48 protein-coding genes (1 of these 48 only partly in view) are annotated in these 50,916 nt (G+C 61.1%); 26 read left to right on the top strand and 22 right to left on the bottom strand.

Annotated features, from left to right (window positions below):
• From ACFWEM_RS15430 to ACFWEM_RS15440, 3 genes are all read right to left on the bottom strand, one after another.
• Nucleotides 1–108 carry the beginning of a MarR family winged helix-turn-helix transcriptional regulator gene (locus ACFWEM_RS15430; RefSeq protein WP_378534785.1) on the bottom strand. The gene continues 459 nt to the left of window position 1, outside the view, so the window shows 108 of its 567 coding nt (coding positions 1–108); its start codon is at nt 106–108; the stop codon falls past the left edge of the window.
• A 68-nt stretch (nt 109–176) separates the two neighbouring features.
• Nucleotides 177–1,769 carry a class I adenylate-forming enzyme family protein gene (locus ACFWEM_RS15435; RefSeq protein WP_378534787.1) on the bottom strand — a complete coding sequence of 531 codons (1,593 nt, stop codon included), beginning with the start codon at nt 1,767–1,769 and terminating at the stop codon, nt 177–179.
• Nucleotides 1,766–2,149 (bottom strand): hotdog fold thioesterase, encoded by a 384-nt coding sequence (locus ACFWEM_RS15440; RefSeq protein WP_378534789.1) that lies wholly within the window; start codon nt 2,147–2,149, stop codon nt 1,766–1,768. Before ACFWEM_RS15440 ends, ACFWEM_RS15435 begins: the two co-directional genes overlap by 4 nt.
• A gap of 123 nt (nt 2,150–2,272) precedes the next feature.
• On the opposite strand from ACFWEM_RS15440, the gene ACFWEM_RS15445 reads away from it, so the two are divergent.
• Entirely contained in the window at nt 2,273–3,418 is a 1,146-nt protein-coding gene (locus ACFWEM_RS15445) for an acyl-CoA dehydrogenase family protein (protein WP_378534791.1), read from the top strand.
• Between the two features lie 168 nt (nt 3,419–3,586).
• Here the strand turns inward: ACFWEM_RS15445 and ACFWEM_RS15450 are convergent, their stop codons facing one another.
• From ACFWEM_RS15450 to ACFWEM_RS15460, 3 genes are all read right to left on the bottom strand, one after another.
• Nucleotides 3,587–5,113, bottom strand: a complete 1,527-nt coding sequence (locus ACFWEM_RS15450; protein WP_378534794.1) for a long-chain fatty acid--CoA ligase — start codon at nt 5,111–5,113, stop codon at nt 3,587–3,589.
• A gap of 4 nt (nt 5,114–5,117) precedes the next feature.
• Nucleotides 5,118–6,413, bottom strand: a complete 1,296-nt coding sequence (locus tag ACFWEM_RS15455; protein ID WP_378534796.1) for an MFS transporter — start codon at nt 6,411–6,413, stop codon at nt 5,118–5,120.
• Between the two features lie 77 nt (nt 6,414–6,490).
• A complete protein-coding gene (locus ACFWEM_RS15460) occupies nt 6,491–7,192 on the bottom strand; it encodes an IclR family transcriptional regulator (protein ID WP_378534798.1) in 702 nt (233 codons plus the stop codon).
• A gap of 70 nt (nt 7,193–7,262) precedes the next feature.
• On the opposite strand from ACFWEM_RS15460, the gene ACFWEM_RS15465 reads away from it, so the two are divergent.
• The 5 genes from ACFWEM_RS15465 to ACFWEM_RS15485 all read left to right on the top strand — a co-directional run bounded on the left by ACFWEM_RS15465 (nt 7,263) and on the right by ACFWEM_RS15485 (nt 11,905).
• Entirely contained in the window at nt 7,263–8,186 is a 924-nt protein-coding gene (locus ACFWEM_RS15465; RefSeq protein WP_378534800.1) for a LysR substrate-binding domain-containing protein, read from the top strand.
• 99 nt (nt 8,187–8,285) lie between these two features.
• Nucleotides 8,286–9,332: an ABC transporter substrate-binding protein gene (locus ACFWEM_RS15470; protein ID WP_378534802.1), complete on the top strand. Its 1,047-nt coding sequence runs from the start codon at nt 8,286–8,288 to the stop codon at nt 9,330–9,332.
• Complete coding sequence (locus ACFWEM_RS15475; RefSeq protein ID WP_378534804.1) at nt 9,329–10,150, top strand: ABC transporter permease; 822 nt, start codon at nt 9,329–9,331, stop codon at nt 10,148–10,150. The genes ACFWEM_RS15470 and ACFWEM_RS15475 overlap by 4 nt, the downstream gene beginning before the upstream one ends.
• Nucleotides 10,147–10,917, top strand: a complete 771-nt coding sequence (locus ACFWEM_RS15480; protein WP_378534806.1) for an ABC transporter ATP-binding protein — start codon at nt 10,147–10,149, stop codon at nt 10,915–10,917. Before ACFWEM_RS15475 ends, ACFWEM_RS15480 begins: the two co-directional genes overlap by 4 nt.
• 34 nt (nt 10,918–10,951) lie before the next feature.
• Nucleotides 10,952–11,905: an amidohydrolase family protein gene (locus ACFWEM_RS15485; protein ID WP_378534808.1), complete on the top strand. Its 954-nt coding sequence runs from the start codon at nt 10,952–10,954 to the stop codon at nt 11,903–11,905.
• A gap of 163 nt (nt 11,906–12,068) precedes the next feature.
• Here ACFWEM_RS15485 and ACFWEM_RS15490 read toward each other — a convergent pair whose 3' ends face one another.
• The 4 genes from ACFWEM_RS15490 to ACFWEM_RS15505 are packed head-to-tail and all read right to left on the bottom strand — an operon-like array spanning nt 12,069 to nt 16,724.
• Nucleotides 12,069–13,175, bottom strand: a complete 1,107-nt coding sequence (locus ACFWEM_RS15490; protein ID WP_378534810.1) for an amidohydrolase family protein — start codon at nt 13,173–13,175, stop codon at nt 12,069–12,071.
• Entirely contained in the window at nt 13,172–14,233 is a 1,062-nt protein-coding gene (locus ACFWEM_RS15495; RefSeq protein WP_378534812.1) for a VOC family protein, read from the bottom strand. Before ACFWEM_RS15495 ends, ACFWEM_RS15490 begins: the two co-directional genes overlap by 4 nt.
• A 7-nt stretch (nt 14,234–14,240) precedes the next feature.
• Complete coding sequence (locus ACFWEM_RS15500; RefSeq protein ID WP_378534814.1) at nt 14,241–15,095, bottom strand: alpha/beta fold hydrolase; 855 nt, start codon at nt 15,093–15,095, stop codon at nt 14,241–14,243.
• A gap of 45 nt (nt 15,096–15,140) precedes the next feature.
• A complete protein-coding gene (locus tag ACFWEM_RS15505) occupies nt 15,141–16,724 on the bottom strand; it encodes a bifunctional 3-(3-hydroxy-phenyl)propionate/3-hydroxycinnamic acid hydroxylase (RefSeq protein WP_378534816.1) in 1,584 nt (527 codons plus the stop codon).
• A gap of 142 nt (nt 16,725–16,866) precedes the next feature.
• On the opposite strand from ACFWEM_RS15505, the gene ACFWEM_RS15510 reads away from it, so the two are divergent.
• Together ACFWEM_RS15510 and ACFWEM_RS15515 are read left to right on the top strand one after the other, a co-directional pair.
• Complete coding sequence (locus tag ACFWEM_RS15510; protein WP_378534818.1) at nt 16,867–17,502, top strand: TetR/AcrR family transcriptional regulator; 636 nt, start codon at nt 16,867–16,869, stop codon at nt 17,500–17,502.
• On the top strand, nt 17,499–18,425 hold the full coding sequence (locus ACFWEM_RS15515; protein WP_378534820.1) for an amidohydrolase family protein: 927 nt from the start codon (nt 17,499–17,501) through the stop codon (nt 18,423–18,425). The genes ACFWEM_RS15510 and ACFWEM_RS15515 overlap by 4 nt, the downstream gene beginning before the upstream one ends.
• A 148-nt stretch (nt 18,426–18,573) precedes the next feature.
• On the opposite strand, the gene ACFWEM_RS15520 is transcribed toward ACFWEM_RS15515, so the two are convergent.
• On the bottom strand, nt 18,574–20,121 hold the full coding sequence (locus tag ACFWEM_RS15520) for a glycosyl hydrolase family 79 C-terminal domain-containing protein (protein WP_378534822.1): 1,548 nt from the start codon (nt 20,119–20,121) through the stop codon (nt 18,574–18,576).
• A 337-nt stretch (nt 20,122–20,458) separates the two neighbouring features.
• A complete protein-coding gene (locus ACFWEM_RS15525) occupies nt 20,459–21,082 on the bottom strand; it encodes a hypothetical protein (RefSeq protein WP_378534824.1) in 624 nt (207 codons plus the stop codon).
• Between the two features lie 155 nt (nt 21,083–21,237).
• Between ACFWEM_RS15525 and ACFWEM_RS15530 the strand changes: the two genes are divergently transcribed.
• On the top strand, nt 21,238–21,504 hold the full coding sequence (locus ACFWEM_RS15530; RefSeq protein ID WP_378534826.1) for a hypothetical protein: 267 nt from the start codon (nt 21,238–21,240) through the stop codon (nt 21,502–21,504).
• Between the two features lie 145 nt (nt 21,505–21,649).
• Here the strand turns inward: ACFWEM_RS15530 and ACFWEM_RS15535 are convergent, their stop codons facing one another.
• From ACFWEM_RS15535 to ACFWEM_RS15545, 3 genes are all read right to left on the bottom strand, one after another.
• On the bottom strand, nt 21,650–22,255 hold the full coding sequence (locus ACFWEM_RS15535; protein ID WP_378534828.1) for a recombinase family protein: 606 nt from the start codon (nt 22,253–22,255) through the stop codon (nt 21,650–21,652).
• A 210-nt stretch (nt 22,256–22,465) separates the two neighbouring features.
• Complete coding sequence (locus tag ACFWEM_RS15540; protein ID WP_378534830.1) at nt 22,466–24,082, bottom strand: AAA family ATPase; 1,617 nt, start codon at nt 24,080–24,082, stop codon at nt 22,466–22,468.
• Between the two features lie 146 nt (nt 24,083–24,228).
• Nucleotides 24,229–25,128 carry a hypothetical protein gene (locus tag ACFWEM_RS15545; protein ID WP_378534832.1) on the bottom strand — a complete coding sequence of 300 codons (900 nt, stop codon included), beginning with the start codon at nt 25,126–25,128 and terminating at the stop codon, nt 24,229–24,231.
• Between the two features lie 291 nt (nt 25,129–25,419).
• Here ACFWEM_RS15545 and ACFWEM_RS15550 point away from each other — a divergent pair, with 291 nt between their 5' ends.
• The 3 genes from ACFWEM_RS15550 (at nt 25,420) to ACFWEM_RS15560 (ending at nt 28,812) form a co-directional block, all read left to right on the top strand.
• Nucleotides 25,420–26,250, top strand: coding sequence for a hypothetical protein (locus ACFWEM_RS15550; RefSeq protein WP_378534834.1), 831 nt, complete (start codon nt 25,420–25,422; stop codon nt 26,248–26,250).
• On the top strand, nt 26,247–26,786 hold the full coding sequence (locus ACFWEM_RS15555; protein ID WP_378534836.1) for a hypothetical protein: 540 nt from the start codon (nt 26,247–26,249) through the stop codon (nt 26,784–26,786). Before ACFWEM_RS15550 ends, ACFWEM_RS15555 begins: the two co-directional genes overlap by 4 nt.
• Nucleotides 26,787–27,594: 808 nt before the next feature.
• On the top strand, nt 27,595–28,812 hold the full coding sequence (locus ACFWEM_RS15560) for an IS110 family transposase (RefSeq protein WP_378534838.1): 1,218 nt from the start codon (nt 27,595–27,597) through the stop codon (nt 28,810–28,812).
• A gap of 417 nt (nt 28,813–29,229) precedes the next feature.
• Here the strand turns inward: ACFWEM_RS15560 and ACFWEM_RS15565 are convergent, their stop codons facing one another.
• Complete coding sequence (locus tag ACFWEM_RS15565; RefSeq protein WP_378534840.1) at nt 29,230–29,658, bottom strand: VOC family protein; 429 nt, start codon at nt 29,656–29,658, stop codon at nt 29,230–29,232.
• 62 nt (nt 29,659–29,720) lie between these two features.
• On the opposite strand from ACFWEM_RS15565, the gene ACFWEM_RS15570 reads away from it, so the two are divergent.
• Entirely contained in the window at nt 29,721–30,761 is a 1,041-nt protein-coding gene (locus ACFWEM_RS15570; protein ID WP_378534842.1) for a helix-turn-helix transcriptional regulator, read from the top strand.
• Nucleotides 30,762–31,201: 440 nt separating this feature from the next.
• The gene (locus ACFWEM_RS15575) at nt 31,202–31,387 is read left to right on the top strand and encodes a hypothetical protein (RefSeq protein ID WP_378534844.1); all 186 of its coding nucleotides are present in this window, start codon (nt 31,202–31,204) and stop codon (nt 31,385–31,387) included.
• A 143-nt stretch (nt 31,388–31,530) separates the two neighbouring features.
• On the opposite strand, the gene ACFWEM_RS15580 is transcribed toward ACFWEM_RS15575, so the two are convergent.
• Nucleotides 31,531–31,998 (bottom strand): hypothetical protein, encoded by a 468-nt coding sequence (locus ACFWEM_RS15580; RefSeq protein WP_378534845.1) that lies wholly within the window; start codon nt 31,996–31,998, stop codon nt 31,531–31,533.
• Between the two features lie 594 nt (nt 31,999–32,592).
• Here ACFWEM_RS15580 and ACFWEM_RS15585 point away from each other — a divergent pair.
• Nucleotides 32,593–32,847 (top strand): hypothetical protein, encoded by a 255-nt coding sequence (locus ACFWEM_RS15585; RefSeq protein ID WP_378534847.1) that lies wholly within the window; start codon nt 32,593–32,595, stop codon nt 32,845–32,847.
• Nucleotides 32,848–33,276: 429 nt separating this feature from the next.
• Here the strand turns inward: ACFWEM_RS15585 and ACFWEM_RS15590 are convergent, their stop codons facing one another.
• Entirely contained in the window at nt 33,277–34,311 is a 1,035-nt protein-coding gene (locus ACFWEM_RS15590; protein ID WP_378534849.1) for a diiron oxygenase, read from the bottom strand.
• Between the two features lie 167 nt (nt 34,312–34,478).
• Between ACFWEM_RS15590 and ACFWEM_RS15595 the strand changes: the two genes are divergently transcribed.
• Nucleotides 34,479–34,685: a hypothetical protein gene (locus ACFWEM_RS15595; RefSeq protein ID WP_003941182.1), complete on the top strand. Its 207-nt coding sequence runs from the start codon at nt 34,479–34,481 to the stop codon at nt 34,683–34,685.
• A gap of 414 nt (nt 34,686–35,099) precedes the next feature.
• On the opposite strand, the gene ACFWEM_RS15600 is transcribed toward ACFWEM_RS15595, so the two are convergent.
• From ACFWEM_RS15600 to ACFWEM_RS15610, 3 genes are all read right to left on the bottom strand, one after another.
• A complete protein-coding gene (locus tag ACFWEM_RS15600) occupies nt 35,100–35,363 on the bottom strand; it encodes a hypothetical protein (protein ID WP_378534851.1) in 264 nt (87 codons plus the stop codon).
• Between the two features lie 480 nt (nt 35,364–35,843).
• Nucleotides 35,844–37,823, bottom strand: a complete 1,980-nt coding sequence (locus ACFWEM_RS15605) for an amino acid permease (protein ID WP_378534853.1) — start codon at nt 37,821–37,823, stop codon at nt 35,844–35,846.
• A gap of 4 nt (nt 37,824–37,827) precedes the next feature.
• Nucleotides 37,828–38,646 (bottom strand): polysaccharide deacetylase family protein, encoded by an 819-nt coding sequence (locus ACFWEM_RS15610; RefSeq protein ID WP_378534855.1) that lies wholly within the window; start codon nt 38,644–38,646, stop codon nt 37,828–37,830.
• A gap of 122 nt (nt 38,647–38,768) precedes the next feature.
• On the opposite strand from ACFWEM_RS15610, the gene ACFWEM_RS15615 reads away from it, so the two are divergent.
• From ACFWEM_RS15615 to ACFWEM_RS15625, 3 genes are all read left to right on the top strand, one after another.
• Nucleotides 38,769–40,298: an LCP family protein gene (locus ACFWEM_RS15615; RefSeq protein ID WP_378534857.1), complete on the top strand. Its 1,530-nt coding sequence runs from the start codon at nt 38,769–38,771 to the stop codon at nt 40,296–40,298.
• Nucleotides 40,299–40,431: 133 nt separating this feature from the next.
• Nucleotides 40,432–40,638, top strand: a complete 207-nt coding sequence (locus ACFWEM_RS15620; RefSeq protein ID WP_378534859.1) for a hypothetical protein — start codon at nt 40,432–40,434, stop codon at nt 40,636–40,638.
• Between the two features lie 46 nt (nt 40,639–40,684).
• The gene (locus tag ACFWEM_RS15625; protein ID WP_007727023.1) at nt 40,685–41,515 is read left to right on the top strand and encodes a crotonase/enoyl-CoA hydratase family protein; all 831 of its coding nucleotides are present in this window, start codon (nt 40,685–40,687) and stop codon (nt 41,513–41,515) included.
• Between the two features lie 106 nt (nt 41,516–41,621).
• On the opposite strand, the gene ACFWEM_RS15630 is transcribed toward ACFWEM_RS15625, so the two are convergent.
• Nucleotides 41,622–42,113 (bottom strand): inorganic diphosphatase, encoded by a 492-nt coding sequence (locus tag ACFWEM_RS15630; protein WP_003941181.1) that lies wholly within the window; start codon nt 42,111–42,113, stop codon nt 41,622–41,624.
• A 103-nt stretch (nt 42,114–42,216) separates the two neighbouring features.
• Between ACFWEM_RS15630 and dacB the strand changes: the two genes are divergently transcribed.
• The 7 genes from dacB to ACFWEM_RS15665 form a co-directional block, all read left to right on the top strand.
• Entirely contained in the window at nt 42,217–43,626 is a 1,410-nt protein-coding gene (gene dacB, locus ACFWEM_RS15635; protein WP_322000584.1) for a D-alanyl-D-alanine carboxypeptidase/D-alanyl-D-alanine-endopeptidase, read from the top strand.
• Nucleotides 43,626–44,699 (top strand): zinc-dependent metalloprotease, encoded by a 1,074-nt coding sequence (locus ACFWEM_RS15640; RefSeq protein WP_378536146.1) that lies wholly within the window; start codon nt 43,626–43,628, stop codon nt 44,697–44,699. The genes dacB and ACFWEM_RS15640 overlap by 1 nt, the downstream gene beginning before the upstream one ends.
• Nucleotides 44,700–45,677: a tRNA lysidine(34) synthetase TilS gene (tilS, locus tag ACFWEM_RS15645; RefSeq protein WP_378534865.1), complete on the top strand. Its 978-nt coding sequence runs from the start codon at nt 44,700–44,702 to the stop codon at nt 45,675–45,677.
• Nucleotides 45,678–45,680: 3 nt separating this feature from the next.
• On the top strand, nt 45,681–46,235 hold the full coding sequence (hpt, locus tag ACFWEM_RS15650; RefSeq protein WP_019746778.1) for a hypoxanthine phosphoribosyltransferase: 555 nt from the start codon (nt 45,681–45,683) through the stop codon (nt 46,233–46,235).
• A 122-nt stretch (nt 46,236–46,357) separates the two neighbouring features.
• A complete protein-coding gene (locus ACFWEM_RS15655) occupies nt 46,358–47,032 on the top strand; it encodes a DUF4190 domain-containing protein (RefSeq protein WP_378534867.1) in 675 nt (224 codons plus the stop codon).
• A gap of 22 nt (nt 47,033–47,054) precedes the next feature.
• Nucleotides 47,055–49,373, top strand: coding sequence for a PQQ-binding-like beta-propeller repeat protein (locus tag ACFWEM_RS15660; RefSeq protein ID WP_378534869.1), 2,319 nt, complete (start codon nt 47,055–47,057; stop codon nt 49,371–49,373).
• Nucleotides 49,374–49,485: 112 nt separating this feature from the next.
• Nucleotides 49,486–50,916, top strand: a 1,431-nt coding sequence (locus tag ACFWEM_RS15665; protein ID WP_378534872.1) for a hypothetical protein, incomplete at its 3' end; no start/stop codon positions are given.

Consider the following 50,916-nt stretch of genomic DNA (forward strand, 5'->3'; position numbering starts at 1 on the left):
GGCCATTCGGCGGCGCGTCAATTCTGCTGCGGTGGCCCCGAAGTCACTGCCCGAAATCGCCGAAGGCTGTGGCGTCGACCGAGACGGGTCCGTCGACCGTGTAGCCATGGGATCCGACCTCCGTGTCGTCGTGGATGAAATCTCACCGCTGCCCAGACTAGCGAGGGGCCTGACGGTCATTTCAGAGCACGTCGGAGAATCTTGCCACTCGCGGTCTTGGGAAGATCACTGAGAATCTCGATCTCACGGGGCACCTTGAACGCAGCAAGATTGTTCCGACACCACGCAATCAGGTCACTCGATGTCGCCCCGGCAGCCGGATCGACGGCAACGAACGCTTTGACCGACTCGCCGCGGTAGTGGTCGGCTACGCCAACAACGGCCGCCTCGCGGACCGCCACATGCGAGTAGAGGACCTGCTCGACCTCCCCGGGCCACACCTTGAAGCCCGACGCAATGATCATGTCCTTCATCCGATCGACGACGTAAAGCAACCCGTCGTCACCGAACACGCCGACGTCGCCGGTCCGAAACCATCCGTCGCGGAACGCCGCAGCCGTCTCCTCGGGCCGCTCCCAGTATCCCGGCGAGACCACCGCACCACGTACGACGATCTCACCCTTCTCTCTGTCTGGGACATCCACACCGTCGGGGTCGGTGATCCGCAATTCGACGCCGCTCAATGGAAGCCCGTTCGCCAATGCAGTCGTCGACTCGTCGACAGGAGCGCGGGTCCCGATCGGCATCAAGACACACGCAGCCGAGGTCTCGGTCAGGCCATATCCGTTGACGATGTAAAGCCCGAAGCGGCGCTCGAACTCGTCCACCACAGCTGGCGGTAGTGGTGCGCCCCCTGACAAGAGCACTTCGAACGAGGCGAAGGCCTCAGCAGTGTCGGTGTGCGCCATCAGTGCCATGTACGCCGTCGGCGGGCCGACGGTGAACTTCGGTCGATGCGCGAGGAACAGTTCGATCGCAACGGCGGGTGCAAATCGATACGGCAGCACGAGTGTTCCCGCCAGCGCGATCGACTGGGCGAATTCGACGACCAGCCCGGTCACATGGAACAGCGGTGCCATCGCGAAGATGCATGCAGCATCTCCTAGATCCAGCGCTTGTGCCGTCGATTCGATGTCGACGGCCAGATTGCCGTGAGTGAGGATCGCACCCTTCGGTGGTCCACTGGTCCCGGACGTGTAGCAGATCAATGCGACGTCGACGAAGGAGGACGCGAACCTAGGCGAGACCTTTCCTGACGATGCCACCTCGATCAGATCGTCCGCGCCGGCGACATCGGCCGCTGAGTATGCTTTCGGCTCACCGAAAACTCGAATGTCGTTGTGAGTCTGGAAGTCCCGCTCATCAGTGGTCAGCACGACGAGCCCGGAACGTTCTGATGCCAACCCTTTCATCGCATCGACGTAAGCCTCCCGAGAGCAGACCACCGCGCGCGCCGTGCAGTCGACCAGTATTCCGGCTACCTCCTCGCGGCGATACATAGGATTGATCGGAACAACGATGCACCCTATGCGCCAGGCTGCGAGCACGGTGATGACGAAGTGCGGCGAGCTCTGTAGTTTCACCGCTATGCGGTCCCCGGAGGTGAGTCCACTGTCGATCAAGTGGGATGCCAGCCCCGAGACCAGGTCCTCGAGGTTGCGATAGGTCAGGTGTCCGTCGAAATACTGGAGGGCCACACGCTCGGGAACACGAGCCACAGCGGCGGTGAAATGTTCGGGAATGGTTGGGGGCGCCGTCCGGATGGTCACCTGACTCCTCTTGCTGTGGACCCGATACGCAAGGTCTGACCGCGAACGAGGCATACCGCAGTGCCGTTCGAATCGGAGATCGTCACGTCGTAGACGCCTGTCTTCCTCGCCTGATGCACGACGCGGCACTCGGCAGTCAGGACATCGGCGAAGGGTGCCGCATTCGGATACACGACCGACGCCGTGGTCGTGATGACGTCGAAACCCGAGGCGTAGGCGACCGCGGTGTCGGCCAGCAGGAAGGTGATTCCACCGTGGCAGATTCCGTGTGGATTGAGCATGTCCGCTCGTACCGTCATCGTCAGTCTCGCGTGTCCTTCGGCGATCTCTATCGCCTCGATTCCGTGAGCGAGTGCGCACGCGTCACGGGGATCGATCATAGGCTTCATCGTCGCGGTAGCCCGCTCGTCGTCCATTCTTCCAGCATGACTGTCAGTGCATTGACAGTCAACCCGTTGGTCGATTAGACATGGTTCGAAAAGTAAGTCCGACGAGGAGAGACCATGCTCAGAACTGCCTACTCCGCCGATCATGAAGAATTCCGGTCGATCGCACGCGAGTTCGTCAAGCGAAGTCTCGAGCCTTTCGCCGAGGAATTTCTTCGCGACGGCATGATCTCGCGTCGAGCCTGGATGGAGGCTGGTAAACAAGGCCTGCTCGGACTCGAGGTACCCGAAGAATACGGCGGCTCCGGAGCCGCCGACTACCGATACAACGCTGTGTTGGGGGAGGAGATCGCCAAGTTCAGTGCCTCAGCTGCATCGTCGTTCGGAATCCACATGGACTGTGTCGCGCCCTATCTCGTCGACCTCGGAACCGAAAGACAAAAGCGACGTTGGCTACCAGGGTTCTGCTCGGGCGAGATCATCGCGGCGATCGGGATGACCGAACCGAGTGGCGGATCAGACCTTGCGGCTCTGAAAACGACAGCAGCTCGAGACGGCGCCGAGTGGGTGCTGAACGGCTCGAAGACATTCATTACGAACGGAATCCAGGCAGACATCGTCGTCGTTGCAGCCCGCACCTCCACCGGCACCGGTTCCAAAGGAATCACGCTGTTCGTCGTAGAAACCGGCATGCCGGGATTCGAGCGTGGCCGCAAGCTGGACAAGGTCGGCCAGACCGACTCCGACACCGCCGAACTCTTCTTCCACGACGTGCGGCTCAACAGTGAAAACGTGCTCGGCGAGATCGACCGAGGGTTCGTGCACATGATGGAACGCCTTCCGCAGGAGCGGATTGCGGGATCGGTCAACAACCTCGCCCACGCAGCACAAATTCTCGACGAGACTATTGAATACACCCAGGAACGCAAGGCATTTGGCCAGCCGATCGGCTCGTTCCAGTACAACAAGTTCGTCATTGCCGAAATGCAGACGAAGATCGACGTCACACGCGCCTTCGTCGATCTGTGTGTGGTGCAGCACGCCCAGAAGACCCTGTCATCGGTGGATGCCGCCAAGGCCAAATGGTGGTCAGCACAAGTCCAAAACGACGTCATCGACACCTGTGTCCAACTGCACGGCGGCTACGGCTACATGAACGAATATCGCGTTGCTCGGGCATGGCGCGACGCGAGGGTCACCAAGATCTGGGCAGGCAGTAACGAGATCATGAAGGAACTGATCGGCAGGGATCTCGGGCTGTGAGGCCGCCTGACTAGGTTGCGCGCACCCCCGCCGCTGAAGGGTTCGCTATCCCTTCTCGATCAGGGCCTGACGGAATTGACGGTGCGGCGTCTCAGAAATCGCTCTGCCGCTCGTGCGTTTTCGGCCCAGGCCGTAATGACCGAAGGTGCACGAGCGGCAGACCCACACTTAGGCGCCGTAGTGGGTGCGGAGTTCGTTTTTCAGAATTTTCCCGGACGGGTTTCGGGGTAACGCATCGCTGCGGTACATCCGAGTCGGAAGCTTGTAACGCGCAAGACTCGCGCCGCCGAAATCGCGCAGGCTTTCCAAGGAGATCGACGATCCCGTCTTGACCGCCACAATGGCAGTTACTGCCTCGCCCCAGAGTTCGTCGGGCAGTCCCACGACGGCGACTTCAACAATGTCGGGATGCCCGTAGAGCACGCTCTCGACCTCGGCGGGATAGACATTTTCTCCACCGGTGATGATCATGTCCTTGATCCTGTCGACGACGAACAGAAATCCGTCCGAATCCAGATACCCCACGTCGCCAGTGTGGAACCAACCTTCGGCGTCGATGGCGGCGGCAGTCGCATCGGGGCGATTCCAGTAGCCGACCGTCATATTCGGTCCACGAAGGCAGATCTCACCGCGGTCGAGCGGGGTCTTGATTTCCATACCTTCGCCGCCGAGAAGCTTCACCTCGGTGTAGAGCGGCGGCTTACCTGCCGACCCGAGCTTGGTCAGCGCATGTTCGGCACCAAGAAACGTCGCACTGGGCGACGACTCGGTCAGGCCGTACCCTTGCATCATTCCGATACCGCGGTCGGAGTACCGACGCAGCAGGGGTTCCGGCGACGGCGCTCCTCCGCAGATCACCAACCGGAGTGTCTCCAGATCGGCCGACTCGAAACGCGGATGCAGATCGAGAGCGGTGAACATGGCCGGAACGCCGAACATTGTCGTCACTGAATACTTTTCGATATCTCCGAGGACGGCGCCCGCTTCGAATTGGCGGTGCAAAAGCACGTGTCCGCCCTTCATCCACGTGGTGAACGTAGTGACATTCAGCCCCGCGATGTGGAACAGCGGCGCAACGACGAGCGTCACGTCGTCTTCCAGCACGTCGAACTGGCCGAGCAAGTTGATGTTGTTCCACCACAGGTTCGAATGGCTTAACCTCACACCCTTGGGCCGTCCGGTGGTACCCGAGGTGTACATAATGATCGCAGTGTCGTCAGGTTCCGCCGAGGTTGCACCGTCCGACAGTGGCACGGTGGCAACGAGTGCCTCGTACGAGCTCCACGATGGCTCGGTCGACTCGATGTGGATGCAGTCGCAGTCGACGAGCTCCTCGCGAATGGTGTCGACGACGGCGACATGAGCCGAGTCGACCACGAGGACGCGGGGGGTGGCGTCGCCGATGATGAAGGCCAGTTCCGGGCCGGTGAGCCTGGTGTTGAGGGGGACGAACACTGCACCAATTCGGGCCGCTGCTAACAATGTCTCGAAGAACGCGGGCTGATTGGCGCCGAGGAATGCCACTCGATCACCGCGAGCAACTCCGAAAGAATCCAAGCCCGCCGCGACGCGGTCGATACGCTGCTGGAGTTCGCCGTACGTGTAGCTCTCACCTTCGAAGGTAAGGGCGGTTCTATTGTTCGACCGTGCAGCGCGTGCCGCGAACCAGTGTCCCAGATCGATACCTACTGTCATTGTCTCACTTCACTTTTCGGTCTGGATGTAATTGCATGGGCATGCCGCTGCGACGCGTGGGGACGAGCGCGAGGAGCACGGCCGATATGAAGGCGGGTAGGGCAAGGGCATAGAACTTGGCGTCGAAGCCGATCCCGATGGAAACCAACCAACCCAGATAGACAGGGCCGAGTATGCCGCCGACGCGACCGACGGAGAGATTGAGTCCGAGACCGGTTCCCCGTACCTGCGCCGGGTAGTACGAGCCGACAAACGCGTTGATCAAAATCTGCAATCCTGTCGTGCCGAGACCGACGACGGCGACGAGTATGTATGCGACTCCGACCGGTGGCATTGCCGTCAATGCGAGGAGCGCAAGGGCGGAACATAACGACGTCACCGCGACCACTGGCTTTTGGCCGAAGCTGTCTGCCAGATTGGCTGCGATCAACACACCGACCACGGATCCGCCCTTGAGCGCAACGAGAAACCACAGAGCCCCGGACAATCCGTATCCGCCGGAGCGCATCAAATCCGGGAGCCAAGTCGAAACTCCGAACGTCACGAGCAGGCAGCAAAAGGTGGCTGTCCAGAACAACAACGTGCCGCGACCGCGGCCATCGCCGAACACGACGGACAGTCGCGTACGCGAGGCCTCCGAAATATCGGCGGGTTCGGGATCGCTCAGCCCGTATCGGCGCCGCGTCGACATTGCCTGAGCAGTGCGCCCACGGCTTTCGAACACTGACGGCGATTCGGGGAACCAGCGAATGAGGACCGGTACTGTGACCAGTAACGGCAGCGCCCCGACCAGACACATCGCTCGGAAACCGAAAGCGGGTACGAGCCATACCGCCAACATCGCTGACGCCATACCGCCGATACCGACTCCGATGAAACCGAGAGCGCTGTTTCGGCTTCGACGGTCCACCGGCGCGAACTCAATGAGAGTTGCGGCCACAGTGGGCATGACAGCGCCGGCGCCGATGCCGATCAGCAACCGCAGACCGAGAAATACGGTGGGGTCGGGGGCGAGAGCGGATAATCCCATCGACACCGAAAACAACACAACCGCGCCGACGACGACCGGCTTGCGGCCGATCCGGTCCACCAGCACGGCGGCTACGAGTGCGCCGACCAGCATTCCGAACACCGCAGCAGCGCCCATGTAGCCGATGACCGAGGCATCGACACCCCATGGCTCGTACTCGCGTAATGACGGCACGATGCTTCCGAACATGGCGAGGTCGAAACCTTCGACAATGAGGACGGCGAAACAGGCCGCGACTACGCTCCAGTTCGATTTTGTTTCAATGCTCACACTGTGATCGTTATCGATCTTTAATTGCACATCTTATGTGACCACAGTCATCCCGGTGGCCGCAAGTATGGAAAATTTCAACCGTTGTACTTGCTGAGCTCCGCTGCCGCATCGAGCATGTCAGGCACTACCCGTCTGACCAGTTCCTCAGAAGCGCTGATCAACACCACGCAGGCCGGGGGCTCGTCCACTGGCCGATCCAGTGGCACTCCTAGTCCCCAGTAACCGGGTTCGACCTCGCCGTAACTGATGACGTACCCGTCCGTGCGGGCGGCGGTCACTGTCCCGGATTCGCCCTGTTGGAACGGGCGGGCAGCCAGTAGTGCGTAGCCGGCCGCTCCACGGTCGATCGGGTGCCGTCCGCCTTGACGGAAGGAGACCCAGTACCGGGCATTGGCCGGTTCGATCACCGCAACGGCCACGGCGTCGTCCTCTTCCCCGACGAAGATCGCAATGGTCCCGCCGAGCGCATTCGCAAGCTTGCGCATCAACGGTGTCGACGCATCACGCAGGCCTGAGTAGAGCTCACGACCGAGTGCTGCGATGCCGCCGCCGGCACGGTACCGGCCATCTGGTCCGCGCGCCACGAGCCGGAAATCGGCGAGAGTCGACAGTAGTCGCGACGCGATGGTTCGATGCACGTCAAGCGACTCGGCAATGTCCTGGATTGTGAGGCCCCCCGGTGTCGTCGCTACGAGGCGGAGAGCTTCGAGTCCCCGTGCGAGCGTTTGTGTGCCGGGCGTTCGATTCGAAGTGGGGGCGTCAGGGGTTTCGGACATCGCTTGATGGTAAACACTATGTGCACTATGTGCACATCGATGTCGCCGGGCATGGCCCTACTGTTGGCTCATGGATTTGGACAACCGCCTCTCGCTGCAAAAGCTCGATGTCTTTTGCAAAGTTGTCGAACTCGGGGGCGTCGGGAAAGCCGCGGAAGCACTCTTTCTCTCTCAACCCGTAGTCAGCGCGCATCTGAAATCGATGCAAGGGCGCATGGGTGCGGATCTTTTCGTTCGCGACGGTCGAGGTTTACGACTCACTGAAGCCGGCGAGGCTGTGCACCGTTGGGCGCTCGATGTCCTGCGCGGCAGAGTCGAACTGGCCAAGAGCCTGGAAGGGCTCGGGCAAGGGATGGCAGGCTCGGCGAGGATTGCAGCGAGCATGTCCGCAGGAAATTCATTGCTCCCCGCACCACTGGTTACCTTCCGCAAGGCCCACCCTGCGGCGAATCTCACCCTTACGATCGCATCGGTGGAAGCCGCGTTGGACCGACTGACCTCCGGCTGGGTCGACTTCGCTGTCGTTGGAACCGAATTGGCTCACAACACCCGAATCTTCGAGACTCATCTGCTCGGTCGACCGCGGTTCACGCTCGTTGCTGCCGCATCGAACACGTCGATCCCTTCCCGGATCAACCGAGAGCAACTGGCCGAGCTCGAATTCGTGTCTCCTCCGGCTGGCCTGGCCATCCGGCAAAGTCAAGATGCCGCCTTGGCGTCACTCGGGCTCTCGGACAGAAAGGTCTCCATCGAACTCGGCAGCGCTGAATCCATCAAATACGCCGTCGAACAGGACCTTGGAGTGTGCTTGTTGTGGCGCACATCTTTGGACGCCGAACTGACCGGCGGACGGCTACGCGAGATCGAGATCGTCGGTGCCGATATCAGGGACAACCTTTACTTCGTGCAGCGTCGAGATCACAAGCTGACCGCCCTGCAGACCCGGCTCAAGGCAATCATCGTCGAGGCGGTGGGAAAGCAACTTTCCTATTGATAGCTATTCAGCTATTGATCCCTGGAAAACTTTGTATTAGATCTATCGGACACTTCGACCTACGTTGAGACCCACGTCACAAGCAATGTAGGAGTTCAGATGATCAACCCAATTCGCCCACTCCGGCGTCCCATGAGCTGGATCGCCGTCGCGGCCGCCGCGATGGCTCTTACCGCCTGCAGTGCGTCGGACGACGCTTCGTCGGGCTCGGGAACCGCAAGCATCGTCATCGCCGAACAGAGCAATGGCGGCGTCACCACCGGAATGCTTCCCCACCTAGCCGACCAGCTCGGCTTCTTCGCCAAGGAAGGGCTCAGCGTCGAGAAATACGTGTCGGTGACCAAGGGCTCGGACGCTATCTCCGGGCTGCTGTCCGGAGATGTCCAGGTGGCCCACATCGGGGCCGATGGAATTGTGGCTGCCGCTCAAGGCGGGCCGGTGGTCGGCATCGGAGCCAACACGGACGCTTCGATCTGGACTGTAGTGGCGAGCCCCGGAGTGAAGACGTGGGCCGATCTCAAGGGTAAGACCATTGCATTGGGGTCGGTCAGCGACATCACTCGCAGTGTCTTCGACCGCCTCGCCGGTGAAGCGGGCCTCGACCCGGAGACCGATCTCGAATACGTTGCGCTCGGCGCCACTCCCCAACGTGTCGCTGCAGTGAAGAACGGGCAAGCTGCAGCCACTATCGCGGCCTACCCCACCGCATTCGGAGTCATCGAATCCGGCCTCACCGACCTCGGGTTCACCCCGTCGGGTGGAGCCGCTCCGATCCTCATGACCACCGACATCGAGGCCTCCAAGAGGTGGACTGAGTCCAACCCAGATCAGGTGACCTCGTATCTGAAAGCGATTGCTGCGGCACGCCAGTACGTGCAGGATCCAGCCAACGCCGATGATGTGGCCACACGCACCTCGGAGATCAGCGGCGAAAGTCCCGACTCGATCAAGAAGGCGCTAGAGCTCTACTACTACGACAAGCCGGCCGACAGTGGTCTTTTCCCTGCCGACTTCCACCACGTCGACGGCGCGTTCGACGCCACCGTGCAGGCCTACCTCGATCTCGGACTATTGAAAGACTCGATCTCCGAGGACGAGTACATGGATTACACGTTCGCGGACCGCGCAACAGAGGGCCTCAAGTGACCACGACAGATGTGAGCCGCGATACGACGACCCCGCCATCGGACCCCGAGACGACACCGAACAAAGTGCGGCGCAACCGAATTCCGTACGGACTGCTGTCCATAGTCGCCGGGTTGCTCGTGTGGGAGGCCCTTGTGCGCGTCCTGCAACCCAGCCGATTGATCATCGTCGCACCCAGCGAAATCCTTGCTCGCCTGTTCGACATGATCGTCTCCGGCGAAATCTGGCCTGATTTGTCCGTCAGCCTCCAAGGGTTCGCCGTCGGCTACATTCTCGCCGCAGCAGTAGCGATTCCGCTCGGACTGGCGATCGGTGCGAGCACGCTGCTCTACAAGCTCGCCAACCCGTGGGTCAACGCTCTCTACGCGACACCGATCATCGGCCTTGCACCCCTGTTCATCATCATTTTCGGTTTCGGGCTGACATCGAAGATCGCGGTCGTCATCGCTCTGGTGATCTTCCCAATCTTGATCAACACGGTCTCTGGAGCGAGAGCAGTCGGCATCGACCACAAAGAACTCGCGGTCGTCTACAAAGCCAACCGATTCGAAACATTCACCCGCGTGCTGTTTCCCGGGTCGACGCCCTTCATCCTCACCGGACTCCGGCTCGCCGTGGGTCGCGGCCTCATCGGTGTCGTCGTCGCTGATCTTTTCGGAGCGAGCAAAGGTCTCGGCTTGAACCTGCAGCGATCGGCGCAGGCATTCAACACTGTCGACATCTTCGCCGTCACTCTGCTCCTGGCCTTCCTGGGTATCGCCTCGAGCGCCGCCCTCGAGTACTTCGAACGCCGCGCATACCGAGGAGTCAAGCCATGACCACCACCCTCACGACACCCGCACTGACACTGACCGACATCGGAAAGACATTCGGCACCAATGCTCCCGTTCTCGACGGCGTCTCGCTGACCGTGGAACAGGGAGAGTTCCTGGCGATCGTGGGACCCTCCGGTTGCGGTAAGACGACATTGCTCCGCATCATTCAAGGTTTGGACGTCGCCACCACGGGAACGGTCGTCAACCAGACCGAGAGTGGATCAATCCCGCGCATGAGTTACGTGTTCCAGCGAGCATCACTGCTTCCCTGGTACAACGTGCGAGCCAACGTCGCCTTCGGGCTCACACTGGCAGCAGGACGACACATCTACGCCAACAAAAGCGAACGCGATAACGCTGTCGACGAGTTACTCGAACTGACGGGGTTGAGCCGCTACGCGAGTTTCTATCCCGATCAGATCTCCGGCGGAATGCAGCAGCGTGTCAACGTCGCCCGCGCTCTTGCCGTACGCCCAGACGTACTGCTGCTGGACGAACCCTTCAGCGCGCTCGATGCACTGACCAGGGAGAAACTCCAGATCGACGTGTCACGAATCTTGTCGCGTGTGGGTACGACGGGCGTACTTGTCACCCACGACATTCGCGAGGCAGTGTTCCTGTCCGACCGCATCGCCGTGATGACCGCGCACCCAGGCACCATCCGCGAAATCGTCCCCGTGACCGCCGAACGCCCCCGCACCGAGGAATACCAGCACAGTCCTGAACTCGCGACCGAAGAGCGCCGGATCTGGCGCATGCTCCACGACTGACTGCCCGACCCGTATACGAACCTGAGGACTCTTCATGAATGCGTCACCATCCACCACTATTCCGGGGCGGATCGACACCCACCACCACGTCGTCCCACCGTTCTATCGGCAATGGCTACAGGACAAGGGCATAACCGCCGGTGGCAAAGCAATTCCCGAATGGACCACCGACGCCGCGCTCGAACTCATGGACGCGACCAATGTTGCGACGGCCGTATTGTCCGTATCGACGCCCGGCGTCGAACCGGGAGCACTCGGTGAGGCTAGATCGATGGCGCAAGAGGTCAACGACTACGCGGCAACGGTGTCCGCCGACAACCCCGGTCGGTTCGGCTTCTTCGCCACCGTCCCCCTACCCGACATCGACGGGTCCATCGCAGAGGCCGAGCGTGCGCTCGACACACTTGACGCCGACGGCGTCGTCCTGCTGTCCAACACACGGGGCGTGTACCTTGGTGACCCGCAATACCTTCCGCTCATGGAGTACTTGAACAACCGGGACGCCGTGGTATTTGTTCACCCCTCAGCTCTGCCTGCAGTGCCCGTTGACGGTATCCCCCCGTATGTGGCGGACTTCCTGCTCGACACCACACGCGCCGCTATCAATCTGGCGAAGTCCGGCACGGTCGATCGGTTCCCGAACATCAAATTCATCTTGTCGCATGCCGGCGGCTTTTTGCCGTTCGCTGCTTCTCGAGTAGCAATAGGCGCATCACCCGTAGGAGATTCCGCAGACGGACTGCGCCTACTACGCACGTTCTACTTCGACACGGCACTGTCGGCCTCGGAGTCGGCTCTGCCGAGCCTGACTGCATTCGCCGATCCCGGACGGATCCTCTACGGCAGCGACTTCCCTTACGCTTCTGCCGAGCGGTCACAGACTTTCACGGCATCACTCGATGCGTATCCAGCGATCGATCACGATGCTGTGAACCACGAGAATGCAAGCAAGCTGTTCCCGAGGTTCGCGCGCGCAGCTGTGGGCTGAACTTCCGACAAGCACGCGACAATCGCAACCAAGCACGCATGCTGTTCGTCCCCGCAAGTGCCGATGCCGCGGCAGGACCGTCCAATCCGGTCCTGCCGCGGCATCGCTAAATTCTGCGTAGTGGAAGCTGCCTTCCTTCAAACGATATGAACCCGGCCCTTACTCAACCCCCGACGGCGTCGCGCAAACGAGGTAGTTCGCGCAAAGGATTGATGCGCTCGATCTCCACACGATCTTCGGACGAGAACGTTTCGCTCAGCTCAGGTTGAGGATCACCGGATCCGGTCAGCGTCAATTGACTGAACGGCCAATCGGATCCGAAGACGACGTGGTCTCTGGAGGTTACGGCCAGCACGCTGCGCATAGCGGGCTCAGCGGCGCTCAGTGCAGTGTCGTAATAGAAACGGTTGACCCGATTCTTCACGTCGAGCACGGACAGCCGGGGAACTGCCGCCGGCCAGAGATCGCCGATTGGAGTCTGCGCGGCAAGGCCGATGCGGTGCGACAGGAACGGCAGAGTCCCGCCTGCATGAGCAAGCTGAAAACGGATGTTGGGGAATCGGACGAGGGTCTCTGTCGCGATCATCAGTGTCGCCGCACGGGTGGTGTCGAACGTGAATTCTTCGACGAAGTCCGGGATCGGTGATTCCGGTTTCGCGTCAGCAGGAATCGATGCCGGATGTACAAACACGTACGCGCCGCGTGCATTCAGTACTGCCATCAGAGGATCGAAGCGTGGATCTCCGAGGTAGATGCCATCGTAGGCCGACAGCAGTACCACTCCGTCGAGTCCGAGGACGTCCAACGCATATTCGGCTTCGGCGATCGACGCGGGGACATCCGGCATTGGAAGCACCGCAAAAGCTGCGAACCGAGTGGGGTGTGCTTTGAACAGGTCTGCAGCGTAGGAGTTGCAGTATCGGGCAAGATCGTTTGCCTCTTTACCCCTGAGAAAAGAGACGCCAGGATCCGATACCGAGAGCGCCTGAGCCTCGATGCCGTAACGATCCATGAAGTCGATTGCCGCCTCGGGTGACCACATCGGGGTCGGGTACCCGCCGATGGTGACGAACCCGTGGGACAACAAAGCTGACCGGTAGTCGGGGGGTAGGAAGTGCGCATGCAGGTCGATGCGGTAGTTATCGGTCGGAAGCTGGGTCCTGGTCGCAGGGGATGCGGCGGCAGGGAGGCCGACCGCGACGGTAGCGGCAGCGGCTGCCGACGCCCCCAGCAGTCCGCGCCGTGACAAAGTCGGGCTGTCTTTTTTCACTTGGCTCCTCGTCGAGTGGGCGATTCTGTGTAGTCGAAGATCCCAGGACCGCTGAGTTCTGGAACGGTGATCTCGTCCTTGCCGACGGAACGTGCAGCAGTCCTGAATTGCTCGAGCTTCTGGATCACGGTCTGCCCGGATCTCGAATGTCCCCAGATGCTGATTCCCTGGTAGGTGGACGGTTCCCACGTGTTCTCGTCGATCGTGAATGGGTTCCAACCCACTTCCCATTCGAAGCCGGACGGTGTGAGCGCGTAGTACGAGAGTTCACGGTCGTTAGTGTGCTGGCCAACGGCGAGGGCCATGCCGAACCCCAAGGCCTTGACGCGTTCGAACGACTGAATCATGTCGTCGAGCGTCGCGACCTGAATGTTCAAGTGCTGGATCCGTGTTCGGACGGGGTTAATCTTCAGTCCTCGAACGTTGGCCACGGCAATGGAGTGGTGACGCTCGTTGACGCGCAGAAAACGAATCTTCAATGTCAGGCCGCTGATCGTTTCGTCGATGTAGTCGGTAAGCCGGGCATCGAACACGGTGTTGTAGTAACCGCGCAACTTGTAGGGCTCGACCGACGTGATCGCGACGTGCCCCATTCCGCAGTCGCCAGTGACGTACGACGAGTTCTTCATGACGAGAGGCACGGAAGTGGTCAATGCCCGCGTGAAGATCTCCTGGATCATCCCCTTCGGCCCAGGAAACCGCAGGAGTCGCTCTACACCGCGCAGCGCTGCTTCCTCGGCGGTGCCCTCGGAGATCGGTACGCCGCGATCGACAACGCGTGCCACGATTCGATCGAAGGTCTCGTGGTCGTCTATCTGCCAGCCGAGGGCGGTCACGTCCTCGGCTGGCCCGTACTGGAGCAGGAATCGGCATTCGTGGTCGTCGAGTCTGAAACGGATTCGGCCGGTGTCCATCTCGTCGAGATGCATACCGATCGCCTCGGCGCCGAAGCGTCGCCACTCGACGAACTTCTGGGTTTCGATGACGATGTATCCGAGTTGTACATTGCCGAACACCGACGGATCGACCGGTGTGTCTTCCGCTGCTGTCAAAGTCATCAGTGCCTCAATTCGACAGGAAGGTTCGGGTGATGGCGTTGAAGAAGTTCGCACGCTCCCACTGCACCCAGTGGCCTGCGTTCGCGACCTGCAGGAGATCGCAGTTCGGCATGGTCTTCGCGAGCATGGGACCGCCGGAGGGCTTGTTCACCTTGTCCGCCTTGCCCCACACGACGAGCGTCGGCGTGGTCAGCGAGGCGAGTCGTTTGTCGCGCGTGAAGTCCATGCGCCACAACGTCTTCAACGCTTCTCGTCCGGACGGCCGCCGCAGCGGCGGATCGGCGACCACCTCGGGATCGATGCTCGCACGGAACCGTTCGTCGATGACCGCGTTTGGTACGCCCGCACCGTCGAAGACGAGGAACTGACGAATGAACGTCTCCAGTTTGTCTCGCGTGGGGCCGTCCCCTCCGTAGTACGACAGCAGCGAATTGAGTCCCGGGGTGGGCAATCCGCGAGTGGTGCCGACGCCACCTGGCCCCATCAGAACCATACGGTCCACACGGTTCGGGGTGTCCAGCGCCAACCGCAGTGCGCAGGCACCGCCGTACGAGTTGCCGACGAAGTGCGCCTTGTCGATGCCGAGTTCGTCGAGCAGTCCTCGAATTGCGTCGGCGAGGTACCCGAAGGGGTCGGTCTGATCGATGCCCTTGCTGGAGCGCCCATACCCGGGTAGGTCCGGGATGATGACGCGGTACGAGGAGGCGAGCGCGTCGATGTTTCTGGAGTAGTTCGACACACCGGATGCGCCGGGGCCGCCGCCGTGGAGTAGAACTACGACTGGTCCCTGCCCGGTCTCGGCGTAGAAGATGTCCTTACCGCCGACGGAGACGGTCGTTTCAGTCAGTAGTGCGTCGGTCACGAGGGTCCTCCAAGGATGGTGGTATTGGTCTTCAAAGCTTGCTGGTCAGGAAGCTGCTGCGATGCGCAGTCCGCGAGGGGGTTGTCCAAGTACGGTTTTCGGTCCATCTGCGGCGTAGACGAATCCGTCGGGTCGTACGACGATGCTCGTCGCGTCTTTCGCTCGCATCCAGTTCACGAGCGAGTTGTCCGTGTCGACGACGGCGCCTTCGGCGGCGGCGGATCCGGCGACCTGCAGGCGTAGTTCGCGGACTCCTGTTGCGGCCCACGGCCTTGTTTTTTCCACCGGGCCGAGCGAGAGGAGCACCCATTGCCCGGCGAGGATGTCGTCGAGTCGCTCCCGCTCGCCCTTCTCATCCAGCACCCAGGGCTGTGGAATCTGGTGTCCCACTGCGGAAGTGTCGAATCGAGCTCGTATTCCAGTGTGCGGCTTCGGCGCAAAGAAGCCTTCGGGATAGTAGGCAGCGGGGATCCAGCGGCTGTCGCGGAGCCAGTTCGCGACTGCGGGGATCTTGGTGAGGGCGCGCAGTCCGTGATTGCGTGCTGTGGCTAGTGAGGGTCGGCGTTCGGTGATGATGTTGCCGGTCTTGACGGCACGTGCGGTTACTTCGCGTACGTGTGGCATTCGTTCGGTCGGATATGAGTCCAACGCGGCGTCGGGCAGAGATCCGTCCAGCACTCCTGCAAGTTTCCAACACAGGTTTGCCGCGTCTCTCACCCCGGCGGACATCCCCTGTCCGATCCACGGCGGCATGACGTGCGCGGCATCGCCGGCAAGGAACACTCGGCCCACTCGCCATCTGTCGGCGAATCGTACGTGATGGCTGTAGACGACAGCGCGCAGAATCTTGACTTGCTCGTCGGTGATGCCCTGGTTTCCGAGAACCTTCCAGATCGCGGCGTCGGTGACGAGTTCCTTTTCGTCGCTTCCTTCAGGGACCGGGTACTCCCAGCGATGGTGGCCGAGCGGTGTCGGGCAGTCGACCGTGGGCTGTGCAGGGTCACAGTGGAATCGGAGAGAGTCGTGACCAGGCCATTCCTGGATGACCTTGGTGTCGACGACAACCCAACGATCTTCGTACGTCTGGCCCTCGAAGCCGATTCCGAGTAGGCCCCGAGTGGGACTGGATCCGCCATCAGCAGCGATGACGTATGCGGCACGTTCGCGTCGGAAGGTGTCTGTCTTGAGGTCGGCGAGCATGAGGTTGACCCCGGTCGCGTCTCCGGCCACGCGGAGACATTCGTGTTCGAGTGCGAGTTCCACGTTCGGGTAACGCTCAACACCGTCACGCAGCGTCTTCTCGACAGCTGGCTGATAGATGAACTGTTGTGGCGGATGGCCGGAACCTCGCGGTTTCGGAGTGACCTCCACGAAAGCCTGCCCGGCGGCATCGACGAACTTCACCGGCTTTCCCGGCAGCATCTCGGCGTTCAGTTGGTCGGCCAAACCGATCTGCTGCCAGATACGAACTACCTCTTCGTCGGTTGAAATCGCCCTGGCGCGTGAATAGATGTTCGAGTCGCGCTCGACGACCAGCACCCTCAAACCTCGAGCTCCTAGAAGGTTTGCCGCGGTGACGCCCGTTGGCCCGTAGCCGATAATCGCGACGTCATAGGTGGGGGTGAGCACTTCTTGTGACCTCTCGTCGAATCTGCCGAGGCGTTAGACCGCATCTCGTCTTACTGTAGTGATCGCTACATTACGTATTGATCACTACAGTAAGATTGGTTAGGTTGAGAGTCAAGTCACAAACTGAAGGCCGGAGACGTAGTTGACGCAGCAGGTCGCGCCGCGGCGCAAACGAGCGAATGGCGAAGAATCACGCCTGAAGATTTTGGACGCAACGGTCGAAGTTGCGAGTGAGCGTGGCTACGAGGGAACTTCCATCGCGCTTGTCAGCAAGAAGTGCGGGTTGCCCGCAAGTTCGATCTACTGGCATTTCAAAGACAAAGACGATCTCATCGCCGCGGTGATCGAGCGCAGTTTCGGAAGTTGGCTCGTCGCGATGACGATTCCAGATGGTCCGACTCCACAGGATCGTGTGACCGCAATGTCGTTACAAATCGCGAGGGGTCTTCTCGAAACTCCTGATTTCCTGCGCCTCGGTTTGATGCTCGCACTCGAGCGGCGCCCCGTGGAAGCAAAAGCGAGAGTGAAGTTTTTGGACGTTCGCCGCGACGCCCACGAGCGGGTCGCAGCTGCTATCGAACAGTTCGCGCCAGGACTACGTCCGCATTCCATCGCCTTACTGACCACATATGCCATCGCTGCCGCCGACGGTCTCTTCATCGCCAACGAGATCGGCAGTGAAGTCGGGCTGCTCGAGCTCTTCGAGCTGCACGGCACCCTTGTCTACGCGGCAGCGTTACAGTTGCTCGAGCGAGACGCAGGGCGGGCAGAGTCGTGACCGCCGGGCGCATCGACACTCATCAGCACGTGATTCCTCCCAATTATCGGCTCTTACTCGATGACCGCGGTCTCACCGCCGGTGGGTGGCCTACCCCTCGGTGGTCACCGGACGAAGCGCTCGCCTTGATGGATTCGTCCGACATCGCGACCGGAATCCTGTCGGTGAGCTCGCCCGGCGTTCATCTCGGTGCCGGCACCGGGGGGAGGGCCATCGCACGAGCGGTGAATACATACACTGCCGAATTGGTAAAAAACCGGCCCGACAGATTCGGCCATTTCGCGAGCCTTCCCCTTCCCGATATCGATGGCGCGCTCGAAGAGGCGGCTCATGCGCTGGACGAGTTGGGCGCGGACGGCATCGTACTGATGTCGAATGCGGACGGGAAGTATCTGGGCGACCCGATCTTCGAGCCGTTGTGGGAAGAACTCGATTCGCGTGCGGCCGTGGTGTTCATCCACCCGACATCACCCCCTATGCAAATGCTGACGGGAATGCCCAGCCCCATACTCGACTTCCCGTTCGACACCACACGGACGGCAGTTCACATGGTGGCGAAGGGGGTCTTTCGCCGGCACAAGCGCATTCGGGTCATCTTGTCGCACGGTGGTGGGTTTCTGCCTTATGCCGCATATCGTTTCGTCGGTGCGGCGCAGTTCAATCCAGAAATAGCGCCAGAAGAAATCTTCGAAGATCTCCAACGTTTCTACTTCGACACCGCCTTGTCGTCGACGCCTGTCTCCATGCCTTCCCTGCTTGCGTTCGCTGATCCGACGCGCATCACATACGGCAGCGATTTCCCTTTCGCGCCGAGTAGCAGGCTGTTCGACACAATGCTCGAGACCTATCCGATGAGTGACGAGCAACGCTTTGCGATCGATCGCGGGAACGCCCTGGCGCTCTTTCCTCGGTTGAAAAAGTAGCGCTGGTAGAAACCGTCAGTTCGCCGCGCCAGCGCAACCTATGAATTGTCCGGGTGATAACGGCACCAAGGCCCGCACCACGTTTGCAGTGCGAGCCTTGGTGCTGATTGCAACCCTGAGGTCAGCAGGAACGGAGACTAAGCGCTGATCAGTTCACGGACAGTAAAAGTGCAGTGGGTTCATCGACACGTACGCGATAGCGCCCTCCAGTGAGGGGGGAGGTCTCTGACGAGTTCTCGGTGAACACTCCGTCGTTGCCGACGGCTGTGCCAGCGTATTCGGTGCCGCTAGTCGACTCGGGGGAGTCCGCGGTCAATCGCTGGACTGATACCTGGGTTCCGTTGTCTCCGACGATGGAAACGTCGATATCGCCCTCGAAAGTGCGATCAAAATTGTCGACGATCACTTTGACCGCGCCATCGGGCATGCGGACTGCGTGGGCGGTGATGTTCGTGGGTCCGGATTCGACAGCGGTGGGCAGTATCTGGCCGCCGGAGAGCTGGCTGACCATGAGGGCGCTGTAATAGTTCGGGTTGACCTGGGCGTTGCCAGCTAGTCGCGCGTCATCGTCGGCGAAGCAAATCAAAGAGTAACTTTCGCAGTCGTCGGGTTGGTTGTGCAGGTTGACGCTGGATACACCTTCGCGCGCGGCGGTCATAAGGTAGTCGACAGTCCACAGTGCCGCACCGAAGGAATTGGTGACGCCCTCGCGGCCCTCTTTGGCAACTGAATTAGTCTCGCTCAGACGGGGTTTGAGGCCAGCGCTCTCAGCTTTGGCGACAAAATTACGAATGAATTCTGTCTGCTTGTCGGCATTTTCACGAGACATCAATTTCTCGATGCTGGGGAGCCCGCCAATGAAATCGGAACTCCCGGTAGTGAACCCGAGTCTTTGCGTGTTGATGAACGGGTAGTAGTGCTGGTTGAGGGAGGTACTGTCGTTGCCGAATGCAGAGATGTAGGGATCGAGCCACGGCGATACTACTACTGCGGAGACGATCGGATCGAGTGCCTGATTCCCGACAGCTGCTCCAGCGGTATTCGGTCCTTCGATCGCGATGTCTGGTACTGCGGCATGGATGGCTTCGCGGTAGGTCTGCGCGTCCCGTATGTAGGTTTGCGGGATATAGGGGGATCGCTGACCGGATTTGGTGATCGGCGCGAGCATATAGAAGTTGGGTTCATTTCCGATCTCGATCGACCGCAATGAGTCTTTGATGCGAACTTTCGCTTCGCGCACTTGGTCGGCTGCTGCGGCAGGATCGAAATGTCCGAGATTCACACCGAGATCGATACTCCACCCAGTGGATTCGGCAAGCGCGCCGACCCGGGAAAGATCATCAGGAGTGACGTGTTGACCATTTTTCGCCCAGTCCGGCACCTGTCCGTTGGGGTCAGGCATCCATGCGGTGTTGTCCACCTGGTTTGCGCTGAAACGAATATTGCCGGCGCCGAGGTTTTCGAGAAGGGTGTCGACATTCCCGAGGTCAGGGTCGATCCAGGACTCATGCATGAGATTCGCTTCAAACGACAAACCGAGAAAGTCAGTGGGAATCGTGCGACCGGGCTGGGTGGCGTCGACGTGAATCACGATAGTGGACGGAGCTTGTGCAGTGGCCGAGGGGGCGGTAAGTGCGAATGGCAACGTAGCGCACAGGCTTAAGACCGCGATGCGGGTCGAGCGATTGGGGGTCAAGGACGTCAAGTGGAGTGCCTCCTAGAAGTGGGTGTTGGGCACGCAACAAGTGTGGCGCACCTCACTTGAGGAACCTTACTGTAGTGATCGTTACGGAAGCAAGATGCTAAACCTTTTCGGTTTTTCTGCCGCCGGCCTCGCGGGCCATTCGTTGATATGCGGACGTGTTCGCGAAGTCTTGTTGATGGATGTGGTTCAAGGTTGTGAAGCAGCGTCTCAGCTGTTCAGTGTGAATCAGTATCGTAAATTCATGCCGATAACTTATATTATGTCATTCTAAGGGCGAAATCTGCTGCACAGCAAAGTAATACACATGGAACGTGCATCGTGAGTGTCGCTACCAGAGTGAGAGCGGACGTCCTGCAGCCTCGGCCGCGGCGATGCGCTCTTCGATGACGTCTACTCCTGCGTTCTGTTCGATCCCGGTACGGATCGCGGCGGCGATGGCGCGAGTGCGGCACGCAGGTCCCCGGACGTCAGCGAGGGGGCTGGCGATGTTGCGTCGCCGGAGCTCGTATTCGTGGCGGTTGCTGCGATTGGTTCCCAACTGCATGTGTGCCGGGTTGGTGCAGCCGGCGAAGTCGCATTGATGGCACAGCACCGCGTCGTCGGTGTTGGACCAGCCCAACCTCGAGATGACGCCGTATGAGAGTTGATAGGCGAATAGATGCGCCGGCACGGTCCCGCGGCGGGACGGTCCGGGCAGGCTTGCCGCGCGGAAGGAACCATGCCCGGTCGAGGACACCCCGCCGATCCAGGGCCAGCACTGATTCCGGCGGCGGTAACGCTTGGACTCGAAGCGAGAAATGACGGCAGGATCGTCGAGCCAAGAACGCCACAGACGTTCGGGAATGCGTACCGGCTGGGGCTGCCCGATCAACGTCATCTGGAACGACGGCAGTGCGGGAGCGCTGTCGGGCATGCCGGGCAGCGGCAATGAAACATCGCTCTCGAACGTCATCGCCTGCTCCTGGCACTCGATCCGGACTGTTACCCGAGCTGACTGTAGACACCCGTGCCGACAATCAGTTGAAGATATCTGGGGTATGACCTGTGGTGTTGTTCGGTAACAGTCCGCTCGTACCTGCTTTTGCAGCTGCCCTTGCGATCATCCCAATGGCCCTGGTTGCCGAGAACGCCAACCTTCGCGCCGGAATGAAACTTGCCCTCGAACCCACCTTCGTCAACGGCGCAGCCTTCGCACACCGGGTTGACGCCATCAGCGACATCGTCGAAACCGCTCTCACCGAAGGCGAACTCACCGATACCCCCCACCACACCGACTCGCATCGAACCTCTGCGCTGGCACGATCGGAGCAGCCAACGCATCAGCAACCCTGCGAGAAGACATCGACCCCGCAACCTGTATCGAAGACGTGGTAACAGCACAGCTGCGCACTGCACTCACGCCCGCCTGATCCAAAACACGGGCACCGGCCTCGACATCAAACGGGCGAAATTGCTTGAGGGACAGCTAGTCCGACAGCATCTGCACCATTGACTTAGCGGCCGGATCCCGCTGTCGAGCTCAGTTCTCGACCCGAGGGGTCCCGCTGCTAGCTTCCCGCTCGATCCGCGCGAGCTGGATATTGGTATACAACGACGAACGCTTCAAACCCGTGTTCTTACATAGTGTTTCGATCTTGAACTGGCCCGTTTCATAAATTTGCAGTAGGTACGCACGCTCCTCGGGCGAGAGCTTGTGCGGCCTACCTTTCATCTTCCCAGCAGCTGTCGCGGCGGCAACTGCATCACGCGTGCGGGAACGAATCAGATCCGACTCGAACTCCGCCATCAACGCAAGAATGCCAATGAACATCTTCCCCATCGGATCAGCCGGGTCGTACACCTGACCATCAATCGACAGCGACACACCCTTCTCCGCGATCCGCTCCACCGTCTCATGCAAATCCTTCGCCGAGCGAGACAGCCGATCGAGCTTCGTCACACAAAACACGTCGCCGGCGCGAGCCGCGTTGATCGCATTATCCAAACCCGGCCGACGAGCCTGCCGGCCACTGACACCATGATCGACATAGACCATGTCACGATCCACACCGGCCTTCACCAGAAGATCCACCTGAACCGCCGTGTCCTGCCGGACCGTACTGCACCGCGCATACCCGATTTTCACGCCACCCCCACTGCCGAACACGAATTGTCCACTAGAGCCTATGCCATAACGGACAAATCCAACGGACACCCAAATTGGACGTTTCGGTACGAAATTTCGCCACGTCAGTCGCGCCTAGGCGCCCGTTCTTCACCGTCCGGTATGACGACGGTCAAAACGCACACTCAAGTCGCAGCGGGCGACTGAGACGGCTCTGGGTTGTAGGCCCCTTCAGAGCGGCTGATTGATCGGAGTTGCAGCGGCGACGTAGCGAGAGGGGAGGTGCCCCGACAAGGCACCTTCCACCGCAGTCGCAAGGTCTTTTCCTGAAGGGAGAGAGCCGTTCAGGGCGCGGAGGACAAGGTCGACGTACGATTTAACGGCGAGGCCGGTGGCCTTCGCGGCTATCGGAAGCATTTGTTTTCCAGGGAAGATGCGAAGGAACTCGTCAGTATCTTCGGACCTGAACGCGTTCTCGACCAGTTCCTTCTCCTCTTCGAGGATTTTCTCCGGAGAAAAGGACCAATTCTGGAAGTCGAACACCTGGGGGAGGTCCTGTGCCAGTTCCTCGATACTCGCTTGTCTATTCCCGGCCTTGGACACGATACCCTGCAGCATGGGTTCGATGCGGGCCTTCCATCGCGAGACGATAACTCTACGGATTTGCAGATCGTTGACAGTGCTCTTCATGTCTTCGAAATATTTTCCTTTATCGAAACTTCCGCCGACGTGTTTGGTTACCGCTTCCACTATCGCGGGAAGGGATAGTAGGCTCTCTATCTCGTGAATATTGAGCATTTTGACGCCGGAAGGTAGTCCGTTGCGGAAGTTTGTCGAATAATAGTCGCCGTCGATGATTCCTATGGCCTCCAGGGCGGCTGATATGCCGGAATTCTGCAAAGCGTCAACGCATCGAAGTACTCTTTGGCAACTTTGCACCGGACGAACAACCGTGTCGGGCCCGTTGAACCACGCTTCATACAGGGGTCCGTCGTAGCTTGAGTTTTCTCCCTCGCAAAAAACAATCCTAGAGGCATAGAAGGATAGTGAAGCGGACCCAAGCAGGGCTTCCGATACGTCGTCAGGAAGTTGTCCATCGAGCTCGATCGATCTCAGTCCAGCCACTGGACTTGCCAGCACGAATCTTGCTCCATGTCGTGAAAGTGCAAAAGTTAGATCATGAGTTATATATACAAACCGAATGTCCGACCGTGACTTTTCGATCGCGTTCCATAGGCGCACCGCCAAAAGTGAATGTAGATGTGTCTCAGGTTCGTCTACGACTACGACGCCAGGTTCGGCGCTAAAGACGCGACCCATTAGGTAGAGAGCAGCTTTCTCGCCGTCGCTCATCTGGCTACCTGAATACTCTGTGTCTGTTCCCGACGACTTGTTGACGACCAGGGGTGTCCAGTCGCGCCAGTGTAGCTCTCTACCCGGGAACACCTCAGACCACAGTCGCTCAACTTTCGTTAATGGTGTTTCGGGCGGTTCGCCTGCTTTTGTGGGGTCGTCACTGTAGCGGCGCATGAACTCTATGGCCACTGTGGATTGTTGGCCAAGTAATTGGGAAAGCATATAATCAAACTCTCCCGCCAATTCCCAGTGATTATTTCGAGTCTGCGCGACAGTATTCTGAAAGTGTGCGCGAGCGGTATCCATTCCCATCGCCGGAAGCTCTGAGGGCACGCGCGTATTTCGAAGAGCATTGATGAAATCCATGCTCACGTTTGCCTGAATATTTCGCGATTGCCTTGTTTTTCCGCTGCCGTTCGGGCCGATAATCACGACGGGTTCAACGCCCGTCAGCATTTCGCCGTTCGGAAGGGTCAAGGTGTACTCAGTCATACGGCATTGTAGATGGAACGATCAGTGCCCACAGGCTGAAACTGCTCTGGAGTGACTGCGTCCATCTGGATTGAAACCATCTCGCGAGGGACTGCCATGCACAATTCGTGATGTGTGGCTGCAAGAACCCTGCTGGGGCCCGGCGCTCAGGTTGAATAGGGAGTCGCCCACTTTTCAATCGTGGATTGCAGCCGGGGTGGGTAATGCCGCGTTCGGCTCCCTCCAGACTTCGACGCCTGTGCCTCAAAGAGTGCAATCGCGCACTCGGTGACGTAGACCGCCACCGCAGCAGAGTCAGCCATCATGGCGAACATCGCGGAAGGTTTGCCCGCAGCGATAAGTGCCGGCCACGTATGGCCATGTGTGAAACTCGAACAAAGGGTGTACTGCTGCTCGATCAGTTCGGCGACAGGCTTCTCTCCGAACTCCTCAGAGAGATGCGGAGGTTCGCTCGCCTCAATCCACGCTGCCGCTACCTTCACCATCTTCGAATAGTTGGCCGACTCAGGCTCCAGTTTGCGTAGCCCTGTAATCCAACCGGCGACTTCGTCGCTCTCAACCCGCGACCCAGCCCTGCCAGCCGCCGTGGCAAGTGTGAAATCACTGTCGAAATACCGTTTGGCAGCACCCAGATTATTCACCGACATGCCTGCCGCCCTGGATCGCCGTTTGTCCCGTGCCTCAGGAGCCAAGATCCATATCGTCTGAGCAGAGCACTCGAACGCACTGCGGCACAAAGACATAAAACTTGCAGCGTGATGCTTGAACGGGTAGGTGTGTGAGACCTGATCGACCAAAATCTCCAGCGAAGCCAAATTGTCCGTCGCCCACATCACGGGCCCGCACACCGCCCCGATCACCCCCTTCGGTGGGATCTCGCGAAATGCAGAGTCGTCGTCGAGCGCCATCGAGCTGCCGGAATCCGGAGCCTCGAACGCGTTCAACCCCCAAGACGCCAATTCGCCGCCACGTTTCACACGCTTGACCATGCTTTCGAGTGGTGGATGCTGCAAAAGCCCCAGCTGATAAACCGCTTCTCGATCCATCGCTGAATCACATCACAAAGCCCCCGCAAGGTGCGTGGAAGCTTGTTCGGACCGATACGACACGCCGAACACAGAATTGCTGGAATCAGTTCCCGGTGCCGCAAGTCGGTGTAATCGAGAATGACGGCTCCACCCCGCCGGTCCTCCCTAAGTGTTTAAGGTGTTTCAGGGGAATTTCACCAGGTGTTTCATTTAGAAGTTTCAAAGTGTCTCACAGTGGCACCTGGCAGGATAAGTTCCGTTCTATTGCGCAGTCATGCGCTGACCGCTGAGCCGGTATTGTCCCTGGTTATGAGCACCAACCCATTTGCCGGTTTAGTCGACGACACCCCGCCGACTCCCGCCCAGGCCCTCAGCAGCCTTTTGGCGAGCGCCAAACGCCAGTACTGCCCAGTACGGAACTCGTTCGTACAACGCCCCCCGGGATCGACCGACCGCGCATCCATGCTCGCGTCGTTTGTGACGAACCGACAGGAACGGGCTCTCGACGCCATGTTGACTGCCTACGCCCTGCAGCCGGTCCTCTCAGACGACGACCCCCTCCCTCTCGGAGCATGGGCGAACATCCTTAGCACCCGTAAGCCCTGTGGCCTCACCACAGTGTCAAAGACCTTCCGTGTTCTCGAGGGGATGGACCTGGTGACGCGGACCCGGCAGGGCCACACCACGATCATCACGCCACTGCTGGAAGACGGAAGTGGCCGGAAATGGTCCAAACCAGGCCGTCCCGATGAGTTGACCGAAAGCGAAGGCTACTTCACCATCCCGCACGAGTACTGGACGGACGGGTACATCGATCGACTACGGCTGCCTGGCAAAGCGATGCTGTTGATCATGTTGAAGGAGACCCAAGGAAAGCCACCCTTCGAGATGGCGGTCGACCGCGCCCCGAAGTGGTACGGCATCTCCGAACGAACAGCTGAGCGTGGCTATGCGGAACTCAACGCAGAAAAGCTCCTCGACATACACATTCAGCGCGAAGCTTCGCCGCGGCTGCCCAAGGGAGTGTTGCGCGAGCGCTACCATCGCGCTCTTCGAGACCCCTTCAGTACCGTCCGCAGACGGGACCTTCAAATCGAAGCTAGAAAGCAGTCCACACCCCGACCAAAGGGAGGCCAATGATGGCGAGCAGCGGCGTCCTGCACGCCTTCATCGACGAATCCGGACGGACGGGGAAAGACAAGTACATGGTCTGTGCCTCTACGCTCACATCATCAGACGTGAGCGGGATTCGGACAGGGATGCTGGCCCTTCGTACCAGGGGGACCAACCGCATCCACATGAAGAACGAAGGCAGGAATGCTCAACGGATCATCAACGGCGTGGCTGCGCTCGATGTTCACAGCTATCTGTACGTCGTAAGGAAGTCCTGCAACTTTCGAACTGCACGTGACCTAGCGTTTTCGGAACTATTCGGTCGCCTCTCCACAATCGGCGTCAAGAGAGCGGTGATCGAATCCTGCGGCGAGGACCACAGAGATCGGAAGATCATCCACGACGTGCTCAGCCACAACCCCGCCCTCGAGTATCTCCACGAACCCGCGTCTACAGGCAACCCGCTGCTATGGATTCCCGATGTCCATGCCTGGGCGTGGGGGCGAGGTGGAAAAGCCAGGGCAGCAATCGAGCATCGCGTCACCGTTCAGGTCCTGAAATGACTGAGAGCCTGACCCTAATGGGCCAGGCTCTACGGTCGATGTGGGCGCGCAAGGCTAGAAACCATCTGGTGAGGCTGCCTGCATGGGTACTTACGCCCCGGAGACCTCCTACACGAACCACTTTCCACAGCTACTGCAGTGGACACCTCCGATAATGAAGGTGTTTCCAATCGTTAGCAACGGACTTTCATAGTGGCACCTGGCAGGCGGAATACCGGTTCCTGGCACGGAATTTATTGATGGGTCGACAGAGGTAACAGACGGAAGCCCAGTCCGACGAAGATCATGCGACTCTGTGGAACTCCATCACAAAATTCAATACAACTCAGAGATTGTCAGCATCATCTAAGGCCCAATTGAACGACGCGATCGACTCATGCCTGTCGGATACCCGAACTACCATCAACATCGCGACGAGCATCAGGTCGCCACACTGACCAGACCGAAGCGAAAGCCGAAGTCCTGACCTGCAACAACCTTGCAGATCGGTCACACGTGACCACCTGATGCTCATTCACCACCGCAAACCAGAGCTACCGCGACACCAGCCGTGCTCCAGCTCCGTCGCTCCCGCACAATCACCTTTGCGTTGGAGTGGCCTGAGGTCGTTGCTTCGAGTGCTCGTCGGCGGTCCGGGGTGTGGCTCGACAATAACCTGTTGCCCTGGTGGCTTTTCGTGGAAGGTCACCCCGGACCGCGGCGGGTTGTTTCGGCCGCTGATTGAGATGTGTTCGCGAACTTTGTCGCTGTGTAAAGGTGTGCCGGCGGAACAACCCTGACGAGCTCCACGTGTTCGAAAGGAGTTCATATGGTCGAAAATGTTTGGGTAGGAGTCGATGTCGGCCGCCACGCCCATCACGCCGCAGCTGTCGATGCACACGGCGCGATCTTGTGGTCGCGGCGGATTCGCAATGACCAAACCGAGATCGAGACGGTGCTCGAGCGGGTCGCTGATATGGAGTCGGTGGTGTGGGCGATCGACATGACCGCGCCCGAATCTGCTTTGCTCCGTGGCGTGCTGATTGCCCACCGCCAGCAGGTACGGTATGTGCCCGGTCGGGTCGTGCACAGCATGACCGGCGCTTTCGCGGGCGAAGGCAAGACCGACGCCCGCGATGCGGTCGTCATCGCGCAGACGGCGCGTCTACGCACCGACCTCGCTCTGGTCGCGGTGCCCGACGATCTCGCGATCGAACTCGAACTCCTGACCGGTCACCGAAGCGATCTGGTCACCGAACGCACCCGAGGCATCAACCGGCTGCGGGGCTTGCTGACCCGCAGCTTTCCCGGTCTGGAACGGTGCTTTGACTACTCGACCCTGACCGGCCTGGCATTCATCACCCGGTTCGCCACACCCTCGGCAATCAACGCCGCCACTGACGAGGACATCTACGATCACCTGCGCGGACAGGGAGTGCGTCGCCCGACGATCCCGAAGATGATCCGCGCTGCTCGGGCCGCGGCCGGCGGACAGACCATTGCCTTGTCTGGTGAGGCGACCACAGCGCTGCTAGTGCAGCAGGCAGCCGCCTCGTTGATCGCGCTCACCCGGCAGATCGCCGACTTGGACAAGCAGATCGCCCCGGTATTTCGCAGGCATCGTCATGCTCGGATTCTGGAATCGGTGCCAGGCATCGGGACCCGCAGCGGCGCTGAGCTTGTCGCGATCACTGGCGGTGATTTCGCCTCGTTCGGCTCAGCCGCCAAACTCGCCGCCCACGCCGGACTGGCCCCGGTCCCGCACGATTCGGGGAACCGTCACGGCACCCTACGCAGACCGCAGCGCTATCACCGCGGGTTACGGAAGGTGTTCTACATGGCCGCGCTCAACAGCTCTCAACGCGACGGGCCCTCGCGAGAGTTCTACCAACGCAAACGTCGCGAGAAACGCTCGGCTGTGCACGCGCTGATTGCGTTGGCTCGCCGCCTCGTCGACGTCGTGTGGGCGCTGGTTCGTGACGAGCGGGTGTGGTCTCTGTCTGGTCCTGGCTTTAGGCAGGCGGGACCTGTCCCGGCCGCTGCCTAGGGCCGCAAGTGTTGTCGGTGAGTTAGTGGCGGTACCGCTCTTCCATGGAGGGTACGCCGATTGGCGGCGGTGTGATCGCTGCGGAGCTGCCCGATAGGCCATATTCATGACCGAGTCGTCACCGAGTTCGGTGACGCCGTGCAGCTCAACCAACGCCGCGCGCGGCGGCCTCGCTGGCAGCCGCTATCGCGGAGAGGACCGCCTGGAGGTCTGGCCTGCGCGGCGACGTCGCTCTTCGATGGACAGCGGTGCGTTTCGGGAGTCATGAGTGCACTCCGGGGACGCGGGGGACGCGGGCCATTGCGGTCTCAGCGACCGGCACGGTAGTCCGGGAGAGTCAGGCCCTGCGACCGCGGCGAAGGTTTCAAGGCTTCTTTCCGACTGAGGGCGTTGTCTCCTACTCATCGTCCCGCGCTCTCAGCGGTTGTAGCGGCCGGCGAAGCGGTCGATCGCCTCCGCACTCACTGGGCTGAACACGCCAACGAGGTTTCGGTCGGGGTCACGAAGGAAGAAGACCCGGTTGCCCCAGGGCATGAGTGCTGGCTCGGCGACGAACTCCGCGCCCAGTGCGGCTAGGCGGGCGTACTCGGCGTCGACGTCGTTGACGAGGAACTCGAAGATCGCCGACCGGTTCGCGGCTGCCTCGGCAGCGCCGACTGCGAACAGCGGCACCGTGGCGGTGCTGCCGATTGCGAGGGTCGCGGTCGGGGTGAGGATCTCGGCGAAGACCGGCGCAGGGCGTACGGCGGTGATGCCGGTGAGCTGCTCGTAGAACTCGACCATCGGATCGAGGTTGTCGGTGATGATGCGGGTCGAGACGAAGGCGGTGGCATGGGAGTTGGTCATGCCTGTGATGCTAAAGCCGATACAGGGCTGAATTCGCCCGGTATTCGTGGGAATCTGTTCACGTGGCCCGATCGACTGCTCGTGTATTGACCCTCCTGGAGTTCCTCCAGGCCGGAGGGATCCAGTCGGTCGCAACTCTTGCCACCCGGCTGGGCGTCGACGAGCGGACCGTGCGCCGCTACGTCGCGCAACTGGTCGAGATGGAGGTGCCGGTCGAGTCGATCCGCGGGCGGCACGGTGGTTACCGGGTGGCGCCCGGCTACCGGATGCCGCCGCTGATGTTGACCGACGAGGAGGCGCTCACACTGCTCTTAGGGCTGGTCGTGGGCCGTCGTAGCGGCGGGTTGCCGATCGATAGCGAGACCGTGGAGAGCGCTGTCGGCAAGTTGCGTCGCGTGTTGCCGCGAGGAACGGCGGCACGGCTAGACGCGCTGCTATCCACCGCGGACCTGACGCTCCTCGGCCCGTCTGGACGCTCGAGCAGAGAAGCCCTCGGTGACACCGATCCGAAGGTGCTGATGGTCATCGCCGAGGCCGCCTGCGATCGCCACCCCGTCGAGATCGGCTACACCCGCAAGGACGGGCAAGCCAGCGAGCGCACGATCCTGCCCTACGGCATCGTCGCCCGCTCCGGACGCTGGTACGTCACAGGCCACGAGTCGGGTACCGGTGAGGTCCGGACCTTCCGTGTCGATCGGATCAGCAACCCCGTGGCGTTGCCCGGATCGTTCAACGTCCCCGACGACTTCGACGCGAGCGCGACCGTTCTGACGAGCCTGGCGGCCACCCCGTGGCGCTATCAGGTTTCGGTCCGCGTCGCCGGCACCATCGACGACCTACGCTCGCAGTTCCCCGCCGGCCTGGCGACGCTGGAGCCGGCCGCGTCCGACAACACGGAGCCATGGACCCGTGTCCGCCTGGGCGCTGAGCGCCTCGACTGGGTAGTCCGGCACTTCGCCGGACTCGGCCGCGACCTGCTCATCGAAGAACCAGGCGAGCTTCGAGAACACGTCCGGGTTCTGGCCGGGCGTTTGCTTGCTGCATGCGGTGACGACGCAAGCAAGCCCGTCGCGGCGCCCGGTCTGGGATCGACACCCGGCTGAACCTCCGGCCTCAGCTCAGCCCCACTGCAGACATCGACTCCACCTGTCTGATCCAACTTGGCCTGTCAGTTAGTGACTGATTAGCCATAGCTTCTCATCAGCGGTCAACAATCTGCTGGCCAGCAACACCAAGAGCTTTCCCTTAAGTGCTCGCCGTGCGCCTTGCGCTCCCGCATTGGGATCCCCGCCAGCGCACCGAGCGGGAGGTGCCCACCACCGCACACACCCACCGCCGGCCACACACAAGAACCGAACGCCACCTCCTGCGCCATTGCTGCCACGCAGCGCCGAGTGGTCAAGAAAGTCGTCGTACAAGTCGCCCCAGAACACCATGCCGGGGACCCGACCCGTCAACCCACGCTTCGCTCTACGGGGTTGACAGCCCACCCTCGACATGGTGACAGGGGAGCGACTCTACCGACTCTCAGAAAGGCAGCAACATGACCGAAACAGCCGCTCCCACACGCTTTGTCGCGATACCCCGCACCGAAGAACACAGCGGACACGAGAACGAGTGCTTCACCCACTACGTCCAAGACAACCGCGGCCGCTACTGCCTACGCGGACCGATGGTCCAGTCGGACGCGGAATGGCTCGCGAACAAGATGAATACACAGTTGGACTAACCAACCAACAAGGCCCGCACCGGATTTGGTGCGGGCCGCACTGCTGTACTCCTACGCCGGGGCGGGACGCTCCGGCATCTTCAATCGTGATCAGCTCCGTCCTGTCCCGACCGACGACGACTACAACCCAAAGACCGAGCGCATCACTCGTCGTCAGCGTCCTCATAGACGAGGACTTCAAAGTCCTCGTCGTCCGAGTTACGCCACTCACAGGACACTCGCGCCGCCGGATTCGCTTCTGCCACTATCTGCTTTATGGCTTGCTCCACCGACTTTTGCCAATCCTCGATCGACCTTCCCTTATAGCGCTTCAGGTATACGTCGTAGTCAAGATCGGCAGTCGAGCCGTACTGCTTTTTGGCTTGCTCCACCGACTTTTGCCAAACCTCGATCGACCCTCCCGGATAGCGATCCAGGTATACGTCGTAGTCAAGATCGGCAGTCCAGCCGGACATCATCCACTGATCCTCGCCCTCGGGGTCGAGCTGTCCGTAATTCGGCTCCAGCCCCTCTCGCTCCATCAGCGCACGGACTGCGGGCAGTACCAAATTGACCTGCTGCATAGTGAGCGGAGCCCGAAGTTGGAAGGTGAAACGAAACAATTTCTGCACGAGTCGGAACTCTAGAGCAACAGTTCCTCAGGAAGCTTGCGCCCCTTGACGTTCAGCGGTCTCCCGCGTCGTCACACGCGCCAGCATCTGCTCCATCTGCGGTCACCCCAACGGTAACGACACGCCTTGCATTCTGAGGCGGGTATTCCACTCCGGAGCGAATGCATCCCACAGGACCCGGACAGCGGGGGCCAAGACATCGCGCTCGATCGCAACGACAGTCTCACTGTCCCAAAGCGACTCCCCGTCAACAGAATCCGGCTCGCCGAACACCGAGGTCAACCTGTCAGGCGCGTAACCGAGTGCAATCAAATCCGAGGCACTGAAATGCTCGCTGCTCACAAAACCCCCACATCCCGACAACCTTCAACGACCACACCATCCTGCCGCACCAGACCACACAATCGCAGTAGCCGAATTTCCCTGAGGATGTCGGACCCCCGAACTATCCTTGCAATCGCGACGAGCACCAGGTCGCCACACTGACCAGACCGAGGGCCTTCGAGTCGAAATGGGATGGAGTCAGAGCCATCGCCACCACCGGCACCAAACTGCCGCCACTGTGGTCGCGCAACGGCAACAACTAACGCCTCGTTGCCCGAGATCGTCGACGCACTCCGCGCCGTGCTCGACCACCGCGAAACCGTCCTCGACGGCGAGATCGTCGAACTCGGACCCGACGGTGCGACAGAACTCTCGCCGCGACACCGCCTCTCCGGCTTGCACAGTGATCAACACCGAGCACTGGACGGACTACCCCGTGATCAGGACATTCGACGAGCCGAGGGCAGTGAAAGTCGACATCGGCCGGGCGCTCCCGCTCGGACGTGGGGGAGCATCGCGCGCTGATCATGTGAGCATGCGCGTGAAAACGTCCGCCCTGTACATGTCCGGATACCTGGACGGTATTTTGAAATTCTGGGCGATAATGCACGACGGGCAATGGCTGGCCGGAATACCGTGCGAGTCACCGATGCCGGCAGAACCAATCTCGTCGAGATCGACATGCTCGTGACCGCTGACGCCATCACCGAAGTGCCGTCGGTCGGCTGAGACTTGTTCAGCGTTGAATCCTGCAGCCTGGGTCGTGTCCGCTGGCACTGATGTCGCTGGTTCGCCTTGGTGGATGTGCTTCCTACACTTCGATGGGGCGATTCGGGTGTGGGCCTGTGGTTGGCGCGCTGATATCTGTGCGCCATTGCCTCGACCGCGGTGAGTGGGTAACGCAGCTGTCTGTCGAAGTGGGAGAGGGGCAGCTGCGTCTCGGGTTGCAGATCGTCAAGCCGCGGCCCTCGACGGCTCGTTGCGGTAACGCGACAGCCGGCCGTCGGTTCCGGTAAGCCGCCAGGACCAGAGGGTGAGCCGGGTGCGCATTCCGTTGGCGTCGGCGAGGCTCCGGACGTCTGCGCAGGACTCTGCAAGGAGTCGCCGGAAATCGGGGTTGCGCATCGAATAGGTCTCGCGCAGAACATTGCGGGGGATACCCAGCAACGTCGCGTCCTGCCGGCTCGGGACGACGATGGACCAAAACCCTATGCGCATGACTACAGGCGTGGTGAGGCCGAGTGCGAGGCGGTTGAATCGGCTCATGCGCGGAGCGTGATGGCGCAACCATGCATGGGCGAACCCGATGTGACGTGCTTCCGCGGCGAGATGGATCTGCATGATGCGGTCGGTGAGCGGGTGAATGCCACCGCCGCGCATGATGCTCTTCTGGATGTGGTCGATCGGCTCCTCTCCAGCGAGGATGATCTGAAAGAAGAAACTGGGCCACAGCGATCCCAGCGAACCGACCAGGGGGAAGGCCTTGACAAGCCACGTTGGGGCACCGTGGACCTCCGGAGCCACCCGGTTGGTGAACTCCTGAAACATCTGGATGTGGTGTGTCTCTTCGGTGAGTTCGTGCATGAAGTAGCGGAATTCGGGGTTCTCGTTCGCCAGGCCCATCAAGAACTGGGTACCGCCGAGAAGGAGCAGTTGCTCGAACTGGGAGCCGGTCTTTGTTATAGATGCGAGCCGAATCCGGGCAACCCGCCGTTGTTCCTGGGGTGAGAGCGCGCGGTACCAGTCGGTGTGGGACAAGGGGTCGACCGCGGGGAGTGTCCATCTTGGGTCGTCCGCGGGGGCGGCGAACTCGGGCGAATTCCAGGCGATGTCTTTGAACGCCTCGAAGTGGAGCCCTGTCGAGGATGCCTCGGACAGTGTGCGCAGAGTGTCGTGGTAATCGCGATGTTCGTTGACGGTATTGCGCCCCGGAGTTAACCGGACAGATGGCGCGTTACGCCGCGTGCGACGAAGTGTTAGGAACTGCATTTCGGGCTCCTTTGTGGCATCTATCTCAGACGTGCCCACAGTAAACTAAGTGTGACTACGCGTCCACAGTAACTGTATGAGTCTGCACGTCCACGGGTAAGTCCGGAAGGGCGAAAAGGACGCTCAATATCGCACCATGCACGCAGCTCTCGGCATTTGATGGTGGTATGGGTCCTGCTGTCGAGACGACGGCGCTGGACGTGGTCGACGTTAGGCCGTTGTGTGCATCTGCCGACCTATACGGTGGGATAGGTGCAGGACGAGGTTCTCGCGATCTCGTCACGGTCGGTGTCCCGCTTGATCGGGTCGGAACTCACCTCGCCGAACTCGCGTCCCTGCACCGCGGCGACATCCGAGGCGGCGCAGACAGTTGATCATGTGGATCGGCCCGCACGTCTTTCGTCATGCGACGGGGATCCGATGGACCGTGGTTTGTTGCTCGGATGGCGATCGGTAACAGTGCAAATATCTCACCGGTAACTTTCAAGTTGTGTCAGTTCTCTTTCTTAAGTGATTGTGTAACAACCAGTTTCGATGGAAGTCGCTATCTGAATTGAAATTCTGGGCGGAAATGCACGACGACCAATGGCTCTGGCAGGGGTAACTGTGCGCGTCACCGATGGCGACGGAACCAACAGCGTCGAGATCGACATGCTCGTGACCGCCGACGCCATCACCGAAGTGCCGTCGGTTGGCTGAGACTTGTTCAGTGCCGAGCCCTGCAAGAGCGGAGTTTGCGTCGGGCGCTCCCGGTAAATCGGCGGTGGCCTTCATGGTGTGATCGCGCTCTATACGGCACTGGCTTTAGTGGTGGGTGTTGCTGTCGCGGCGCGGCGCGGCGTCCTGTGGGCGGCAGGAAGAATCTGGCCGACGTGTTCGGCGGGACCGAGCATGAAGCGGTCCAAGCCGGAACGCGTTGGGCTGTAGACGAGGTGGGCGCCCCAAGTGTGCATTGCCACCGCTGTCACCGACGAGCCGGCCGAACTGATCACCGCGGCCGTGAGGAAGCGGCGAAACGGTGAACGATTGACTGTCGGAGAAACTTCGCCCATTGCTTCTGCTCACGATGCCGCCACATATCCGACTCCACAGGAGTGCTGAGCCGTGCCTCGGGTGGTGAGGCGCTATCGCCTTCACACGATTGGAGCTGCGGAACAGGACATTTTCACGGAGAAACTTTCGCGGGGATAAACGAATCGATTCTGGTCGAACCCATGAGGGGAAACATGACTATCTTCTTCGACATCATGCTCGTACTCTGCGTCGTCTCCATAATAGTGTTTTCTGGATACGTTCTTTATCGCTTGGTGACAGACGAATCGAACCTGCGCTAGCCAGTCGCTTCGACGTGTGGGTGCAGCGGGGGGCCGATCGTCCTATTGATCCGCACCATCGCAATGGGTTTCAGGGCGAGCCTCGCACGCAAGATGTTATATCCGCGAGTTTCGCCTGAATATAGGCACGCAGCACTTCTTTCTGTGCGATCTTCCTGGGGCATGGCCTGGACCAACCTTCTACTCGCGTTTGCCGCGTCAACCGACGTGGACATGGGGCCGCCTGGACTGATCGGGTTCCGCGCGGCGGAGGACCTCACGAGTCACGGGAGCGGTTTCGCCCTCACCGATGAACAGGAAACGGAGCAGGTACATGATCGGGTTTCCCTCGGTCCACTCGAAGTAGACGTCGGGAATCACTCCGGTGATGTCCCTCGTGCGCAGGAGAACCGCCGCAATGGTGTTGGGGACGGCCGGGCTGTCGACCCACAGAATCCGGTGCTCACCGCGCTGTCGCCCGTGGACGAGGAGGTCGGTGCTGAATTCGGAGGAGTCCGTGACGTTGACCTCGATGAAGATGATCGACTCGCCTTCGGGGATGTTGCTTTCGGCGCGCTGCTGCGATTCCTTCCGCCGATACTCGTCCTCGTCGAGGCGGTCGACGTCGTGCGCCACCACAGCGAGATAGCCCTTCTCGGCTGCCTCGGTGATGAATTGCAGCGCGGTCTCGTCGAATTCGACGGAGGTTGCCCGAAGTTCGAAGGCTCGCGAGATCCGGGAAAGGAAGGACACCACCATGATCGCGGCGATGAAGAACGACGCCACTTTCACACCGTCTGGACGTTCGAAGATGTTCGCGATCGTCGTGTAGACGAACAAAACTGCCACAAAACTGAACCCCACGAACAGTTTTCGCTGACCGTGCTTACGAGCGGACAGTGCAACGGCGACGGTCGCCGACGAGATGAGCACGAGGACACCGGTTGCGTACGCGGAACTCTGAGCGTCGACACCGGCGTCGAAGTAGATCGTGACGGTGACGGCGATGACGCTGAACACGAGGACCAGCGGGCGTACGGCGCGGGCCCACGACGGCGCCATGCCGTAGCGGGGGAGATACCTCGGAACAAGATTGAGCAACCCTGCCATTGCCGATGCACCGGCAAACCAGAGGATCAGAATCGTGCTGAGATCGTAGACGGTTCCGAAGATCTCACCCAGATAGTCGTGGGCGAGAAAGGCAAGCGCGCGACCGTTGGCAGCGCCTCCGGGTTGGAACTCGTTTTCTGGGATCAGGATGGTGGTGACCAGGCTCGACGTCAGCAGGAATCCGCTCATGATCAGCGCCGCCGTGGTGAGCAGGCGCCGCGCACCTTTGATGCGGCCACGTGGATTCTGTTCGGTGTCGTGCGGATCGCCCTTGATCTGCGGCATGACCGCGACGCCGGTTTCGAAGCCGGACAGACCGAGAGCCAACTTCGGGAAGACGATCAGCGCGATCAGGATCATCATCGCCGGGTTTCCGTGCTCGGTGGTCATGGCGCGCGTCCAGTCGGTGACCAACGACGGCGCGGTCGCGATGTGCCACAGACCTACGGAGATGACCACCACGTTCAAGGCGAGGTAGACGGCGACCAATCCGACCGCGATACCGATCGCTTCGGTGAATCCGCGGAGGAAGACCGCAGCGAGGAGCGCGAGCAGAACCAGGGTGACGGCGACGGTGTGTCCGGAGAGAAAGGTTGGAGCAAAAGGGTTCTCGACGAGGTGCGCCGTGGCATCGGCAGCCGAGAGCGTCATAGTGATGAGGAAATCGGTGGCCGCGAAGCCGAGAAGCACGAGAACGAAGATCTTGCCGCGCCACTTGGGCAGCAGCTTCTCGAGCATGGCGATCGAACCCTCGCCATGCGGACTCTCGCGAGCCACTCGCCGGTAGACCGGTAGAGCGCCGAAGAGTGTCAGCAGGATCAATACGACTGTCGCGATGGGAGCCAACGTGCCGGCCGCCAGTGCCGCGATACCGGGTTGGTAACCGAGAGTGGAGAAGTAATCGACACCCGTCAGACACATCACCTTCCACCACGGGTGGCGCTTCTCCTTCTTCGGCGCCATCCGGTGTGGCCCCAGATGTCCGGCTGGTTCCTCGGTGATGTCCGCGAGCAGCCAGGCCTCGGTGCGTTGTTTCACAGACGGAGCCGTGTTGTCGGCCGGGACCTCGTTGTCGGCTGCGGTCACCACGGCGTCACGGCTTCAGATAGACATCGTTGAGCGTGACAGTCCGCAGGTTTCGGCTCCGGATGATGTCCACCAGTTGCGGATACACGTGGGTCACGGGCGGATAGTTGAGGTGTCCGATCACGATGGCCCCCGGATTGAAGTACTGGTTCGCCATTTGGAGGATGTACTCCTCGGTGATCAACGAAGAATCCGACAGTGATCCGTACCAGAGGGTGGGCACGGTGTAGCCGACGCTCGCGGCCACGGAATCGACTGTCGCGTTGTGCCTTCCGTACGGCGGCCGAAAGTACGGCGCCGCGTCCACGCCGTAGGTGTTGCGCAGGAACGTGCCGTTCTTCGTCAGCTCGTCTGCGATCTGCTGCTTCGACACGGACGTCAGATCCGGGTGCGAGTAGGTGTGATTGCCGAGCTGAATTTGTCCGCTCTCGACCAGCGGTCTGAGAAGTCCGGCGTTTTCGGTCCACGAGTTGTATTGCCCGTTGACGAAGTACGTCAAACGGATGCCGGTGTCTTTTGCGAACTGTGTGTAGAGGCGCACGACTTCGGAGCTGGCTCCGTCGTCAACCGTCAGGGCAAACAGATCCCCACCGCCGGGTAACGCGGTCAACGATCCGCCGGCGGGCAGCGGCACCCGGGCAGACGGCGGTGGAGGCGGCAACAAGGCAGGCGGGAGATCCGGGACAGGGACGGGGTCGGTTGGTTCGTCGGCTGCAGCGATTGCCGTCCCGACCGAACGTGACGAACACGCGGTTCCCATGGTCACCGCGGCGGTTCCGGTCAGAGTTGCTGCTGCGAGGGCACTGAGGAAGCGTCGGCGGTCCACAGGGCGGAGCCTAGAGCAGATTTGCCTAATTCGGACTTCATTCTCAGCGTTCTTTCAGCGAAAGACCAGCCGTGTCCGGTATCGACAGGTTCTACTCAGGAACGGTGGATAGCGTGTCGGCCGTGGAACCGCGACCTCGACACTCGGCAACCAGGCACAGGCGTAGGCGTCAACCGCAGCGGTCGACGCTCTCGGTGGGGCGCAAGCTGGCGGCGGCGTCCCTGTCGACGACGATTCTGGTGGGCGTCGGAATCGGCTGGTACGTGCAGTCGGATCTCACGTCGGGGCTGTATCGATCGGACGCGCTCTCCGCCCTCGGTGACGACGCCGGCAGTTCGCTCGACGGGGATACCAACATCTTGTTGATCGGGCTCGACAGTCGTAAAGCGATGGACGGCAGCGACCTGCCGGCCGAGTTCGTCACCGACAAGCTGCATGCGGGGGACAGTGATGTGGGTGGATACAACACGAACACGCTTATCCTGCTCCATGTTCCGGGCGATGGCGGCAAGGCCAGTGCAGTGGCGATCCCACGCGACGACTACGTCGCGGTACCCGGCTACGGAATGGCCAAGATCAAGGAAGCGTACGGAATGGCGAAGGCTGATGCGGACGCCAAACTCGTAGCGGACGGTGTGACGGATCCTGCTGCACGAGAACAACAAGCGCGTGAAGTCGGAAGACGGTCGACACTGACCACCGTGCAGAATCTGCTCAAGGTTCCGATCGATCACTTTGCCGAAGTGAACCTGATGGGCTTCTACGACGTCGTCTCGGCTATCGGCCCCGTTCAGGTGTGCCTCAACAATCCGGTGCAGGATGACTTCTCGGGCGCCAACTTCCCGGCCGGAGTTCAGACTCTCGATGCGTCACAGGCACTTTCGTTTGTCCGTCAACGCCACGGCCTGGACAACGGGGACTTGGATCGCACCCACCGGCAGCAGGCTTTCATCAGCGCGGTGATCGCCAACTTGAAGGGCTCCGGCGTCATCGGAAACATTCCGAAGATGACGGCACTGACCGACGTGGTGAAGAAGGACGTGGTGATCGATTCTGCCATGGATCCCGTCCGATTCGCTTCTCAGGCAAGCGCTCTCGCAGGTGGGAACATCGACTTCTACACCCTGCCCATCGAGGGATACGAGACCGTCGACGGCCAGGACGTCAACATGGTCGATCCGGCGCGTCTGCGTAGTGAAGTGTCGCGGATCTTCGCGGGAGGTGACTCGGCATCTGCACCTGCGATGGACACTGCTGTCTCGACCGGGAACGAAGTTGTGGACATCCGCAACGGAACCGCGACGGACGGGTTGGGCGCCGCGTTGGCAGCGGCGACGAAAGCGTCGGGAGTCGAAGTCGGAGAGGTGAGCACCGCAGTTGCGACGGCAAAGTCGGTGGTCAGCTATGGAGTCGGCGCCAAAGCCGTCGCAGAGGCGCTGGCCGAGCAGTTGGGCGTGGCCGCAGTGCCTAACGAGCAGGCAGCGGCCGAATCAGTGTCTGTACTGATCGGTGAGGACAATGTGCAGACCGTGTTCTCGGCCGCTCCGGCGCAGTCGGACTCGTCGGTATCCGCCGGCACCGTTCCCGATACGGGAGCGCAGGGATCACCCATCCGGGCCGACGCGAACGGCGGCATTCCCTGTGTGGACTGACTCTCAGGTAATTCGCACCAAACTCACGCTGACTTCTTCGATCTGCGGGTCTACATTGGAGAAGTCGAACTCAGTCGGGTACTTCACCTTTGGGGTACCTGACTGAGATTGCGTAGTTGAAAGGATCACCGACATGGCTACAACAGCAGCGGTACAGAATCCGACACGCTCACGTGCCAGGACCATGTCCTTGTCCGAGTACGTGGCCGAGCATCCGGCGCAGCGCGTTTTCCCACCGACCAGTGAGCGGGCGGCCAGGGTGGCGATGCTCATCATGTTCGCCCTGATGGCCGTCACCCTCGTCGTACTGGTACTTGACGAGGCAGGAATCTTCGGATGAAGGCAGCGGTCTTCGGCTGAGCCCGACCTTTAGTTACTCTTGAGTAATGACTGAACAGAAGAGCTGGAATGCGTTCACCGTCGAGCGCGAAGACAACATCGCCCAGGTGACGCTGATCGGGCCGAGCAAGGGCAACGCGATGGGGCCGGATTTCTGGAGTGAACTCCCCGAAATCTTCGCCGACCTCGACGCCGACCCCGAGGTGCGTGCAATCGTCATCGCCGGTTCCGGCAAGCACTTCTCGTTCGGACTGGACCTGCCGGCGATGAGCGGTGAATTCGGTGCCGTCCTCGCAGACAAGGCTCAGGCAGGTCCGCGCACCAAATTCCACGACATGATCAAGCGCATGCAGTCGGGCATCAATGCCGTCGCAGACTGCCGCAAGCCCGTCGTCGCGGCTGTGCAGGGTTGGTGCATCGGCGGCGGCGTCGACCTCATCACGGCGGCGGACATCCGCTACGCAAGTGCCGACGCCAAGTTCAGCATCCGCGAGGTCAAGGTCGCGATCGTCGCAGACATGGGCAGCCTCGCGCGGCTGCCCGCGATCATCGGTGACGGACACCTGCGTGAGTTGGCTCTGACCGGCAAGGACATCGACGCAGCGCGCGCCGAGAAGATCGGTCTCGTCAACGACGTGTTCGAAGATGCCGACGCAGTGCTGGCCGCGGCGCGCGCGACCGCCAAGGAGATTGCGCTCAACCCGCCGCTCGTCGTCCACGGGATCAAGGACGTGCTCGATCACACCCGCAGCGCGAGCGTGAACGACAGCCTTCGCTACGTCGCAGCCTGGAACGCGGCGTTCCTGCCTTCGCAGGATCTGACCGAGGCCATCACCGCCGTCTTCCAGAAGCGCCCGCCGGTCTTCCAGGGTGAGTAGAAACTGCAAGGGTGAGTAGGAACTGCAAGGGCGAGTAAAAACAGCACAAAAATCCCCGCACATCTTCCGATGTGCGGGGATTTTCGTAAGGCCTGAGAACTCGAGCTCAGTGACCGCCGTTGGCAGCGAGACGCTTGATCGAAGCCTCGATCTCGGCCTCTGCCTCGGCGCGGCCGACCCAGTTGGCTGCCTCGACGTGCTTGTTCGGCTCGAGGTCCTTGTAGTGGACGAAGAAGTGCTTGATCGCATCGAGTTCGAACTGTGAGATGTCACCCAGATCCTGGATGTGATCCCAGCGGGGGTCGCCGGCCGGAACGCAGAGGACCTTGTCGTCTCCGCCGGCCTCGTCGACCATCTTGAACATCGCGACTGCGCGAGCCTCGACGATGACGCCGGGGAAGACCGACTCGGGGAGCAGGACCATGGCGTCGAGCGGATCGCCGTCCTCACCCAGGGTGTTTTCGATGAAGCCGTAGTCGGCCGGGTAGCCGAAAGCTGTGTAGAGGTAGCGATCGAGTTTGACGCGACCGGTTACGTGGTCGACCTCGTACTTGTTGCGCTGACCCTTGGGGATCTCGATGGTGACGTCGAACTCCACGCCGATTCCTCGCTGTCGTGTCGGTAATGATTCGTCGGAAGGATATCGGGTCAAGGATAAGGTTGCCTGACCACCCAGTAGGCAGAGCACAGACGGAGGGGCGTTGGCGGGCCAAGGAAAGAAGAAGATCGGCTCGTTGGAAGAGAGTCGACGGCGTAACTTCCGCATCCTTCTGGCGGTCGGTGCAGTGGTTGTACTGGCCGTCGCCGGAGTTGTCGTCGTGAAACTCGGTACGTCGAACGACACCGCGGGCAGCACGACCGTGACTACGTCGCCTCAGCCTGCGCTCGTGACGCCGTCACCCCAGGTGGTGCCCGTCCCGACGGACGCACCGATCCCGAGCGCGGCGGGAATCGCCGCGGCGATCGGCCCGGCCGTGGCCAACCCGGATCTGGGGAAGTTCACCGGAGTAGTCGCTGATGCGCTCACCGGAAACATTCTCTGGAGCACGGACCCGTCGACGCCGATGACGCCCGCGTCCACGACAAAGGTGCTCACCGCATCGGCGGCACTGCTGAAGTTGCCGCTCGACCACCGGCTGTCCACGACGGTGGTGCCCGGAACGAGCCCCGGGCAGGTCGTTCTGGTCGGCGGCGGTGACCCGACGCTGACGGCCACGCCGAAGGGGCAGAGCGGGTACTACGCCAACGCAGCGCACATCGCGGATCTCGTCGACCAGATCAAGGCTGCCGGTACGCCGGTGACCAGCGTCGTGGTGGACTCGAGCTTGTTCAAGGGCGACAACATGGCCACCGGCTGGTTCCCCGCGGACATCGCGGCCGGCTACATCACCCCGATCGAATCGGTGATGATCGAAGGTGGTCGGTACGACGGCACTCAAGACGAGTCGCCGCGTTCGGAAACTCCCGCGTTGGACGCGGGCAAGGTCCTCGCTCAGGCACTCGGTGTCGATCCCGCCAACGTGAGTCTCGGCGCGGCGCCTGCCGGTGCCAAGCCGATCGCCACCGTGCAGTCGGCGCCGCTGAGCGACCGGCTGCTGCAGATGATGGAACATTCCGACAACGTGCTCGCAGAGACCATCGGGCGTGAGGTCGCGATTGCCTCCGGAATCGAAGCCTCGTTCACCGGAGCCGTCGACGCGACCGGCAAGACCCTGCAGGCCGCCGGGTTCGACTACACCGGTGTATCGCTGCACGATTCCAGCGGACTGTCCGTCGACGATCTCATTCCCGCTCAGGTACTCGATCGCGTCATGACGGCTGCGGCCGGTGACGGTGATCCGAAACTGCGCCCCCTGCTGGACTACCTTCCGGTGGCCGGCGGAACAGGAAGTTTGTCCGACCGCTACGCGTCCGGAAACCGAACCGGTGCGGGTTGGGTACGGGCCAAGACGGGAACTCTCTCGACGGCCAGTGCGTTGTCAGGGTTCGTGGTCGATCAGAACGGGCGAGTGCTCACCTTCGCACTGATGTCCAATGACCGGCCGCCAGAAGTGAGCCGTCCTGCCCTGGACGCGATTGCCGGAGCATTGAGGAATTGCGGGTGCCAATAGTGGCCGAAAAGACTCCACAAGATGATGAAGCCTCGGCTCCGCTCGGTGGTGCCGTCGACTGGAGTCTGGCCGCCAAAGCCGGGATAAAGCTGGCGCGTGGCGGCCCCGCGATGTCTCGCTACACGGCCGAGACTGCGACGGCAGAACTCGCCGAAGCGTCCAAGCGTGCAGAACTGCCGGTTCGTGAAGTGACCGGTTTGGCCGACGGTCTACCGGTCCCAGCCGCTGACGTGTTGGACCGGGCTGGATGGATTACTGCAGCCTCGCGGTCGATGGCGCATCTCACCGGTGCCGACCCCGACGGCAGTGGCAATCTCATCGTCGGAAAGCCGGCGGGCCTGCAGGCCGGCGCAATGTTGGCGTACCTGTCTTCGGCGATCCTCGGGCAGTACGACCCGTTCACCGGTGAGCACGGCACGCTGCTTCTGGTCACACCGAACATCGTCTCCGTCGAACGATCCCTTCGGCTGAACCCGAGCGACTTCCGGTTGTGGGTCTGCCTGCACGAGGTCACGCACCGGGTCCAGTTCTCGTCCTCGCCCTGGCTCGCGGATTACATGAAGGAATCCGTCGAAACGCTCGGTGCGACGGTGGACGAGTCGATGACCGACGTTGTCGGTCGCCTTGCTGCAGAGCTGCGCTCGCGGAAGGAACCCGACTCCAGTGACGGTGCGACGGCGGGCGGCATCATCGGCCTGCTGCGTGCCTCGCAGGCAGAACCCCAGCGTGACGCGCTGGATCGGATGCTCGTACTCGGCACCCTCCTCGAAGGGCATGCAGACCACGTGATGGACGCCGTCGGTCCCGCTGTGGTGCCGTCGGTGTCAACTATCCGCGCGGCCTTCGACAAGCGTCGGCAGCGCAAGTCCAACCCCGTGCAGCGGATCATCAAGATGCTGCTCGGCATGGACGCCAAGATGGCGCAGTACGTACGCGGCAAGGCCTTCGTCGACGCGGTGGTTCTCAAGGCCGGCATGGAGCAGTTCAACACCATCTGGACCGGGCCGGAAACCCTGCCGTTGCTCGACGAGATCGACGATCCCGACGCGTGGGTGAAGCGCGTTCTCGGCTAGATGCTGCTGCCCGAGACGCCTGCCCTCCTGGCGCTGCGACAGGCCGTGCGGGCGTGGACAGTCGCATTCGAGCCACGACGCCGGGTGATCGTCGCCCTGTCCGGGGGAGCCGATTCGCTGGCGCTCACCGCAGCAGCGGTGGCGGAAACCGAATCGGTCGACGCGTTGATCGTGGACCATCGCCTGCAAGACGGTTCCGATGCCGTCGCACGCTCGGCCGCCGACCAGGCGCTGGCGCTGGGTTGCCGGACCGCGACGGTGCTGACCGTCGACGTAGCCGAAGGTGGGAGTCTCGAGGCCGCTGCGCGTGAGGCTCGGTACAACGCCTTGCACGGCGCCAGAACTGACCTCCCGGTTCTGCTTGGACACACGCTCGACGATCAGGCGGAGACCGTGCTTCTCGGACTCTCCCGCGGGTCCGGTGGGCGATCGATTCAAGGTATGGCGGCATTCGACGCTCCCTGGGGGCGGCCGCTACTCGGCATCCGTCGATCGGTGACCAGGGCGGCCTGCGTCGACCTGGAAATCACGCCGTGGGAAGACCCGCACAACAACAATCCCGAGTTCACTCGTGTGCGTCTGCGGCACGAGGCGTTGCCGTTGCTCGAAGAAATTCTCGGCGGGGGAGTTCCCGAAGCGTTGGCTCGAACCGCGACGCAGTTGCGTGAGGACGGTGAGGCGCTCGACGAGTACGCCGAGGCCCTACTCCTATGGGTTGTCGTCGACGGGGAAGTGGAAGTGGACACACTTGCCGAAGCGCCCACCGCAATCCGTCGACGCGCTCTGCGCGCCTGGCTGCTGCAGGGCGGCGCAAAAGCATTGACGGACAAACAGTTACGCGCAGTCGACGCCCTGGTGACCGACTGGCGGGGGCAAGGCGGCGTCGCGATCGGCGGCGGAACACCGGAGGCGAGGTTGGTGGCGGCCCGGCGACGTGGCAGGCTGATCCTCGGATTCGAAGACCGACGAAGGGTTTGACGCGTGTACGAGGGCGACATCGCATCGGTACTGATCTCCGAAGAACAGATCCGTGCGCGAACGGCGGAACTGGCTGAGGAAATCGCCAAGCGTTACCCGGCAGGCGCCCCCGAAGGGGATCTCCTGCTGATCGGCGTCCTCAAGGGAGCGGTCTTCTTCATGACCGACTTCGCCCGCGCCCTGCCGATCCCGTCGCAGATGGAATTCATGGCCGTCAGTTCCTACGGATCCTCGACCTCGTCTTCGGGCGTCGTCCGCATCCTCAAGGACCTCGACAAGGACATCGCCGGTCGCCACGTGCTGATCGTCGAAGACATCATCGACTCCGGTCTCACGCTGTCGTGGTTGATGCGCAACCTCAAGACGCGTAACCCCGCTTCGCTCGAGGTCGTCACCCTGCTCCGCAAGCCCGACGCGGTCAAGATCGACGTCGACGTCCGCGACGTGGGCTTCGACATCCCCAACGAGTTCGTCGTCGGTTACGGCCTCGACTACGCCGAGCGGTACCGCGATCTGCCGTACATCGGCACCCTGGACCCCGAGGTTTACGGCGGCTGAGCCTGCTCGTCGGTTAACACTCTTCACACTTCAGCCTCTCTGCATCAATCCTCCGAACGGACGACAGACAGGTCTGTGAGGCCTCGCTAGATTCACGGAATGCGCTATCGACGGCCTATTCGGTGACTCTTCCGCCACCGCCTCCTCCACCGCCGCCCCCTCCGCCACTGCCGCCCGAGGGCGAGCAGCAGTACTGGAATGCGCAACCGCAAGGCGTTCTGTACCAACCGCCGACCACCAACGGTTTCGCAATTGCAGCCCTGGTTGGGGCTCTCGTGCTGGCGCCGGTCGGAATCGTGCTCGGCCACATTTCGCTGGCGCAGATCAAGCGAACCGGTGAGCAGGGGCGAGGACTCGCAATCGCCGGTCTGGTGATCGGCTACATCTTCACCGCACTTCTGGTGTTGTCGATCGTGTGGATGTTTCTCATTGCCAACGCCTTCACCCGGGCGTTCGACGACTACGACAGCGCGTCTTCTCTCTACTACACATCTGAAACGTCGAGTACGACGTATCCGACGTATTCGACCACCACATCCAGGACGGTAGCGCCGACGTACAGCGGAAGCGACACGGCGACGGTCATCGCAAATGCCTCGGTAGGCGACTGCATCGTCCGAAGGCTCGGAGCGGACAAGGGCGACGGGACAAGCGAGACGTATGTCAGTCCGGTCTCGTGCAGCTCGAGCAGCGCCACTCACCGAGTAGTCAGCCGCGGCACGTCCACGTCTGCGTGCACCGCCGATTGGGTTCGTAAAGAGAGTCCGGTCGTAGTGCTTTGCCTGGCGGACGAATGATCGACAGAGGAAGTCACAGCCGATGACGTTGCCACCCCCGCCCCCGCCCCCGCCACCCCCGCCACCGCCAATGCAGGCTCCGGCTACCGGACATCCGCCGGCCGCTCGCTCTCGTGGCCGAGGATGGATTGTTGCCGTTACGGCTCTTACCGCCGTCGCGGCCCTCGCCGCGGGCACCGTCACCGTTGCCACGATTCTCCGGTCGGGAGACTCCGACGGACCGGTGGCAGGCCAGTTGGTCAACACCTACCCCACTCGGCCGACGCCAGGGTGGTCGTTGGACGTTGACGATGTTCTGCCGGGCGGAAGATTTCTGTGGCCTGATTCGCTCGGTGCGAGCTATGGAACGGCAAGATTCATCGAGTTGGGACAGACTCTGATCACAACGGTCGGACCACAACAGGGTCAGCAATCCCAACTCGTTGCTGTCGACGCCGAAAGCGGATCCATTCGATGGCAAACGCCGGTCGCCGGCACGGTGTCGTGTGCGACCGCCGCGATCGATGCAGCCCTACCTTGTGTCGTCAGGAATCCTGGTGGAACAGCGCGAGTCGTTTCCTTCTCGCTCGACTCGGGGACGATTCGTTCGAGTGTCGACACAGATACAGCCACCCTGGTCGAGGTTTCCGACGGGGCACTCTTCACCGTGGGCGGCAACCAGTCCGGGCAAGTGATTTCGCGCGGAACCCCCACCGACCTCGACGCGGCGTGGACAACGACAACTCCACAGGAAACCGACTGCGTCGGATCCGGGGATTCGCATTCGTTCGAGATCGTGGACGGCATCGTCTACTACTCGAGCATCGGGTCGACTGCGCTGAACGCGGTCGACGGCGCGCTGCTTTCGAATCCGAATCTCGGTGGCTACGAGGCGCTTCCAGGTCAGGGCTTCGCCGGCGTCCTCTGCGAGATGCCATTTCCGTCGGACGGATACTCCAGCATCGTGTCCGACCGTGACGGGGCCGAGAGATTTCGAGTTGGCGAAGACAGACCGGCATCGCCCTGGCTTGTCTCGGCATCGAACTCTCGTCCGTATATCGGTTCGCATGGCGCGTACAACATCAGTGACGGCACCGAGTTGTGGTCGGTCACCGGCGGTGATCGCTTCTCGTTACACAGAATCGTCGGCGACATCGTGCTGGGCAACGACTCGGACACACTTTCGGCCTACCGAATCGACACCGGGGAGCAGTTGTGGTCGACCAAGATCGGTGACTACTTCTCTTTCTCGGTCTCGGACGGTGAGCGAATTCTCGTCCATCCCAACGACGGCAGGGTTCTTGCCGTCGAACTCGCCGACGGCTCCATCAGTTGGTCACTCGATTCCCACACCAACCACTGGTCGTGGTCGAAGGCCCACGACGGACTCGCCTCGATCTCCAATGACGAGTTCGTCTACTACCCACCGACCGGCGGACCGTCGGGAGCACCAGGCAAACTGCCCGCTGTCCCGGAAGCAGGCGGAGGCGACGAGTACGTCACGAAATGCGGACGGACACCGACCCTGACGCCGGTTGAATACCGCACGCAGGCAGAGGGTCTTGTCGTTCGAATGGAAATGAAAGCATCATGTCCCGGCGGAGACATCGTCTCCACCGACGCGCTTCGGGTGTCGATCACCGACACCGGCCAGAGCGTTGCGTCGGCGGTGTTCGACTTCTCCGAAGCGCCGATCTACCTTCCCCGAACCGATGGGACGAACACGACGAACTCGATCCAGCGCGAGTTCCTGTACGACCTCGGTAGCTTCTGGAGGCTGCCGAACACTCTCGGTGAGTCTTCGAGTCTGACCAATTCGAGAGCGTCAGGTGCTCAACTCGTCGAGTGTGAGGACGAAGGGGCGAGTGATACCAACCTGACATCCGGGCCGGCATCGCGAAGTGACACCAATACACCGATTCGGCCCACGCGTAGTGCACAGCCGACCACGGGCGACGTCGAATCCGCGAGTCTCGACGCCCTCCGGGCCCAGACCGACGCCGATCGTCCGTTTGTCACCGGTGACCTCGCGAACAGGTGGGTGGCCCAGATCTCCTCCAAGCGGGTTGGACTCGATGCAGCGGATATCAATGGCGCTCAGGTGCATTGGACTGCTGCCCAGATCCTGCGACAGCATCTCGAACTTCGTCTCATGTATCCGGAGGTACGTCTGCTCTGGAGTGACGAATGGCGGACCTTCGATCTCCGTGGTTGGTGGATCACCGTCGCAGGCTTGACGTTTGCCGATGCGGATGCGGCCAACGGGTGGTGCGATTCGAAGCGGATCGCCAACGATCAATGCTTCGCCAAGATAGTCAGTAACGATCGTGATTCGTCGGGAACCACCAAATATCGGCGATAGTGCCTGACCCGTTCGGCGCACTTCCCACATCTGAGGAGCTTGGCGAATGACCGAAGACAACTCGCGTCAACCCGGTGAACCATCGATAAACAGTTTGCCCCAGTCACACGGCATGTATCCACCGCCCCAGAGCTATTCACCGACCCGACCTGCGTTCGAGGATATTCGGATCGGTGACTACACCCGCGACGGGACAGCCGCGGCACTGCTCTTCGTGTCGCTCTTCTTACCGTGGAGTGCGACCGTCGGAATAGCCCGCGTCGGTTCGAGTGCTCTTGTGGTGCTTCTGGTTCTGCCGACACTGCTGTCGCTGGCGTCGCTGTTACTGCCGTACGTGGCGCGACTCGGAATGCTCGGGCCGAATTGGAATGTCGGGCAGATACGAGTGTTGCGTCTGGCGTCCAACGGACCCCTCATTGCCACTGTCGTGGGCCTTGTCGCCTACGACGTCATTCGTGGAATGTTCCGATTCAGTGAGAGTTCGAGTATCTTCACCGGCAACGGGGTCGGCGCCGGAGCGTGGTTCGGGCTTGCCGGCGCCCTGCTCGCCGCTCAACCGCGAGCAGCAGAAATTCGCATCGACCCTCGAACCGCGCCGCGATGGTTGGCGTTGGTGAAGCCGCTTGTGTTTGTGGCTTGGGGGTCGTCAGTGGCCTCGGCGCTACTCGCGCTGATCTACATCCTGGTCTCCGCCAGTCGCTACCGATATTACGACGGGCCGCAGACTTTCGAGAGCCTGATCGTTCTCTTCGTGTCGTCGGCCGTTCCGATCGTCGTGGTGGGTGTTGCGGCAGTCGGTCTCGCCAGACGGTTTGCGTCCTGGCGCCTCACCATCGCCGCGCTCGGCATCGCTCTCCTCGCAGCCGGATTACTCCACTCGATCAGCGAGGGCACAAGTGTCGAGCTGTTCCACACGGTCACGGCTAGTCCGTACTACGGCATCACGTTCTTGATTGCCGCAGCCGCAATTACATTCATTCCATTCGGTGTTGCGTCCGTCGGCGACGGGACGCACCCCGGATACGTCTGGCTCGCAGCGGCACGAAACGGCATGCTGTTGATCACGGTGTGGAGCTTCGGTGTTGGATTCTCTCAGATCGCAATGGCAGCAACACAATTTGGCATCGTGCCGTGGGGAGATGCGTTAGTGCTCGCTGTTCTCGCGATACTCGTCGGGATTCTTGCCGTCGTCGGAGTCAGAGCGCTGTCGCTCCGCTATTCTTCGTCTGATCCTCGCCCGTCGCGCGAGGTTGTTCTCGGAGTCTGTGTCGCGCTGCTCGTTCTGATGATTGCTCGTCTAGTTGTACAGTCGACCATGTACGGCGAAATATATTACAGTGCATGGATATTCGATCTTGCTCTGGCGGTGCTGGTGGTTCTGCTTGCTCTCGCTCTCACAGTCTCACCGGCTGTTCGGAATTTGTATGCGGGGGTGCAACTGTTCGCGTCGGCCACCACGGTTACAGCTGCGGTACCGAGTCTTGGACAGCCCGTTCAGCCTTCGAGGCGTGCTCTCGAGGCTGCGGATCCGCGGACTCCGGCG

Origin of the sequence: Rhodococcus sp. NPDC060176 (genome assembly GCF_042728675.1) — a bacterium.
Taxonomy (GTDB): Bacteria; Actinomycetota; Actinomycetes; order Mycobacteriales; family Mycobacteriaceae; genus Rhodococcus_F.

Bases quoted from the DNA above. Each gene is read 5' to 3' on its own strand.
- ACFWEM_RS15440 (WP_378534789.1), bottom strand. From the start codon at position 2,149: ATGATCGATCCCCGTGACGCGTGCGCACTCGCTCACGGAATCGAGGCG.
- ACFWEM_RS15445 (WP_378534791.1), top strand. From the start codon at position 2,273: ATGCTCAGAACTGCCTACTCCGCCGATCATGAAGAATTCCGGTCGATC.
- ACFWEM_RS15450 (WP_378534794.1), bottom strand. From the start codon at position 5,113: ATGACAGTAGGTATCGATCTGGGACACTGGTTCGCGGCACGCGCTGCA.
- ACFWEM_RS15460 (WP_378534798.1), bottom strand. From the start codon at position 7,192: ATGTCCGAAACCCCTGACGCCCCCACTTCGAATCGAACGCCCGGCACA.
- ACFWEM_RS15465 (WP_378534800.1), top strand. From the start codon at position 7,263: ATGGATTTGGACAACCGCCTCTCGCTGCAAAAGCTCGATGTCTTTTGC.
- ACFWEM_RS15470 (WP_378534802.1), top strand. From the start codon at position 8,286: ATGATCAACCCAATTCGCCCACTCCGGCGTCCCATGAGCTGGATCGCC.
- ACFWEM_RS15480 (WP_378534806.1), top strand. From the start codon at position 10,147: ATGACCACCACCCTCACGACACCCGCACTGACACTGACCGACATCGGA.
- ACFWEM_RS15485 (WP_378534808.1), top strand. From the start codon at position 10,952: ATGAATGCGTCACCATCCACCACTATTCCGGGGCGGATCGACACCCAC.
- ACFWEM_RS15495 (WP_378534812.1), bottom strand. From the start codon at position 14,233: ATGACTTTGACAGCAGCGGAAGACACACCGGTCGATCCGTCGGTGTTC.
- ACFWEM_RS15525 (WP_378534824.1), bottom strand. From the start codon at position 21,082: ATGACGTTCGAGAGCGATGTTTCATTGCCGCTGCCCGGCATGCCCGAC.
- ACFWEM_RS15530 (WP_378534826.1), top strand. From the start codon at position 21,238: ATGGCCCTGGTTGCCGAGAACGCCAACCTTCGCGCCGGAATGAAACTT.
- ACFWEM_RS15540 (WP_378534830.1), bottom strand. From the start codon at position 24,082: ATGACTGAGTACACCTTGACCCTTCCGAACGGCGAAATGCTGACGGGC.
- ACFWEM_RS15545 (WP_378534832.1), bottom strand. From the start codon at position 25,128: ATGGATCGAGAAGCGGTTTATCAGCTGGGGCTTTTGCAGCATCCACCA.
- ACFWEM_RS15550 (WP_378534834.1), top strand. From the start codon at position 25,420: ATGAGCACCAACCCATTTGCCGGTTTAGTCGACGACACCCCGCCGACT.
- ACFWEM_RS15555 (WP_378534836.1), top strand. From the start codon at position 26,247: ATGATGGCGAGCAGCGGCGTCCTGCACGCCTTCATCGACGAATCCGGA.
- ACFWEM_RS15560 (WP_378534838.1), top strand. From the start codon at position 27,595: ATGGTCGAAAATGTTTGGGTAGGAGTCGATGTCGGCCGCCACGCCCAT.
- ACFWEM_RS15565 (WP_378534840.1), bottom strand. From the start codon at position 29,658: ATGACCAACTCCCATGCCACCGCCTTCGTCTCGACCCGCATCATCACC.
- ACFWEM_RS15575 (WP_378534844.1), top strand. From the start codon at position 31,202: ATGACCGAAACAGCCGCTCCCACACGCTTTGTCGCGATACCCCGCACC.
- ACFWEM_RS15590 (WP_378534849.1), bottom strand. From the start codon at position 34,311: ATGCAGTTCCTAACACTTCGTCGCACGCGGCGTAACGCGCCATCTGTC.
- ACFWEM_RS15595 (WP_003941182.1), top strand. From the start codon at position 34,479: ATGGGTCCTGCTGTCGAGACGACGGCGCTGGACGTGGTCGACGTTAGG.
- ACFWEM_RS15600 (WP_378534851.1), bottom strand. From the start codon at position 35,363: ATGGGCGAAGTTTCTCCGACAGTCAATCGTTCACCGTTTCGCCGCTTC.
- ACFWEM_RS15620 (WP_378534859.1), top strand. From the start codon at position 40,432: ATGGCTACAACAGCAGCGGTACAGAATCCGACACGCTCACGTGCCAGG.
- ACFWEM_RS15625 (WP_007727023.1), top strand. From the start codon at position 40,685: ATGACTGAACAGAAGAGCTGGAATGCGTTCACCGTCGAGCGCGAAGAC.
- tilS (WP_378534865.1), top strand. From the start codon at position 44,700: ATGCTGCTGCCCGAGACGCCTGCCCTCCTGGCGCTGCGACAGGCCGTG.
- ACFWEM_RS15660 (WP_378534869.1), top strand. From the start codon at position 47,055: ATGACGTTGCCACCCCCGCCCCCGCCCCCGCCACCCCCGCCACCGCCA.